At 64.1% G+C, this 54,992-nt stretch carries 56 protein-coding genes and 3 tRNA genes (1 of these 59 running past the window's edge); 39 read left to right on the forward strand and 20 right to left on the reverse strand.

Features of this window, described 5'->3' with window-relative positions:
- Window positions 1-202 precede the first annotated feature (202 nt).
- The 7 genes from AC0Z6F_RS04960 (at window position 203) to AC0Z6F_RS04990 (ending at window position 6,496) form a co-directional block, all read left to right on the forward strand.
- A complete protein-coding gene (locus AC0Z6F_RS04960) occupies window positions 203-970 on the forward strand; it encodes a DsbA family protein (RefSeq protein ID WP_180889230.1) in 768 nt (255 codons plus the stop codon).
- 175 nt (window positions 971-1,145) lie between these two features.
- A complete protein-coding gene (locus AC0Z6F_RS04965) occupies window positions 1,146-1,640 on the forward strand; it encodes a JAB domain-containing protein (RefSeq protein WP_003090203.1) in 495 nt (164 codons plus the stop codon).
- 164 nt (window positions 1,641-1,804) lie between these two features.
- The gene (locus AC0Z6F_RS04970; protein WP_003109772.1) at window positions 1,805-2,251 is read left to right on the forward strand and encodes a TIGR03757 family integrating conjugative element protein; all 447 of its coding nucleotides are present in this window, start codon (window positions 1,805-1,807) and stop codon (window positions 2,249-2,251) included.
- The gene (locus tag AC0Z6F_RS04975; RefSeq protein ID WP_180889231.1) at window positions 2,248-3,198 is read left to right on the forward strand and encodes a TIGR03756 family integrating conjugative element protein; all 951 of its coding nucleotides are present in this window, start codon (window positions 2,248-2,250) and stop codon (window positions 3,196-3,198) included. The genes AC0Z6F_RS04970 and AC0Z6F_RS04975 overlap by 4 nt, the downstream gene beginning before the upstream one ends.
- A gap of 9 nt (window positions 3,199-3,207) precedes the next feature.
- On the forward strand, window positions 3,208-4,602 hold the full coding sequence (locus AC0Z6F_RS04980; RefSeq protein WP_180889232.1) for an integrating conjugative element protein: 1,395 nt from the start codon (window positions 3,208-3,210) through the stop codon (window positions 4,600-4,602).
- Window positions 4,599-4,958, forward strand: coding sequence for a hypothetical protein (locus tag AC0Z6F_RS04985; protein WP_128472767.1), 360 nt, complete (start codon window positions 4,599-4,601; stop codon window positions 4,956-4,958). Before AC0Z6F_RS04980 ends, AC0Z6F_RS04985 begins: the two co-directional genes overlap by 4 nt.
- Window positions 4,959-4,972: 14 nt before the next feature.
- Entirely contained in the window at window positions 4,973-6,496 is a 1,524-nt protein-coding gene (locus tag AC0Z6F_RS04990; protein ID WP_003119993.1) for a conjugal transfer protein TraG N-terminal domain-containing protein, read from the forward strand.
- A gap of 6 nt (window positions 6,497-6,502) precedes the next feature.
- Here AC0Z6F_RS04990 and AC0Z6F_RS04995 read toward each other — a convergent pair whose 3' ends face one another.
- The 3 genes from AC0Z6F_RS04995 to AC0Z6F_RS05005 all read right to left on the reverse strand — a co-directional run bounded on the left by AC0Z6F_RS04995 (window position 6,503) and on the right by AC0Z6F_RS05005 (window position 8,214).
- Window positions 6,503-6,862: a DUF3742 family protein gene (locus AC0Z6F_RS04995; RefSeq protein ID WP_003121527.1), complete on the reverse strand. Its 360-nt coding sequence runs from the start codon at window positions 6,860-6,862 to the stop codon at window positions 6,503-6,505.
- A gap of 80 nt (window positions 6,863-6,942) precedes the next feature.
- Entirely contained in the window at window positions 6,943-7,575 is a 633-nt protein-coding gene (locus tag AC0Z6F_RS05000; RefSeq protein WP_003121528.1) for an RES family NAD+ phosphorylase, read from the reverse strand.
- A gap of 12 nt (window positions 7,576-7,587) precedes the next feature.
- On the reverse strand, window positions 7,588-8,214 hold the full coding sequence (locus AC0Z6F_RS05005; RefSeq protein ID WP_180889233.1) for an integrase: 627 nt from the start codon (window positions 8,212-8,214) through the stop codon (window positions 7,588-7,590).
- Window positions 8,215-8,527: 313 nt separating this feature from the next.
- Here AC0Z6F_RS05005 and mobH point away from each other — a divergent pair, with 313 nt between their 5' ends.
- Window positions 8,528-10,462 (forward strand): MobH family relaxase, encoded by a 1,935-nt coding sequence (gene mobH / locus AC0Z6F_RS05010; RefSeq protein ID WP_231522158.1) that lies wholly within the window; start codon window positions 8,528-8,530, stop codon window positions 10,460-10,462.
- A gap of 46 nt (window positions 10,463-10,508) precedes the next feature.
- Here the strand turns inward: mobH and AC0Z6F_RS05015 are convergent, their stop codons facing one another.
- Window positions 10,509-11,627: an AraC family transcriptional regulator gene (locus tag AC0Z6F_RS05015; RefSeq protein WP_258015210.1), complete on the reverse strand. Its 1,119-nt coding sequence runs from the start codon at window positions 11,625-11,627 to the stop codon at window positions 10,509-10,511.
- Between the two features lie 281 nt (window positions 11,628-11,908).
- On the opposite strand from AC0Z6F_RS05015, the gene AC0Z6F_RS05020 reads away from it, so the two are divergent.
- On the forward strand, window positions 11,909-12,703 hold the full coding sequence (locus tag AC0Z6F_RS05020) for a crotonase/enoyl-CoA hydratase family protein (protein ID WP_029043919.1): 795 nt from the start codon (window positions 11,909-11,911) through the stop codon (window positions 12,701-12,703).
- A gap of 59 nt (window positions 12,704-12,762) precedes the next feature.
- Here the strand turns inward: AC0Z6F_RS05020 and AC0Z6F_RS05025 are convergent, their stop codons facing one another.
- From AC0Z6F_RS05025 to AC0Z6F_RS05035, 3 genes are all read right to left on the reverse strand, one after another.
- On the reverse strand, window positions 12,763-13,134 hold the full coding sequence (locus AC0Z6F_RS05025; protein ID WP_020204501.1) for a DsrE family protein: 372 nt from the start codon (window positions 13,132-13,134) through the stop codon (window positions 12,763-12,765).
- Window positions 13,135-13,244: 110 nt separating this feature from the next.
- Window positions 13,245-13,622: a carboxymuconolactone decarboxylase family protein gene (locus AC0Z6F_RS05030; RefSeq protein ID WP_020204500.1), complete on the reverse strand. Its 378-nt coding sequence runs from the start codon at window positions 13,620-13,622 to the stop codon at window positions 13,245-13,247.
- A gap of 76 nt (window positions 13,623-13,698) precedes the next feature.
- Entirely contained in the window at window positions 13,699-14,925 is a 1,227-nt protein-coding gene (locus AC0Z6F_RS05035; protein WP_052165953.1) for an MFS transporter, read from the reverse strand.
- Window positions 14,926-15,074: 149 nt separating this feature from the next.
- On the opposite strand from AC0Z6F_RS05035, the gene AC0Z6F_RS05040 reads away from it, so the two are divergent.
- From AC0Z6F_RS05040 to lnt, 10 genes are all read left to right on the forward strand, one after another.
- Window positions 15,075-15,386, forward strand: coding sequence for an ArsR/SmtB family transcription factor (locus AC0Z6F_RS05040; protein ID WP_020204498.1), 312 nt, complete (start codon window positions 15,075-15,077; stop codon window positions 15,384-15,386).
- 22 nt (window positions 15,387-15,408) lie between these two features.
- The gene (locus AC0Z6F_RS05045; RefSeq protein ID WP_020204497.1) at window positions 15,409-15,936 is read left to right on the forward strand and encodes a rhodanese family protein; all 528 of its coding nucleotides are present in this window, start codon (window positions 15,409-15,411) and stop codon (window positions 15,934-15,936) included.
- A 187-nt stretch (window positions 15,937-16,123) separates the two neighbouring features.
- Entirely contained in the window at window positions 16,124-17,002 is an 879-nt protein-coding gene (locus AC0Z6F_RS05050; RefSeq protein WP_020204496.1) for an MBL fold metallo-hydrolase, read from the forward strand.
- A gap of 47 nt (window positions 17,003-17,049) precedes the next feature.
- Window positions 17,050-18,720 (forward strand): bifunctional protein tyrosine phosphatase family protein/NAD(P)/FAD-dependent oxidoreductase, encoded by a 1,671-nt coding sequence (locus AC0Z6F_RS05055; protein ID WP_020204495.1) that lies wholly within the window; start codon window positions 17,050-17,052, stop codon window positions 18,718-18,720.
- Between the two features lie 525 nt (window positions 18,721-19,245).
- On the forward strand, window positions 19,246-20,802 hold the full coding sequence (locus AC0Z6F_RS05060; RefSeq protein WP_020204494.1) for a cbb3-type cytochrome c oxidase subunit I: 1,557 nt from the start codon (window positions 19,246-19,248) through the stop codon (window positions 20,800-20,802).
- Window positions 20,799-21,440, forward strand: a complete 642-nt coding sequence (locus AC0Z6F_RS05065; RefSeq protein WP_020423863.1) for a cbb3-type cytochrome c oxidase subunit II — start codon at window positions 20,799-20,801, stop codon at window positions 21,438-21,440. Before AC0Z6F_RS05060 ends, AC0Z6F_RS05065 begins: the two co-directional genes overlap by 4 nt.
- 8 nt (window positions 21,441-21,448) lie before the next feature.
- Window positions 21,449-22,255, forward strand: coding sequence for a c-type cytochrome (locus tag AC0Z6F_RS05070; protein WP_020204492.1), 807 nt, complete (start codon window positions 21,449-21,451; stop codon window positions 22,253-22,255).
- Window positions 22,239-23,336: a c-type cytochrome gene (locus tag AC0Z6F_RS05075; RefSeq protein WP_020204491.1), complete on the forward strand. Its 1,098-nt coding sequence runs from the start codon at window positions 22,239-22,241 to the stop codon at window positions 23,334-23,336. The genes AC0Z6F_RS05070 and AC0Z6F_RS05075 overlap by 17 nt, the downstream gene beginning before the upstream one ends.
- A 46-nt stretch (window positions 23,337-23,382) precedes the next feature.
- Entirely contained in the window at window positions 23,383-25,575 is a 2,193-nt protein-coding gene (locus AC0Z6F_RS05080; protein ID WP_230878316.1) for a heavy metal translocating P-type ATPase, read from the forward strand.
- A gap of 24 nt (window positions 25,576-25,599) precedes the next feature.
- On the forward strand, window positions 25,600-27,198 hold the full coding sequence (gene lnt, locus AC0Z6F_RS05085; protein ID WP_020204489.1) for an apolipoprotein N-acyltransferase: 1,599 nt from the start codon (window positions 25,600-25,602) through the stop codon (window positions 27,196-27,198).
- A gap of 154 nt (window positions 27,199-27,352) precedes the next feature.
- Here the strand turns inward: lnt and AC0Z6F_RS05090 are convergent, their stop codons facing one another.
- Both AC0Z6F_RS05090 and AC0Z6F_RS05095 read right to left on the reverse strand, forming a co-directional pair.
- The gene (locus AC0Z6F_RS05090) at window positions 27,353-28,738 is read right to left on the reverse strand and encodes an ATP-binding protein (RefSeq protein ID WP_020204488.1); all 1,386 of its coding nucleotides are present in this window, start codon (window positions 28,736-28,738) and stop codon (window positions 27,353-27,355) included.
- Entirely contained in the window at window positions 28,735-29,403 is a 669-nt protein-coding gene (locus tag AC0Z6F_RS05095; protein WP_020204487.1) for a response regulator, read from the reverse strand. The genes AC0Z6F_RS05090 and AC0Z6F_RS05095 overlap by 4 nt, the downstream gene beginning before the upstream one ends.
- A gap of 180 nt (window positions 29,404-29,583) precedes the next feature.
- On the opposite strand from AC0Z6F_RS05095, the gene ccmA reads away from it, so the two are divergent.
- From ccmA to AC0Z6F_RS05175, 16 genes are all read left to right on the forward strand, one after another.
- Window positions 29,584-30,195: a cytochrome c biogenesis heme-transporting ATPase CcmA gene (ccmA, locus tag AC0Z6F_RS05100; protein ID WP_029043916.1), complete on the forward strand. Its 612-nt coding sequence runs from the start codon at window positions 29,584-29,586 to the stop codon at window positions 30,193-30,195.
- A gap of 4 nt (window positions 30,196-30,199) precedes the next feature.
- The gene (ccmB, locus tag AC0Z6F_RS05105) at window positions 30,200-30,886 is read left to right on the forward strand and encodes a heme exporter protein CcmB (RefSeq protein WP_020204485.1); all 687 of its coding nucleotides are present in this window, start codon (window positions 30,200-30,202) and stop codon (window positions 30,884-30,886) included.
- Between the two features lie 12 nt (window positions 30,887-30,898).
- The gene (gene ccmC / locus AC0Z6F_RS05110) at window positions 30,899-31,636 is read left to right on the forward strand and encodes a heme ABC transporter permease CcmC (RefSeq protein WP_020204484.1); all 738 of its coding nucleotides are present in this window, start codon (window positions 30,899-30,901) and stop codon (window positions 31,634-31,636) included.
- Window positions 31,637-31,665: 29 nt separating this feature from the next.
- The gene (ccmD, locus tag AC0Z6F_RS05115; protein WP_255359645.1) at window positions 31,666-31,824 is read left to right on the forward strand and encodes a heme exporter protein CcmD; all 159 of its coding nucleotides are present in this window, start codon (window positions 31,666-31,668) and stop codon (window positions 31,822-31,824) included.
- The gene (gene ccmE, locus AC0Z6F_RS05120; protein ID WP_020204483.1) at window positions 31,808-32,254 is read left to right on the forward strand and encodes a cytochrome c maturation protein CcmE; all 447 of its coding nucleotides are present in this window, start codon (window positions 31,808-31,810) and stop codon (window positions 32,252-32,254) included. The genes ccmD and ccmE overlap by 17 nt, the downstream gene beginning before the upstream one ends.
- A 3-nt stretch (window positions 32,255-32,257) precedes the next feature.
- A complete protein-coding gene (locus tag AC0Z6F_RS05125) occupies window positions 32,258-34,219 on the forward strand; it encodes a heme lyase CcmF/NrfE family subunit (RefSeq protein WP_020204482.1) in 1,962 nt (653 codons plus the stop codon).
- A complete protein-coding gene (locus AC0Z6F_RS05130; protein ID WP_029043915.1) occupies window positions 34,216-34,740 on the forward strand; it encodes a DsbE family thiol:disulfide interchange protein in 525 nt (174 codons plus the stop codon). The genes AC0Z6F_RS05125 and AC0Z6F_RS05130 overlap by 4 nt, the downstream gene beginning before the upstream one ends.
- A complete protein-coding gene (locus AC0Z6F_RS05135) occupies window positions 34,737-35,192 on the forward strand; it encodes a cytochrome c-type biogenesis protein (protein WP_020204480.1) in 456 nt (151 codons plus the stop codon). Before AC0Z6F_RS05130 ends, AC0Z6F_RS05135 begins: the two co-directional genes overlap by 4 nt.
- The gene (ccmI, locus tag AC0Z6F_RS05140; protein ID WP_029043914.1) at window positions 35,189-36,070 is read left to right on the forward strand and encodes a c-type cytochrome biogenesis protein CcmI; all 882 of its coding nucleotides are present in this window, start codon (window positions 35,189-35,191) and stop codon (window positions 36,068-36,070) included. The genes AC0Z6F_RS05135 and ccmI overlap by 4 nt, the downstream gene beginning before the upstream one ends.
- An 81-nt stretch (window positions 36,071-36,151) precedes the next feature.
- Window positions 36,152-38,005 (forward strand): protein-disulfide reductase DsbD, encoded by a 1,854-nt coding sequence (dsbD, locus tag AC0Z6F_RS05145; protein WP_020204478.1) that lies wholly within the window; start codon window positions 36,152-36,154, stop codon window positions 38,003-38,005.
- Window positions 38,005-38,841: a prolipoprotein diacylglyceryl transferase family protein gene (locus tag AC0Z6F_RS05150; protein ID WP_180889236.1), complete on the forward strand. Its 837-nt coding sequence runs from the start codon at window positions 38,005-38,007 to the stop codon at window positions 38,839-38,841. Before dsbD ends, AC0Z6F_RS05150 begins: the two co-directional genes overlap by 1 nt.
- 2 nt (window positions 38,842-38,843) lie before the next feature.
- Window positions 38,844-39,617, forward strand: coding sequence for a thiol:disulfide interchange protein DsbG (gene dsbG / locus AC0Z6F_RS05155; RefSeq protein ID WP_020204476.1), 774 nt, complete (start codon window positions 38,844-38,846; stop codon window positions 39,615-39,617).
- 90 nt (window positions 39,618-39,707) lie between these two features.
- Window positions 39,708-40,514: a sulfite exporter TauE/SafE family protein gene (locus AC0Z6F_RS05160; RefSeq protein WP_020204475.1), complete on the forward strand. Its 807-nt coding sequence runs from the start codon at window positions 39,708-39,710 to the stop codon at window positions 40,512-40,514.
- 48 nt (window positions 40,515-40,562) lie between these two features.
- Entirely contained in the window at window positions 40,563-41,939 is a 1,377-nt protein-coding gene (locus tag AC0Z6F_RS05165; RefSeq protein WP_020204474.1) for a dihydrolipoyl dehydrogenase, read from the forward strand.
- The gene (locus AC0Z6F_RS05170) at window positions 41,936-42,295 is read left to right on the forward strand and encodes a hypothetical protein (protein WP_231522166.1); all 360 of its coding nucleotides are present in this window, start codon (window positions 41,936-41,938) and stop codon (window positions 42,293-42,295) included. The genes AC0Z6F_RS05165 and AC0Z6F_RS05170 overlap by 4 nt, the downstream gene beginning before the upstream one ends.
- Window positions 42,296-42,332: 37 nt before the next feature.
- Window positions 42,333-43,223 carry a LysR family transcriptional regulator gene (locus AC0Z6F_RS05175; protein WP_029043912.1) on the forward strand — a complete coding sequence of 297 codons (891 nt, stop codon included), beginning with the start codon at window positions 42,333-42,335 and terminating at the stop codon, window positions 43,221-43,223.
- 23 nt (window positions 43,224-43,246) lie between these two features.
- Here the strand turns inward: AC0Z6F_RS05175 and AC0Z6F_RS05180 are convergent, their stop codons facing one another.
- Entirely contained in the window at window positions 43,247-43,540 is a 294-nt protein-coding gene (locus AC0Z6F_RS05180) for a helix-turn-helix domain-containing protein (protein ID WP_081651477.1), read from the reverse strand.
- 119 nt (window positions 43,541-43,659) lie between these two features.
- Here AC0Z6F_RS05180 and AC0Z6F_RS05185 point away from each other — a divergent pair, with 119 nt between their 5' ends.
- Window positions 43,660-44,316, forward strand: coding sequence for a substrate-binding domain-containing protein (locus tag AC0Z6F_RS05185; protein ID WP_081651475.1), 657 nt, complete (start codon window positions 43,660-43,662; stop codon window positions 44,314-44,316).
- Window positions 44,317-44,516: 200 nt separating this feature from the next.
- On the opposite strand, the gene AC0Z6F_RS05190 is transcribed toward AC0Z6F_RS05185, so the two are convergent.
- From AC0Z6F_RS05190 to AC0Z6F_RS05200, 3 genes are all read right to left on the reverse strand, one after another.
- Window positions 44,517-46,451 carry a tyrosine-type recombinase/integrase gene (locus AC0Z6F_RS05190; protein ID WP_054447108.1) on the reverse strand — a complete coding sequence of 645 codons (1,935 nt, stop codon included), beginning with the start codon at window positions 46,449-46,451 and terminating at the stop codon, window positions 44,517-44,519.
- A gap of 225 nt (window positions 46,452-46,676) precedes the next feature.
- Window positions 46,677-46,752 (reverse strand) — tRNA-Gly (locus AC0Z6F_RS05195).
- Window positions 46,753-46,894: 142 nt separating this feature from the next.
- A tRNA-Gly gene (locus AC0Z6F_RS05200) sits at window positions 46,895-46,970 on the reverse strand.
- 128 nt (window positions 46,971-47,098) lie between these two features.
- Here AC0Z6F_RS05200 and AC0Z6F_RS05205 point away from each other — a divergent pair.
- Window positions 47,099-47,500: a hypothetical protein gene (locus AC0Z6F_RS05205; RefSeq protein ID WP_485617789.1), complete on the forward strand. Its 402-nt coding sequence runs from the start codon at window positions 47,099-47,101 to the stop codon at window positions 47,498-47,500.
- A complete protein-coding gene (locus AC0Z6F_RS05210; protein WP_004152368.1) occupies window positions 47,493-47,942 on the forward strand; it encodes a hypothetical protein in 450 nt (149 codons plus the stop codon). Before AC0Z6F_RS05205 ends, AC0Z6F_RS05210 begins: the two co-directional genes overlap by 8 nt.
- A gap of 2 nt (window positions 47,943-47,944) precedes the next feature.
- On the opposite strand, the gene AC0Z6F_RS05215 is transcribed toward AC0Z6F_RS05210, so the two are convergent.
- The 4 genes from AC0Z6F_RS05215 to AC0Z6F_RS05230 are packed head-to-tail and all read right to left on the reverse strand — an operon-like array spanning window position 47,945 to window position 52,194.
- The gene (locus AC0Z6F_RS05215) at window positions 47,945-48,859 is read right to left on the reverse strand and encodes an HlyD family secretion protein (RefSeq protein WP_004152367.1); all 915 of its coding nucleotides are present in this window, start codon (window positions 48,857-48,859) and stop codon (window positions 47,945-47,947) included.
- Window positions 48,856-49,584 (reverse strand): ABC transporter ATP-binding protein, encoded by a 729-nt coding sequence (locus AC0Z6F_RS05220; protein WP_004152366.1) that lies wholly within the window; start codon window positions 49,582-49,584, stop codon window positions 48,856-48,858. The genes AC0Z6F_RS05215 and AC0Z6F_RS05220 overlap by 4 nt, the downstream gene beginning before the upstream one ends.
- A 10-nt stretch (window positions 49,585-49,594) precedes the next feature.
- Window positions 49,595-50,734 (reverse strand): ABC transporter permease, encoded by a 1,140-nt coding sequence (locus AC0Z6F_RS05225; RefSeq protein ID WP_004152365.1) that lies wholly within the window; start codon window positions 50,732-50,734, stop codon window positions 49,595-49,597.
- On the reverse strand, window positions 50,731-52,194 hold the full coding sequence (locus AC0Z6F_RS05230) for an efflux transporter outer membrane subunit (protein ID WP_485617791.1): 1,464 nt from the start codon (window positions 52,192-52,194) through the stop codon (window positions 50,731-50,733). Before AC0Z6F_RS05230 ends, AC0Z6F_RS05225 begins: the two co-directional genes overlap by 4 nt.
- A 190-nt stretch (window positions 52,195-52,384) precedes the next feature.
- Between AC0Z6F_RS05230 and AC0Z6F_RS05235 the strand changes: the two genes are divergently transcribed.
- Complete coding sequence (locus tag AC0Z6F_RS05235) at window positions 52,385-52,732, forward strand: hypothetical protein (protein ID WP_485617793.1); 348 nt, start codon at window positions 52,385-52,387, stop codon at window positions 52,730-52,732.
- Window positions 52,733-52,798: 66 nt separating this feature from the next.
- Here AC0Z6F_RS05235 and AC0Z6F_RS05240 read toward each other — a convergent pair.
- From AC0Z6F_RS05240 to AC0Z6F_RS05250, 3 genes are all read right to left on the reverse strand, one after another.
- A tRNA-Gly gene (locus AC0Z6F_RS05240) sits at window positions 52,799-52,874 on the reverse strand.
- Window positions 52,875-52,989: 115 nt separating this feature from the next.
- Complete coding sequence (locus AC0Z6F_RS05245) at window positions 52,990-54,096, reverse strand: NAD(P)/FAD-dependent oxidoreductase (protein ID WP_485617795.1); 1,107 nt, start codon at window positions 54,094-54,096, stop codon at window positions 52,990-52,992.
- Between the two features lie 133 nt (window positions 54,097-54,229).
- A protein-coding gene (locus AC0Z6F_RS05250; RefSeq protein ID WP_485617797.1) for an NAD(P)/FAD-dependent oxidoreductase crosses the window boundary here: on the reverse strand, window positions 54,230-54,992 show its 3' portion. It continues 449 nt past the right edge of the window; the window shows 763 of its 1,212 coding nt (coding positions 450-1,212); its start codon lies off the right edge, out of view; the stop codon is at window positions 54,230-54,232.

Raw genomic sequence — 54,992 nt, forward strand, 5'->3', positions numbered from 1 at the left:
GAGAGAAGTGCAGAAAAGTATATACCTCGCGCTCGCGCAAACCGAGCCCGAGGAGAAGGCAGAACGCTACCAGCTCATGCAGCAGCACGGCGTCAGCGAGCTGGATGCCGCCTTCAAGGTGGCTGAGAAGATCGACCGGGCACGTGGCATCGAGTCGCCGACCCTGGACCTGCCCTGAATCTGCCGTACACCGGAGAACGCCATGGAACAGAAACGCCCATCCATTCCGATGCAGGTACAGGCGTTCCGCCGTCGGCGCTGGAGGCTCAGCTGGCCCTGGGTGTTGGCCGCCGTGCTGGTAGCGCTGCTGCTGATCTGGCTCGTGTCCCGCTATTCTGGCAAGTCCACTCCCCAGACTTCAACGCCGGTCAGCGTGACGCAGGTGGCCGGGCCTCCGTGGCAGATGGGAAATCCGGAAGGGCGTTTCACGCTGACGCTCTACGCGGACCTCGAATGCCCGTTCTGCCGATCCTATTTCCCAGTGCTCAAGCGTTGGGTGGCCGGCAACGCGGACGTGGCCTTGCAATGGCACCACCTCCCGTTGGCCGCGCATGAGCCGGCCGCGTCTGCCGAAGCGGGCCTGGCGGAGTGCGCCGGCGAATCTGGCGGCCATGCCGCCTTCTGGCAGGCTGTCGAGTGGGTCTATGCCCACACGCGCAGCGACGGCCAGGGCTTGCCCGAGGACCTGCGGTACCCCGACCTTACGCCAGCCATCGAGCAGTGTCTGGCGAGCGAACGGCCCGAGGCGCCGATCCGCACCCAGACGGCGGAAGCCACGAGCAGCGGCGTGACCGCCACGCCGTCGCTGCGGCTGCACGATCGCGAAACCGGCAAGGCGATCCTACTGCAGGGTCCGATCGAGGGCGATGCCTTGCTGTCGGCCATGGACATGCTCGCGGCCGGCGATCCCGCCGCCACACCTACTACATCGGAAATGCCTGCCGACGTCGTCGGCGACATGCCCAGGTAGCCCCGGTCTTCAAGGCTACGGCGCAGTCCACTGCGCTGACCGAAACCCGTTCGCCTCGCATCCTGGCCGCGAACGATCACCGCTGCCGCGGTGATGGATGCACCTTGTTCGTTCCCCAGGAGGGCTTGCCCTCCCAGGGCGCGCGCCCTCCGATCTCACCGTCTGGAGGTTCGCCATGTCTTTCGTCGTCAATGACTCCTGCCTGGAGTCGCTTTCCGCCATCGCTGCCCAACACGAGGACTGGATCATCCAGCAAGCCATTGCACTGCTGGAGAAGCGGGTTTTCAAAGCGGGTGCGAAACTCCTCGACCCCACGGCCGTGCGCGACTACCTGCGCGTGAAGCTGGTCGCCGAGCCCAATGAGATATTCGCCGCGGTGTTCCTGGACAGCATGCACCAGGTGCTGGCCTACGAGCCGTTGTTCAGGGGCACGATCAACTCGACTTCGGTCTATCCGCGTGTCGTCGTGCAGCGTGTGCTGGAGTTGAAGGCCGCCGCGGTGGTCTTCGCGCACCAGCACCCCTCGGGCATTTCCGAGCCGTCGAGCGCGGATCGCATGCTGACCCAGCAACTGCAGGCCGCGCTGGCGCTCATCGATGTGCGGGTACTGGACCACATCATCGTCGGCCAGGGTGCCCCGTTCTCCTTTGCGGAGTCCGGCCTGCTGTAAGGGTTGCACTGCTTCGTTGATCAGCGCGGAGGCTTCGGCCTCCGCTTTTTTCTTTGCGGCGACGCAAGCAGGTATGCGGGGTGGCCGCGATGCGCATTGTTTGTTGGGGCCGCCTGGGGTTCGGCGTTTGACTATGGCCCTGATCAACTTCCGGGGCACATGACATGCCAGCAGCTTTTACCCGGTTCGCACCAGGCTGGCGAACCCTTGGCCTGGCCGTGGCGCTGCCGACGTCTCTGGCGGTGTTCAGCCCGGCCACCTTCGCCGCCGACGTGGTGGTCGTCACCGACAGCCGCCACCCGGTCAAGACCATGGGCGGCGAGCGACTGATCGAGTTGGGCGAAACGCCCCGGATCGAGGCCGAGCTTTCCGCGAATCTTCCAGCCGACCCTGAGCGGGCAGCAGCCATCGTCCGGCAACGCCTGAAGCAAGGCGGCACCGATCTTCAGCGCCGCATCGGCACCGCCTACCAGGGCGTCACCGACGCATGGAGTTTGGGTGTCACGACCATCCCGGCCGTCGTGGTGGATCAACGCTTTGTGGTCTATGGCGAGCCGGACGTGGCCCGGGCCGTCGCGCGCATCGAGCAACACCGGAGGACGCAGCCGTGACCCATCGCCCATTCGACCTGCTGCGCCGCCTGCGCGTCGCCGTGGCCTCGCTGCTGCTGATCAGCGCCACGGGCAGCTACGCCTTGAACACCGCCACCATCGTGTCCTCCGTCATGTCGCCGGACTGCCTGGAGTACCGGGTGGTGGGCATCTGCTACTGGCTCTACTGCACCTGGACGGGCTGCACGGTGCGCACATCCACCAAGGTCCGGCACTACGTGCCCGATGCGGTCGTCTCCAGCTACAGCAACACCGGAGAGAACCCCTGGGTCGAGGTGCAGGCGATGAGCACGCCCAACCCATCCGCACAGGCAGGTGGGGATGGGACCACGAACGAAGACCACGAAAACAACCTCGCCAAATTCAAGAACAGCGATGTCATCGGCCATCCTGGCGGGGAGGTGTTCAACCAGTTCGCGTCGTCGTCGGGCTATTTCTGCCAGGGCGCGGGCACGGCCTTCATGCCGTATCTGCTCAGCACCCTGGACACGCTGGCCTGGCGCTACAACGTGCCTGAAATGGCCTACCCGGAGGCGTTGATTCCGGGCATGCGCGAGGTCGGTGCGCGCACCACGATGAATCTCTGGGGCAACGTCTATCCGCGCGGCGGCTTCCTGCACCAGACCGACGACCACAAATCCGGGGCAGTGGTGGCCCAGCGCGCGGGCGATGTCGTCACGCGCCGCGGGCAGATCCACGTGTACCAGCCGCTGCTTGCCAACGCCCGCGACGGCTACTGGCCGGCCGGCGCGCTGATGGAGGGTGATGCCTCTACGGGCAAGTGGCAGGAGCTGACGCCGCGCCTGTCCAACACCTGCGTGGTGTTCCCGCACAGCGGCACGCTGACCCAGGCCCAGCAAGGCGACTACGCCTGGGCGCTGTGGCGTCCCTATGCGTGCTGCGAACGCCGCGGGCAGGTGTTCCTGGGCAGCGTCGATTTCCTCTGAGGTGCCACGATGAAGCGTCCTGAACCGATCAACCTTTCCGCCAAGGCGTACCGCCTGCTGCGCCCGACGGCGCTGGCCGGCACGCTCGCTCTAGTCTGCGGCCTGGCGTGGGCGCAGGTCGGATACCAGAACAGCGGCCCCGTCCTCGGCGATGACGTCATGTACTCGATCGGCGGTGGCAGTGCGGTGTCCATGGGCCGCGCGGCCGGCATGCGCTCCATCGGGGTCGGCGTGGGGTGGAACAGCAACCTGATCTGCGGCGATATGAGCATCCAGACCACGCTGCGCAATCAGCTCAACGGCATCACGAACGGCTTTCAGCAGATCATGAGCAACGTGATCCAGAGCGCGACCAGCGCGGTTGCATCGCTGCCGGCGCTGATCATTCAGCGCGCCGATCCGGGCCTGTACAACCTGCTGACCAACGGCGTGCTGCAGGCGCGGCTGGACTTCGACCGCTCCAAGCTGACGTGCCGCGCCATGGCGGAGAAGATGGCCGAGACGGCGGGTGGCCAGCTTGGCTGGAGCCAAATGGCCGAAGGCATGGCCTTGCGTGACGCGGTTGGCAGCAACGATGCCGTGTCGGCCGTCGAGCAGGCCGAGACGCGCCGCGGCAACGACGGCGTTCCCTGGGTGGGCGGCAGCAATGCCGGTGGCGCGGGCCAGTCCGCCATCCGGGTGGTCGGCGACGTCACTCGCGCGGGCTACAACCTGGTCAACGGTCGCGGCGTGACGGACACCTCCTCCATCGCGTCCACCAGTTGCGCGAGCCTGTCCTGCCAGACCTGGACGTCGCCGCAGCAGGCGACCGAATGGGCCACGCGGGTCCTCGGAGAGCAGGTGCAGCGCACGTGCGACTCCTGCACCAAGACCGAGACGGTGCCCGGCGTCGGGCTGACGCCGCTGATCCAGGAAGAGTACGAGGCGAAGCTGGAGGTCCTTCAGGAGCTGGTTTCCGGCACGCGCAATACCACCTTTGAGAACCTGCGCGAGGCTGGCAGCACGTCGCTGCCGATCACGCGCGGCGTGATCGAGGCGCTGCGCGATGAGCCCGACCAGGACCTGCTGGCGCGGCGCCTCGCGTCCGAGGTGGCGCTGTCGTCGGTGCTGGAGAAGGCGCTGCTGCTCCAGCGCACGCTGCTCACCGGCAAGAAAGAGCCCAACGTGGCAGCCAACGAGTTGGCGGTCGAGGCCGTGAACCACGAGAGCGACACGCTCGACCGGGAGATCCGCAACCTCAAGACCGAACTTGAACTGCGGCGCGAGCTGGCGAACAACTCGCCGATGGCGATCATCCAGCGCCATGGCACGCGCGCGGCAGGCTCGCGCGGCATCTATGAGGGCGATCCGGTGCCCGACCGCCTCGACCAGTTGCAGAAGGGCAATCCAGGAGCCAGGCCATGAGCGCGGCGCGCATGACCTGGCGCCCCTTGCGCTGGCTGTTCAGCCGGCGTGCGGCGAAGGCGCTGCTGTGGACGGTGCTGATCGTTGCCGCCGCGGTCGCGGCCAACATCGCCGGCATCTACTTGGTCGGCAGCGTGGCCGGCTGGGAGCGGTGGCTCGCCGCCGCCGCGGGTTACTTCTTCGTGTGGCGGCTGTGTCTATACGGGGCGACGGTGTACGGGTGGATCTGGATGCGCCGCCGGCTGCTGGTACGTGAGGACGACGCCCAGGCGCGGCGCCGCCTGGTGCGCACCGAGATCGCGGGCGTCGTCGCCATCGTGGCGCTGGAAGCCAGCCTGCTGATGCAGGCGGGTTGAGGGGAGATGGCGCCATGACGCTGTTCACGACCGACTACCTGGAGTACTACCTGACGCTGGTGTCCTGGATCGTCAACAACGGCATCTGGGCCGTGCTGGTGTCCAGCGGCGTCTTCGCGCTGCCTTTCGTGGCGATCATCGTGCAGGAGTGGTTGAAGGCCCGTGCAGAAGGCGCCGACGAGGGCAATAAAGGCGTGCTGAGCGCCGCCCGCATCGAGAACCGGGTCTTCGTCGCCATCGTGGTGGTGATGTTCGCGGGCATCCCGTTCATCGACGTGGACCTCAACACCATCCAGTACGACAGCTCACGCTCGGCCCAGTGCCAGGTCAGTGTGCCGCAGCCCTCGAATACCGGCTGGTCGCAATCTTTCAGCACCATCAACAACCAGTCGGCGAAGGTGCCGGTGTGGTGGGCGTTCATGCACACGCTCTCGCGCGCCGTCACCGGCGCTTCGGTGGCGGCAATCCCGTGCGGCACGGACCTGCGGCAGATGCGCATGGAGATCGACGCGACTCGCATTGACGACCCAGTGTTGGCTCAGGAAGTAGCGGATTTCTCGCGGGATTGCTATGGGGCTGCGCGGGCGAAATTGTTCATGCAGCGGCCTCAACTCGATGAGCAGCAGATGCACGACGTGACCTGGATCGGCTCACGCTTCTTCACGGACACGAACGGCTACTACGACACATACCGTTCCAGCACCCCGCGCGAGGACTGGCCCTATGACAGCACCCGCGACGCAGGGCTTGCGCAGGTGGCCAGCGGTGGCGGCTACCCTACCTGCCGCCAGTGGTGGAGCGATGGGAGCAATGGCTTGCGGGCACGCTTGCTGGGTCAGGTGGACCCGAGCCTGCTCAATCGCCTGGCGGGCTGGGCTGGCTTCCTGAGCCGGGCCGAGGTGGACGATTCGGTGATCCGCACGATCGCGTCACCGCGGCAGCAGAAGTTGAACCAAGGCAGCGTCTATACGGACTACGGTGGCCAGATCGACAAGACCTTGCCAAACATCGTGACGCGGGCCACGGGCGATGTTGGGATGGCAGTCGGCGCGATTGCTGCATTTCCAGCCATGGACGTCGCGAGGCAGGCCCTGCCCATGGTGCTTGCATTGCTAAAAATGGCGCTGGTCATCTGCATTCCTCTCGTGTTGGTCGTGGGCACCTATGACCTGAAGACGGTCGTCACGGTCAGCGTCGTGCAGTTTGCGCTGTTTTTCACGGACTTCTGGTTTCAGCTTGCGCGCTGGATCGATTCAACGATCCTGGATGCGCTTTATGGCTGGGGCTTCGGCTGGAACCGGCCGCATACCAACTTCGACCCGCTGGTGGGCCTGAACAACGCTTTCGGCGACATGCTCCTGATGTTCGTCACGGGCACGATGTTCATCGTACTGCCCACGTTCTGGATCATGGCCCTGGCTTGGGCGGGCGTTCGCGCCGGCAACGTGCTCCAAGGCCTCGCTGGTGCCACCGGAGATGCCAAGGCTGCTGGCGGGAGGGGCGGAAGCATTGCGATCAATGCAGTTTCGAAGAAGTGATGACTGCTAGTCGTCCTCGACATGAGGATCAATGCGAAAACCGTCATAGGTGTATAGGCCGAATCCTGCTGGTCCGTTTCGCCACTCTGGCTCGGGCAACCCTTCGCCCAAGTCGGCGTTACGGGCCATCCAGGCAACGACCATGACGCACACCAGCAGCAGGGCCAGCCAGAAGGTGGTGTACACCAGAATCCCGAGCGCAACCAGCTTGACCACCCGCACGAGCGCGGTGGCAATGGCCGCCGGCACCCCCTTGGACACCAACCAGTTCGACGCCCGACGTTCGCCGCGCGCGTAGGCGCGCCATCCGCGGCCAAAGGTGCGGCCGAGGCGTTCTGCAGTGCTGATGCGGGTCGTGGTGTTCATGGTCGTCTCCTGCTACAGAGGCCTATTCCAGTTTGGTCCATTTCATTCTGTTTGGGGCTTCAATGTGCTCTCTTGCTGCTTCAGGACGCTTCGTCATCCGGTTCCACCGGGCCGGGGTCGGGTTCCACGCCGACGCGATACGTGGCAACGAAGCGCGGCCAGTCCACATGGTCCACCAGGTCGATGTCATCGACAACGCCAACCTTTGCTGCCGCACGCTCGAACAGGGCGATGCTCTTGGCGGGATAGTTGTTGCGCGACGGATAGAGCACCCCGTCGAACAGCGGCTGGCCGTCGTCTCCGAGCATCGCATGCACCTGGGCGGACACCTGCTGCGTGTGCGTGTAGTCGCGGCTGGCCAACTGTTCCAGGTTCAGGCCGAAGTAACCCGCCATGACACCCTCGGCCGTGAGATCGGCCAGCCGCACGTCGTCCAGGACGCCCACGGCGCGCAAGAGCCGGCTCTCGACTTCCTTCAGCGCGATCGAGCGCTTTTCATCCGCCAGCCACTGGTGCTTGTGAAACACCGACTCCATCAGCGCCGTGGGCAGGTCGCGGCCCAGGTAGAGCACGCCGTAGGTCCGCGCCGGGTCGTCGTAGCGATTGGTGCCGCTGCGGCCATAGTACAGCGGGCTGCCCCGATAGACGACGCGGCTCACATGCTGGAGCAGTTCACCCGCATCGATCAGGAACAAGGGCAGTTCGCGGCTCATGGCAGTCTTGCCTCAATGCACCTGGACGCCCAGCACGTTGAACACCGCTTCGGCCACGTCATCGATCGTGCCATGCGTCACCGTATCCACCGGCGAGCGTCCGCCCAAACCTTCGAGCGGTTCGGACAGCGCGCGGTAGATCGTCCAGTGGTCGATGCCCTCGACCTCCTGAAGCACGGTTTGGGTCAACTGCTGCTTCACCGGGTCGAGCTGCCAGTCGGGCAGCTTCTGGCCGCGCGGCCCCACATTCAGCGCCAGCAGCCGGCGCGCGAGGATGTCCTTGTAGATCTGCTGGCGCGACTTGTCCGCCAGCTTGGCGTACTCGGGGATCGCCAGGTTGTGCGGCTGGTTGAAGGTTTCCAGCAGCGCGCCGCGGCCACGCTGGACGTCGGTTTCACTCGGCGCCCAGCGCGTCTCGGCGCGCAGCGCGCCCGCTTTGCGTGCCAGGGCCTCTTGCACCGTCTCCGCTTCCAGGCTGGCGGGCAGCTTCACCGCCTCCACACGCTCGTGGACGAACGCCTGCAACTCGGCCGCGAAAGCCGTGGCATCCCGGATTTCGACGGTATCCGCGAAGCGGCGCACATCCTCCACCGTGACGCGCGGCAGATGGTCGGCAATGAATTCAATGGCATTGGGCATGGTGATCTCCCAGGCAGGTTTGAGACAGGATTCACTCTAGTCTCCCTTGTCGCGTTTGTCAACTTTGTCGCCTTACGCACCTGCCTGGCGGAAGTGGCGTCCAGGCAGCATAGAGCCGCGACCGGCACCGGCTCGCTGTCCAATCCATTCCAGCGGGTTCCCCATTGACGCTGGAGCCGCACCCCATGTCCCGCTATACCGAAACGGTTAAAGGCCAAAGGGCCGAAACGGCAAGGGAATGGGGTGCAAGGGGAAAGGCCCTACCTCGAAAAGGCGAAAAGGCCTCCCGGCCGGCCCCCCAGAGGACACCCGCATGCTCTCCCTGTTCCAGCGAAAACGGCCCCCGGTCGCTGCCGCGCCCACGCCACCACCCGCCACCGTCCTCCCGAAAGGGCTGCTGCGGCCCGAGTCTGCCGCATCGATGCTGGCCACCCCGCGCCGGCAGAAACTGCTGGAGCACATCTGGCAGCGCACCTCGCTCTCACGCAGGCAATTCGCCACCCTGTACCGCGCGCCCCTGGAACGCTACGCCGAGTTGGTCCAGGCCTTCCCGGCCTCCGAGGCGCATCACCATGCCTATCCGGGCGGCATGCTGGACCACGGCCTCGAAATCGTTGCTTATGCGCTCAAGCTGCGCCAGTCCCATCTGCTGCCCATCGGCGCCAGTCCCGAGGACCAGGCCGCACAGTCCGAGGCCTGGACCGCCGCCGTTGCCTATGCCGCGCTGCTCCATGACATCGGCAAGATCGCCGTCGATCTGCACGTCGAGCTTGCCGACGGCAGCACTTGGCACCCGTGGCATGGCCCGTTGCACCAGCCGTACCGCTTCCGCTACCGCGACGACCGCGAATACCGCCTGCACAGTGCCGCGACAAGTTTGCTCTACCGCCAACTGCTCGACCGTGATGCCCTGGACTGGCTCAGTGGCTATCCCGACCTGTGGGCACCGCTACTCTATGTCCTGGCCGGCCAGTACGAGCACGCGGGTGTGCTGGGCGAACTTGTCGTGCAGGCCGACCGCGCCTCGGTGGCCCAGGAACTGGGCGGTGACCCGGCGCGCGCCATGGCCGCACCGAAGCACGCGCTGCAACGCAAACTGCTCGACGGATTGCGTTACCTGCTCAAGGAAGAGTTGAAGCTGAACCAGCCCGAGGCCTCAGACGGCTGGCTCACCGAGGATGCCTTGTGGCTGGTGAGCAAGACGGTCTCGGACAAGCTGCGTGCGCACCTGCTGTCCCAGGGCATCGACGGCATCCCGGCCAACAACACCGCCGTCTTCAATGTGCTGCAGGACCACGGCATATTGCAGCCGTCATACGACGGCAAGGCAGTCTGGCGCGCAACCGTGACCAGCGCCACCGGCTGGTCCCACTCGTTCACCCTGTTGCGCCTCGCACCCGCGCTGATCTGGGAGCCGGGGCAGCGGCCGGTACCATTTACCGGCACAGTGGCGATCGACGCAGCGTCCACGGGTAAGGAGGCCGATGTTTCCGCCACCCGCACGACGGAGGGGCCGCAGTCCAACTCGGACGGCCCGTCGGTTCCGCCATGGGAAAGCGGTGGCCCCCTCTCGGCGCCTCCATTGAAGGCCCAGGTCGTGCCCGACGTCATGGAGGACATGCTGTCGATGGTGGGTATGGGAGGCTCGCCCGAGACCCGGCAGGATGCGGAAGCGCTCCCCAAAGAGACGTCTACCGTGCGCCCCGAAGCACCAAGCTTGGCCGCGCCTTCGCCTTCGCCTTCGCCTTCGCCTTCGCCTTCGCCTTCGTCACCGGCGCCAGTGCCAGTGCCAGTGCCAGTGCCAGTGCCAACATCCTCGGCAGCGCCGCCATCAGGCGAGCACTTCATGGCGTGGCTGAAACAGGGCATCGCTTCCCGCCGGCTCATCATCAACGACGCAAAGGCGCTGGTGCACTCCGTGGACGACACCGCGTACCTGGTCAGTCCCGGCGTGTTCCAGCGTTACGCTCAAGAGCATCCGCAGTTGGCAGCCATTGCTCGCCAGGAAAAACTGGAGCCGTGGCAGTGGGTACAAAAACGCTTCGAGAAGCTGGCCGTGCACCGTAAGCAGGCCAGCGGCCTGAACATCTGGACTTGCCACGTCACAGGGCCGCGCAAATCGCGGCAGTTGCACGGCTACCTGCTAACGCAGCCCGGTGCGTTGTTCGAGCGAGTGCCGCCCAACAACCCCTACTTGTGCCTCGCCAACGAGGAGGCCGGGCGTGAGGCCTCGCTGGCTGCGAAATGAGGATATCCAGTGGCGAGGTCCGGATGCCCGCTTTTCGGTGCACAGGTCAGAGCGTAACCACTTGGGAAATGCCTTGCTGCGCCGCTCGGTATCGTCCGGGGGTCATACCTGTCCAGTGGCGGAACGCGCGATGGAAGACGGCGGGGGCACTGAAGCCCAAAGCATCGGATATCTCCTCCAGTGAGCCGTCGTTGCGCACAAGGTGGAGAATGGCCAGATCCCTGCGCAACTCATCCTTGATGCCCTGGAACGACAGCCCTTCCTGCTGCAGCTTGCGTATCAGTGTCCGCGAGGACATGTGCAGCCGGCTGGAAACATCATCCAGCGTCCGTCCGAGATCCATATGCAGCAACTCGCGCACCTTCAGCCGCAGGGCGTGCTCGTGGTAGGAGGTGAAAATCCAGTCGCGCGGCGCCTGCTCCAGGAAGCTGCGCGCGTCGGACGCGCTGCGTTCCGGCTGGACCTTTCCGAGTTCGGCGTGAAAGGTGACCTGAGAGTAAGGTTCGCAGAAATCGATCGGGGCCGGGAACAGGATCGAGTAGTCGGCAGCAAAGGACGGGCGTGGAAAAGCGAAGCCCACAGTGCGCACCGAGACCTCTCGGCCGGCGAGCCATGACACGATGCCGTGCGTCAGCTTCAGCATCAGTGCGTGCCCGAATCGGTTCACCCCCGTGTTGGAAGACCGCGGGACAAGGTCCAAGCGCAAGGAGGCGTCTGCCTTCGTGAGACTCAGCCTGTAGTCGTCCAGCAGCAGGTTCCAGACCTGCGTGAAGCGATACAGCGCTACCTCGATGCTTGGCGCGTCCATGACCGCTCGGACGATGTACTTCAAAGCGCCGGTCCGTATGGGCCGGCTCCACAGCCCCATCATTTCATCGCCGGTGGTGGCGGCGCTTCGCCGGTACAGCCCGACCAGTTGATCGTGCGTGAGACGCGAGCCGGGGTGGTTGATAAATGCCTTCACGATGCCGGCCTGCTGCAGGCAGCGATCCAGGGCCTGGTCCGAGCACAGCGAGCGCAGGCTGCGCAGCAGATCCTCCACCAGGTCGCATGAGACCGTGGCCGCCGCGACAGCCTTTGGGCTCGCAGGAAGCCCTCTTGGCGGCCGGACGAGATTGTCAGTTTTTGCAAACTTCACGACGCTATTGGCAATTGAGCCCAGCATCCCTGGTGGGTAATCTACGGGCATGGAAAAGATAAACGCCCCTTAATAGTATCGACTGTGAGGCTTGACCGCGACTCCAGGGGTCTATCCGCCATTTCGCGCCCAGGCCAAGCTCAATGCCCATGAATGGCGACATTGGCATGGAGCCTCGGCCTTGAACGGCATGGCCCGCTTCGGCGCGGGCCATGCCGTCACAGCGGCGGCCGATGCCCGCCGGACCGAGCACGTCGACCTGCCCGCCACAGCCCACCATGTTCATGACCCAGTGCCAGGAAAACTTCATGTCCGACCCCATTCTGCTGACCTCCGAACAAGGCAACATCGGCATCGTCACGCTCAACATGGCGCACAAGCGCAACGCGCTCAACGAGGATGCCATCGCCGCTATCGACGCCTATTTCTCGGCGGTGCCCAGCCACATCCGGACCATCCTCTTAACGGCCAAGGGCGATCACTTCTGTGCCGGCCTGGACCTCAAGGAGCACCACGACAAGGCGCGCAGCGGCGTCGAGTTCATGCGCGTCTGCCAGGGCTGGCACCGCGCGTTCGACAAGATCCAGCATGGCGGCATTCCCGTGATCGCCTGCCTGCAGGGCGCGGTCGTGGGCGGCGGTCTGGAACTGGCCAGCGCAGCGCACGTGCGCGTTGCCGACAGCCGCACCTTCTTTGCGCTGCCCGAGGGCACGCGGGGCATCTTTACGGGCGGCGGCGCGACGGTGCGCACTGCGCGGATCATTTCCGCGCCGCGCATGGTGGAGATGATGCTCACCGGACGGGTCCTCGATGCGCAGGAAGGCCGCGAACTGGGGTTGGCCCACTACGTTTGCGACACCGCGAAAGGCGACACGCCCGCACCGGAGTTGGCCCTGACTCTGGCAAAGAAGATCGCGGGCAATGCGCCGCTTTCCAACTACGCCATCGTCAGCGCCATCAGCCGCATCGCCGACATGTCGGCCACGGACGGGCTCTTCACCGAGGGGCTGGTGATGGCCATGATCCAGCAAGGTGACGATGTGCAGGAGCGCCTGGGCGAGTTCGTGAACAAGAAGGCGCACAAGGTACAACTGAATGCTTGATCTCCAAGACGCGCGCCACAGGCCTCAGCCAGCGACGCTTGATCGTGTCATGGTTGGGCTCAGGTGACTTGCAAGGACCCCCTGGCGCCCATCAGCAACTCCACCACATCGGCTGCATTGATGACGCTAAAGCGCGGGTCCATCTGCGCGGCGGTCATGCCGTTGTGGATCATGCAAGAGCCGCAAATGGCAATGCGACCTCCCTTCTCCAAGAACTTCTCCAGCAGATCGGCAACGGGTTCGAAAGGCTTGCCGATGTCCAACCCAATGGCCGCGCCGGGTTTTCCCAGCTCCACGGCTTCCACCATCAGGACGATGGTCGCCGTATGTCCCTTGAGCAGCGCGTTGAGTGCCATGGTAAAGGTCACGGTCACCTTGTTGGGATTGCTTCTCCCATCAAAAACTGTCGCAACGAAGTCGGTGGTCTGCATGGTTAGGCCTTTGTGGTAAACAGTGGTTGCGGGGATGCAAGTTGGAGGGAGCGAAGCTCTGGCACCGGATGCAGGCGGTCCGCGGCGCCGCACGACGGTCCGGGCCCAGGCTACGGGGCGCTGGCCGGCGCGCCCGGGTTGCTGGACAGCGCCGCGAACTCGTTGAAGGCGGCCACCGCGTTCGATGCGTACATCGCCGACGGGCCCCCTCCCATATAGATGGCCACGCCCAGGGCCTCATGGACCTCCGCAGCCGTCGCGCCGAGCCTGACCAATGCCTTGACATGAAAGCCGATGCAGCCATCGCACCGTGCGGCCACGCCGATCGCCAACGCGATCAGCTCTTTCGTCTTGGCGTCGAGTGCGCCGTCGGCGATGGCTGCCTTGCCCATCTCACCAAAACTCTTCATGACCTGCGGCACTCCCTTGTGCAGAGGCGCCAGATTGGCCACCACGTCCTGCGTCAGTTGCCGGTAACTTGTCGTCATCGCGAACTCCTCATGGTTTTGGAACATCGAATATGAAACGGGGTTGACCCGCACGCTCGACCGGACCCAGACGGCTTCATGGCGCGGCGGCTGCCGCCGACTGCTGGCGGTTGCGCCAAGCCAGCCAACCCAGCAGGGCCAGCACGAGCGCGATGAGCGGCAGCATCAGTCCGTTGATGGTTTCCCAGCCCGAGCTGTTCAGCAGCCGGCCCGACCCGAAAGAGGCGGCGGCCACGGTGCCGAACACCAGGAAGTCGTTGAGTGCCTGCACCTTGGCGCGCTCGGGCGCGGCGTAGCAGTCGGTCACCAGCGCCGTGGCACCGATGAAGCCGAAATTCCAGCCCACGCCCAGCAGGATCAGCGAGCCCCAGAAGTGCAGAAGTTCGAGCCCGGCCAGGGCCAGCAGGCCGGAGGTCCCGATCAACACCAGTCCGCACGCCGTGATCGCGATCTTGCCGAAACGCGCGATCAGGTGGCCGGTGACGAAACTCGGCGCGAACATGGCCAGCACGTGCCACTGGATGCCCAGCGCGGCCTCGCCCACGGTGTGGCCGCAACCCACCATGGCCATCGGCGCGGCGGTCATGATGAAAGCCATCAAACCGTAGGACACGATGCCCGCCGTGACGGCCACGACGAAGCCTGGGCTGCGCGCGATCACCGCCAGCGGGCGCGCCGCGCCCACGACGGCCGCTGCCTGGGGCGGCGGCATGCGCAGCATCAGCAGCAGCGGCAAGGCCAACAGCGCCAAGCCTGCCTGCCCGAGGAAGCTGCCAGCAAACGGCGCCATGGGCCAGGCGTCGCGCGTCCAGATGACGACCTGCGGGCCGATGACCGCGGCGATCAGGCCGCCGATCATGATGCGCGAGATGACGGTGGCGCGCTGCGGCGGCGGCACCGCATCGCTGGCCGCGAAGCGGTAGCTCTGCACGCACGCGCCGTAGAAGCCGGCCATCGCCGTGCCCATGCAGAAGGTCTCGAAGCTGCCCCACAGGACGCCCAATGCGGCGATGAGTCCGGACACCGAACCCAGCAGCGCCCCCAACGCATAAGCCGCGCGCCGGCCGAGACGACGCATCAGCAGGGCCGCGGGGATGGTCGACAGCGCCAGCCCCAGGTTGTAGAGGCTGACCGGCAGTGTGGCCAGCGAAGGGTTGCTGGCCAGCATCTGGCCCACGATGCCGCCCAGCGAAATGATGATGGGTGGCGCGGCGCCGCCCAGTGATTGGGCGGCCATCAGCAGTCCTACATTGCGTCGAGCGTCTGTCGCAATTGGCGGTGGCAGCGAAGCAGGTGGCGTCATGAAGAAATCAGGAATGAGGTGTCAGGTGAACCCATACCGCAGCATGGGAACACCGGCCGGAAGACCTGCAGCACTCCCTGCCTTGGAGGAATTTCCTTGATCTTTTATTAGTTTATGCTAAATTAGATAAACATGAAATACAAGCTGCCATGATGGTTGACAAGAAAGACCAGTCGTTTCTACAGGACGGCGCGGCCAAGGCTGCGGCCATGCTGCGGGCAGTCGGCAATGAGCATCGCCTGCTCGTTCTGTGCCTGCTGATCGAGCATGGCGAGATGACCGTCGGCGCCCTGCACGAAAACGTGGCGCTGAGCCAGTCCGCCTTGTCCCAGCATCTGGCCAAGATGCGCGAGGAAGGCCTGGTGACCTACCGGCGCGAGTCGCAGACCCTGCACTACCGTATCGACAATCCGGACGTGGCCAAGCTCATCGCCACGCTCAAGGCCATCTTTTGTCCATGATCCGCCCTAGGAGGCCCTTGCCATGTCCCTGAAATCCATCTCGCCCCAAGCCGCCAGCGAACTCGTGAACCAGGGTGCCGTCCTGGTGGACATCCGTGCGGCGGACGAACATGCCCGTGAGCGCATCGCACAGGCACGCCATGTGCCGATGGACCGCCTGCGAAGTGGCGGCCTGCCGCTCGACGGCGCTTCGGCAATCATCTTCCACTGCCGCTCGGGCAACCGGACGCGGGTGAACGCCCCGACGCTGGGTGCGTGCACGGCCTGTGACGCCTACGTGCTCGAAGGCGGCCTGGACGCATGGAAGAAAGCCGGCCTGCCCGTCGTGGCCGATGCCTCTCAACCCCTGGAACTGCAACGGCAGGTGCAGATTGTTGCGGGGTCCTTGATCGTGCTCGGTGCAGTGCTGGGTGCCACGGTCTCGCCATGGTTCCATGTGCTTTCGGGCTTCGTGGGCGCGGGGCTGGTCTTCGCCGGTGTCTCGGGGTTCTGTGGGCTCGCGCGCGTGCTGATGCGCATGCCCTGGAACCGCCGCGCGCTGCCCGGCTGAGTCAACGGGCGGGGAAGCGATTCCTTCACCCGGCAGCCGGCCGGCAGGAACATGCGACGACAGATTTTTAATTTTGAGTTAATTCGGCCCGGACACCATCTGACATTTGAGAACGCCCCAGAAAACATCCGATCAAAGGAGCATGGGCGACAACAGACGGGTCATACGTCAGCGAGGCAAAGGCACCGTGAAAATCGAACCCTTCTTTGACGAGGACAGCAGCACCTTCAGCTACATCGTGCTCGACACGAACAGCGGTCAGTGCGCCATCATCGACAGTGTGCTCGGCTACGATCCCAAATCCGGCCGCACCTCGCGCGCCGGTGCGGACCGCATGGCCGAGCGCGTGCGGGAACTGGGCGCGCGCGTCCAGTGGATTCTGGAGACGCATGTGCACGCCGATCACCTGAGTGCCGCGCCGTATCTCCAGTCGCTCGTGGGCGGCCACACCGGCATCGGGGCGAACATCCGTACCGTACAGCAGGTGTTCGGCCAGCTCTTCAACGCGGAGCCGGCGTTCGCGCGTGACGGCCGGCAGTTCGACCGTCTGTTCGACGACGGCGAGACCTTCATGCTCGGAACGCTGCAGGTGCGGGCCATGCACACCCCCGGTCATACGCCTGCGTGCATGACCTATGTGGTCGAGGACAACACCACATCTGACGCGCCTGCCGCGGCCTTCGTGGGAGACACGCTGTTCATGCCCGACTATGGCACGGCGCGCTGCGACTTTCCGGGTGGCGACGCACGCACGCTGTTTCGCTCGATCGGCCGCGTGCTCTCGCTGCCGCCTGAGACCGTGCTCTACATGTGCCACGACTACCGCCCCGGGGGACGCGAGCTTCAATGGAAAACCACCGTGGCCGAGGAGCGGGCGCACAACATCCATGTGCGCGACGGCATCAGCGAGGATGACTTCGCGGCCACGCGCGAGCAGCGCGACGCCACGCTGGCGATGCCCGTGCTGCTGCTGCCCTCCGTACAGGTGAACATGCGGGCCGGCGAGTTGCCGCCCGCCGAATCCAACGGCGTCCACTACCTCAAGATTCCCATCGATGCCCTCTGAGAGCGGCACCGACCGGCTGAAAGGACAATTTTCGGGCAGGAGACCTCATGGACATCAAAGCCTTGGATCAGGGACTGGCCGTCAGCGGCCAGATCGCTGCTACTGACCTGAAGGCCATCGCCGAAGCCGGCTACCGCGCGGTGGTTTGCAACCGGCCCGATGGAGAAGCGGGCGACCAACCCGGCTTCAGCGAAATCGAGCAAGCCGCGCAGGCACTGGGTATGGCGACGACCTACCTGCCGGTCGAGTCCGGCAAAGTGACCGACCAGCAGGCCCAGGCCTTCGGGACGCTGATGACGCAACTGCCTGGCCCGGTGTTCGCCTACTGCCGCACCGGCACGCGCTCGGCCACGCTGTGGGCGCTGAGCCAAGCACAGCGCCAGCCGCTGGCCTCCATCCTCGAAGCCGCACGCGGTGCCGGCTACGAGCTTTCCGGCGTGGCCCGGCGCATCGCCAACGGCGGTCGCACACCCACCGAGGTCGTGGACGCCACGCATGACATCGTGATCGTCGGCGCGGGCGCGGCGGGCATCGCGGTGGCGTCCAGTCTGCTCGCGCGCAAGCCGGACGCGGACATCGCCATCATCGACCCGGCGGACGTGCACTACTACCAGCCGGGGTGGACGATGGTGGGCGCGGGCATCTTTCCACCTGCGCACACGGCGCGCACGATGGCGAGCGTGCTGCCGCGCGGCGTCAAGTGGATCAAGATGGCCGTCGCCGCGTTCGAGCCCGAGCGCAACGCCGTGGTGCTCGACGGCTGCCGCGTCGTCAAATACCAGCAGCTCGTGGTCTGCCCGGGCCTGAAACTCGACTGGAACGGCATCGAGGGCCTGCCGGAGACACTGGGCCGCAACGGCGTCACCTCCAACTACCGCTACGACCTCGCGCCCTACACCTGGGAACTGGTACAGAACCTCAAGAGCGGCCAGGCCCTGTTCACGCAGCCGCCCATGCCCATCAAATGCGCGGGTGCACCGCAAAAGGCGATGTACCTCTCGGCCGATCGCTGGAAGCGGCACGGTGTGCTCAAGAACATCCACATCGAGTTCTGCAACGCGGGAGGCGTGCTCTTCGGCGTGCCGGACTACGTGCCTGCGCTCATGGAGTACGTGAAGGCTTACGGCATCGATCTGCAGTTCAACCACCAGCTCGTGGCCGTCGATGGCGCAGCGCATGAAGCCACCTTTGTCCGCACGAACGCCGACGGCACCAAAGAGCGCATCACCCGTCCATTTGACCTGCTGCACGCCGTGCCACCTCAGAAGGCGCCGGACTTCATCCGAGTGAGCCCACTGGCGGACGGTGCGGGCTGGGTGGACGTGGACCCATCGAGCCTGCGCCACAAGAAGTACGCCAACGTTTTCGCACTGGGCGACTGCACCAACACCACCAATGCCAAGACTGCCGCGGCCGCGCGCAAGCAAGCGCCGGTGGTCGCGCACAACCTGCTCGCCGCCCGGAGCGGGTCCACGCGCCTAGCCAGCTATGACGGCTATGGCTCCTGCCCGCTCACCGTCGAGCGCGGCAAGATCGTGCTGGCGGAATTTGCCTACGGCGGCAAGCTGGCACCTTCGTTTCCGAAATGGTTCATCGACGGCAAACGGCCGTCATCGCTGGCGTGGCTGCTGAAGGAACGCATCCTGCCGCCGGTCTATTGGGACGGCATGCTCAAGGGCCGCGAATGGCTCGCGCATCCTGTCCTCTCGGACGGATGAGCAGCGGCGTGCGTCGTCGCCGGGACATGGGAAGCCGACGCCTTTAGTGGGGGCGAACAGCGGGCGAAAGGAGGGCGGCATTCGGCCCTTCGACCCTCAACGCCGGCTACCCCTTCCAGGGCTGACGGTCCTTCGGGATGCGGGTGGGTACAACGGATACGTGCTCCGTTGTGATTTCCTGCGCAAGGCGAACGAGCGTTCGTCCCGACCCGTGCCAGGGCAGACCCCGGCGCAGCGTCGGCGTCTGCCGCGAGGCGAACGAGACCTTCGCATCACGACGATTCGAATACCCCGGCCGACTGTATTTGGCTCTCGCCATCCAGGCTGCCCACTGTCAAAGAACGCGGGGCGCCTCGAAGAACGTTCTTAACTTTCGCTTAATCGAGGCTGACCATCATTCTCGCGATTCACCTGTGACATTCATAAAAAAAATGCCGAGGCAAGCCCTGATGGAACACTATCGCCAACGCCAGTGGTTGGCATCGGAACCAATTCGAACGGTTGCGCGCCATTTCTGGAGCGCCCATGAATGAGAGCCTTGGGTTACTCCTTGCTCTGAGCTTCATCGTCTCGCTGGCGGCTCTGGGCGCATTGATCTGGTCCATCGTGACGCGCCAGATTCGTGCGGGAAAGAAAGAGGCTTCGACCATATTCCTGGAGGGTGAGGCCGGCACCCCGGATGACCCATCTTCATTTGATGAAGGGGCGGCCGAGCATCGATTCGACGCCTTGCGTGCCGGCGTCGACGCCCCGGGTAGGAACGTCGTACTGGTCCTGTCCATCGTTTCCTTCGTGTTCCTGATCGTTGGCTCGCTGTTCGGGATGATTGCCTCACTGAAGTTGCACTGGCCCGACTGGCTGGCGAATGAGGCGTTCACCACCTTCGGGCGCGCGCGCACCGTCCATCTGAACCTGGTCGCGTACGGCTGGCTGTCCACAGGAGGTATTGCGGTCGCGCTCTGGATCATCCCTCGCATGTTTCATACGCCCCTGCGGAGGCCCGCCATGGCGATGGTGGGCGCGGTGCTGTGGGCCCTCGGCGTGGCGGCCGGCGCCATCGCCATTGCCAATGGATGGAGCGACGGACTGGAATGGCTCGAAATCCCATGGCAGATCGACATTGTCCTGGCCCTCGGCGGCTTCTTCATCGCATGGTCCGCCATCGCGACGACCCGAAAACGCAACGTTCACCACATCTACGTCAGCGGCTGGTACTACCTCGCGGGACTGGCTTGGTTCCCCATCCTGTTCTTCATCGCGAATATCCCGGGCCTGCATTCGGGCGTGCAGCAAGCGACCACCAACTGGTGGTTCGCGCACAACGTGCTCGGCCTCTGGCTGACACCGCTGGGCCTGGGCGCGGCCTACTACCTGATTCCCAAGATCATCGGCAAGCCGATCTATTCCTACAGTGTGTCGCTGCTGGGCTTCTGGGGCCTCGCCTTGTTCTATAGCCAGGTGGGGATTCATCACCTGATCGGTGGGCCAGTGCCGACGTGGGTGGTCACGCTGTCGATCGTGCACAGCGTCATGATGTTCATTCCTGTCATCGCGGTGGCGATCAATCAGCACGTGACGGTCGCACAGAATTTCTGGGCGTTCAAGGAGTCCATGGCGCTACGCTTCGTGTCCACGGGCGCATTGATGTACACGGCCGCATCCTTCCAGGGATCGCTGGAGGCCGTACGGGCCATCAACTCGATCACCCACTTCACGCATTACACGGTAGGGCATGCGCACCTGGGGGCTTACGCATTCGTCTCCATCGTGCTGTTCGGCGCCTTTTACTATCTCTTGCCCTACCTGACAGGCAAGAACTGGCCCTGTCCGCGGCTCATCGCCCTCCACTATTGGCTGACGGTCTTGGGTTTTCTGATCTATTTCCTATCATTGACCATCGGCGGTTTTCTGCAAGGCATGTCGCTGCTCGATCCGCAGACCAGTTTCGCCGACATCACCCGCAACATCGTGCCGTATCTCGAAGGTCGATCGGTGGGCGGCGGCATGATGACGCTGGGACACTTCGTCTTTGCCTTCCATGCGATGGCCCTGCTCTGGTCGAAACGGCGAGGTGACGCATGAACCGGCTGATTCCATTGTTCGTCGGCGCTGTCGGAATCCTGGTGTTCGCGACCATCATGCTCGTGGTGCTCCCCGGCCTGCAGGTCCGTACGGTCCAGGCACCTGCGCAGTTGCAGAACTACACAATCGAACAGTTGAGAGGCCGTGCGCAGTACGTGGCCAATGGCTGTGTCTACTGTCACAGCCAGCAGCCCCGTTCGAGCGGCCAGACGCTGGCGGACCAGGCCCGGGGCTGGGGAAGGCCGTCCACGCCGGGTGATTACGCCTACGACGCCCCCCAACTGCTCGGGACGATGCGCACCGGCCCCGATTTGCTGAATGTCGGGGTGCGTCTGCCAAGCCGGGACTGGCAATTGACCCACCTGTACCAGCCCAGGGCCATTTTCGACTGGAGCATCATGCCTTCGTATCCCTTCCTCTTCGAGGTCAAGGAGAAGGCCGCGCCCGGCGAGGTCGTGGTCAAGCTGCCGCAGAAGTACCGCCCTGCGGACGGGAAGGTGGTGGTGGCCCGCCAGGAGGCGCTCGACCTGGTCGCGTACCTGTTGAGCCTGGATCGTTCCTACCCCGTCAGCGCCAAAGAGGCGACGTTGCGTGATCGTGGCTACGATCCGAAAACTCAGCAGGGCTCGCGTCAATGAGGGGCCAGATGAAATCCGATCTGAGCGGCAAGGGGCGTCGTGTTCAAGACGTGGACCCGACGTTCGACCCCTGGGAGCAATCGCGTCCCATTCCCTTGTTTGTGCTGGCCATCTTCCTGGCGCTGGCGATCTGGGGCGCTTTGAGCTACATCGCCGACCTGGCGCCGAATCGCGGGGCGGCGATTGGCGGGGCCGTTGCGCCGAAGCAGCAGGCCCCCGCAGTTGCCGCTGACGCGCCGGCGCTCGTCTTTCAGGGGAACGACATCGTCTGGGCCTGCGCGTCATGTCACGGCGACCATGGTGCCGGCGCGGGGCTGACGCCTGCGCTGGCTGGCTTGTCCGAAGCCTACATCGCGAAGCAACTCCACGACTTCGCCACCGGAAGCCGCCCCAACGAGTCCATGCAGTACGTGGCCAGCGCAATGAGCGCCGAGGAAATCGGGCAAGTCGCGGCCTACTACGCCGCGTTGCCGCGCGTTGTCGGCCCGCCCGTCGATCTGGGCGGAGACGCGGCACGTGGAGAGGCACTGAGCCGAACCGGCGACTGGAAAAAGGATATCCCGGCGTGCGTGACCTGTCATGGCCAGCAGGGCGAGGGCGTCGGTGGCCATTTCCCTGCGCTGGCGGGGCAGCAGCCCGAGTACATCTTCCACCAGTTGGTCTCATGGAAAGGCGGCCATCGCCACAACTCGCCGCAATCCTTGATGGATGACATCGCGTCGCGCATGTCGGAGCAAGACATGCGCGATGTGGCTCAGTATTTCGGATCTTTGCGTCCAGGCAGCAAAGGAGGCAATCATGATGAACAACGGTGATCGCCGCTCTGCGCATACGGGGACACTCAGGCGTGCCGGTTATGCCGCGGGGCTGGGTATCCTGCTGTTTTCGGCGGGTTACGGCATCTACGAGAGCGGCGTCATCGGGCGTCTGTACAGCGCGATCAGCGGCAAAACGGTCACGATTCCTTCGGCCGCGCCCTATTCGAGAGCAGACATGGAAGCTGCTCGCAAGGCCTATGCAAAAGACGCCAAGGCGTCTGCGCCCGGTATGCCTGTCGGTGCGGACGGCTATTACATCCCGCCTGCGGAGGATGACATTCCGAAGGGACCCTATGGCGATGCCATCCGGCGAGGAATGAAAATCTTCACCGACACTGGCGCCATGGTCAAGGACCACGTGGGCAATTCGCTGGCCTGCGCGAACTGCCACCTCGACTCGGGACGCCGCGAGAATGCCGCACCGATGTGGGCGGCTTATGCGTCCTATCCCGCTTTTCGCAGCAAGACCGGGACCATCAGCACGCTCGAAGACCGGATCATGGGATGTTTCACCTATTCGATGAACGCCCAGGCGTCGTCCTCGGGAAAGCCGCCACCTGCTGGCAGCGACGTGTACCGCGATCTCATGACTTACATGGCCTGGATGGCCGATGGGTTGCCTGCTGGCAACAAGCCGCGCGGAGCGCTCTATCCCAAGGTGGCGAAGCCAAAGGACGACTACGACGTGGGCCGAGGCCTGGCGGTCTATCAACAAAATTGCGCGCTGTGCCATGGTCCCAATGGACAGGGGACCCGGGAGGCGAACGGAAAAATGCGATTCCCCCCGCTTTGGGGAGCAGAGTCGTATAACTGGGGCGCCGGCATGGCCCGCATCGATACCGCAGCGGGCTTCATCTGGGCGAACATGCCCCTTGGAAAGCCGTACAGCCTGACTGAACAGGAGGCCTGGGACGTGGCGGCATTCATCAACAGCCACGAACGCCCCAAGGACACACGCCAGACCGGAACCGTGGCTGAGGCGCTGGAGAAATACCACGAAGGTGAGCAAAGCTACTACGGGAAGGTCTTGGGTGGGAAGCTGCTTGGGGTTGGAACGGATGCCACGAGCGGACCGTAGTCCCGGCGCGGATTTCGACTATGAGCAGGCCCGTGTCGCGGGCCGGATGGTGTTTTCCGTGGACGGGCTTTGGTGCGTGAGCTGCGCGATGGCCTTGCAGCGCGTCCTGCAGCGTGTTCCCGGCGTGGTCTCGGCGACGGTGAATTTCACCTCGGGCTCGGCACTTGTGACCTGGGCCCCGGAGTCGATCGACTTCCCCTTGCTGCTGCGAAAGGCCGAGGGCCTGGGCTACGCACTGTCGCCGTTGAAAGGCACCGATGAGCTGGAAGCGGCCCTGCAGCGGCAGGCTGGGAAGATCCGCTTGCAGCTTACCGTTGCAGTCGTCTTCGGGATGTGGAGCATGCTCGGCTCATGGGTGCTTTACCTCAATGCCGACGAGGGGGCAGCGCTCGCCATTGCTTGGGCCAGCGTCGTAGCGAGCCTTCCCGTCGTCGGATATTCGGCTTTGGACTTCTACCGCGCCGCCGCCCGTTCACTGCGTGCCGGGATCGCCGGGATGGACGTCTTTGCCTCTGTTGCTGTCCTGGGTTCCCTCTTTGTGTCGGTTGGCTCCCTGGCAATGGGGGCCGTGGCGATTTACACCGACGCTGCCACCATGTTGATCACTTTTCTGCTGATCGGACGACTGATCGAAATCCATGCCCGGCAGGAGAGCGGACTTGCCGTGCAAGCATTGCGCAGCCTTGCGCCGGAAACCGTGACCAAGCTGACTTCGTCCGGCGGCACAAAGGCCGAGAGCACCGTCCTGCTGGCAGAGCTTGCGCCCGGTGATACCGTTCTGATACGCGCCAACGAGCGCATCGCGGTCGATGGCATCGTCGTGGCGGGAAAGTCGGCCGTCGATCTCTCGCTGCTGCAAGGCGAGTCCGTTCCTCGCAGCGTTCAGCCTGGCGAGCGGGTCTTCGCCGGGTCCGTGAACCTGCGCGGTCCTCTGACGGTCCACGTGACCGCCGGTGCGGGAGAGCGAAGATTGGATGTCCTCGGCCTGCGCATGCTTGAGCTGTTTGGCGCCCGGTCGTCGTTGTCCGAGACGGCCGAGCGCTTCGTCCGGATACTGCTTCCGGTCGTGGTGACGGCATCTCTGCTCGCCTTCGTCCATTACCTGTGGAGCGGCACAAGTGCAGATCGGGCGTTGCTCGGTGCGCTGAGCATCCTTGTCGCAGCCTGCCCTTGTGCGGTCGGTCTGGCAATGCCGCTGGCCTACGCATTTACCTGCCGCGAGGCCGCTCGGCGCGGCGTCCTCTTAAGAGACTCTGCGAGCGTCGAAGCGTTGGCCCGCACGAGGATCATGGCGTTCGACAAGACAGGTACGTTGACGTGCGGTCAGATGCGTATCGTCAGCATCCAGACGCGGGAGGGATGGTCTGAACAGGACCTCATCGACCTTGCGGCAAGGGCTGAGGCCGGCGTCGTGCACCCCATCGCACACGCGGTGGTCCTCGCGGCCCGGCAGTCTGGAATGAGCAGCGCGTGCGAGCCCGACGGATGCCAGGTGACGGCATGCGCGAAAGGCGTGACGATGCAGGTGCCCGGCGGCGAGGCCGTGCGGGTGGGTGAAAGGAATTGGCTGCTTGCCGCGGGTGTCGAGGGCATGCCGCCGGAAGATGGCATGCCGGGGCTGGTACACGTTGCCAAAGGCAGGGATTGGCTCGGCTCCTTGCGACTACAGGATGCCCCTCGCGACGATGCTCGTTCGTCACTGCAGCAGTTGCGTGCGCAGGGATTGAAACTCTGGTTGCTGACCGGGGATTCCAGCGCAGCGTCCGACCGCCTGACGGCTGACCTGGGCATAGACTTCGACCGGGTCGAGACCCACTGCTCTCCAGAAGAGAAAGCCGACATCGTGGCAAAGAGCCCAGCGCCTGTCGCCTTCGTGGGAGACGGCGCCAACGATGGCTTGGTCCTGGCCCAGGCAGCCTGCGGAATCGCCATTCCAGGATCGAGTTCCGTGGCTGTTTCCGCAGCCGGGGTGGTGATCGCACACGGCAGCGTGGGCGCTGTCGTCGAGACCCGTGAGTTGGCTCGCAAGTTCGATCGCATCGTCCGGCAGAACCTCGGGTTTTCCGTCGCGTACAACCTCGCCGTGATTGTCGTGCTGTTCGAAGCAGGCGTGACGCCCTTTGCGGCCGCGCTCGCCATGCTTGCCAGCAGTGCGTCGGTATTTCTGAACACCTGCAGGCTGCTGCACGGCCGCCCTGTCTTGGACAGGTCGATGCAGGCCGACCCTGCTACATCCTGAAAGGAGCACTGGAATGCTCAGGCCGTGAGCAAGGTCGTGCGGTGGGGAAATGCCGTGACCTTGGCGCTTGCCGGCAGCGCACATGCGTTGACGTTCGCCCCGGATCCGCTGCCCCAGTGGTCGCTGCCCATCGTGCAAATCCTCGCGCTGGCGGTTCTGGCACGCGCCAGCTTCGCCGCCGAGCGCGGCCGGCAGGCATTCCTTCGCGGATGGGGGTTCGGTTTCGTCAATTTTGCGGTCGGCTTGTACTGGCTGTTCATCAGCATCCATGACTACGGTGGTTTGTCCGCGCCACTGGCCGGGGCCAGCGTCGTGGCGCTGTCTGCCTTTCTCGCGCTGTTTCCCGGTCTTGCCTGTGCGATCAGCAAGTGGCTGCAGTCCCGCATTCGGCGGCGAGCGGCACTGTCACACGTGCTGGCCTGGTCGGCTGCTTGGGCCGCCTCGGAATGGCTGCGCGGCGTGCTGTTCTCGGGCTTTCCGTGGCTGAACATTGGCTACGCCCATGTGGACAGCCCATTGGTCGGCTGGGCGCCGTTGCTGGGCGTGCATGGTGTCGCGCTGCTCGCGGCGTACCTCTCAGGGACCGTGGCGTTCCTGTCGCGTCCGGCCGCGGCGTCCATGCGTTGGAACGTGTCCTTGCTGGCGACGGTGCTGATCCTGATCGCCATGGGGTGGATACTTGCTCGTCTCGATTGGTCGACGGCCGAAGGCGAGCCATTGAATCTGAGGCTGGTACAGGCAAACATCGATCAATCGCAGAAGTTCGATCCGACGCGGCTCGAAGACGGCATCGTCAGGCACTTGCGGCTGGCTGCGCAGCCACCTGGTCCCGGAGAGCCGCATCCGGACCTGATCGTCCTGCCAGAGACGGTCGTGCCCATATTCCAAGACCAGCTCAACCCGACGATCTGGAAAGCCTGGCTTGACGTCGCCGCGCACCAGCGCAGCATGATTGCGATGGGCGTTCCTTTGCACAGCATGGCGGCCGACGGCAGCTCGCGGTACACCAACAGCGCCATCGGCTTCGACGCCGGCACACCTTTGCAGCAGCTTGTCGACGCCTCCCTGCCGCTACGCTACGACAAGCACCACCTCGTTCCGTGGGGCGAGTATGTACCGGCCGGGTTCGAGTGGTTCACGCGAATGCTGGACATGCCGCTGGGCGATTTCGATCGCGGAGCCCCGGTCCAGCTACCGTTCTCGGTGAATGATCAGCACTTGGCGTTCAACATTTGCTACGAGGATGTTTTCGGTTCCGAGCTGCTCCCGTCGCTCCTGCCGAACCCCGGCGGAGGACCCGGCGCGAGCGTGCTTGTGAACTTGAGCAACCTCGCCTGGTTCGGCCAGACCTGGGCGCTTCGCCAGCATCTGCAGATCGGGCGGATGCGCAGCATCGAGACCGCACGGCCTATGGTGACCTCCACGAATACAGGCATCACAGCCTCGATCGATCCGAAAGGACGGGTCGCTGCCGCTCTGCCGCCACACAGGCCGGGCGTGTTGTCCGTGACCGTACAAGGCATGAGCGGCCTGACGCCGTACGTTCGCCATGGCGACCAGCCCGTCCTGTTGCTCATAGGGATGGTGCTGGCTGGTCTCGCATGGCGCCCGACCCGACGGTAGCCGCAAGACCGGCAGCCGCACGAGCACTGCCATGCGCCCGATCCCCGGCGGCGGGTTACACCCAAGTCAGACGATAGATCGAACGAAGGGGAACCACATCAGCATGCATCCGTCCCTTGGCTGTAACCCCGCCATCCATGGCAGCACACCAAACCTACGGCTTTGAATCCAAACTGCGTCCTGCAGGCCAGGCTTGGCTTTTTTTGGGTGCAGGGTCAGTGGGCACGAGAAATTTCGCAACCAGACCTCCCCCTTCCCGGGGTTCGAGATTCAGTGCCCCACCAAATCTCTCTGCAATGGCCCGCACGATCGAAATGCCCAGGCCCGCCCCGTCCTTACTCTTTCGGCCCTGGTCGCCGCGCCAGAAACGTTGGCCGATTTGGGATGCCTGCTCGGCAGTCAGCCCGGGGCCACGGTCCGATACGGTAACCACACACCGCTGTGCATTCGGATCCAGGAACACGCCAACCTCGATCGCCGCATCTCGCGGCGAGTAGCGCATTGCGTTGTCAACCAGATTGCGAACTGCCGTTTCCAGCATCGACTTGGGCACCGGAGTTCCGGTGTCCTCGCCGATGATGTTCAACGACAAGCGCTCATTTTCGTGCGCCTTCCACTGTTCCAGCACGCCGCCGACAGAAGCGACCACAGAGGTGCAACCGTCCGCCTTGTCGGCAGACGTCTCGGCGCGGGCCAGCGTCATCATCTGGTCCAAGGTGCGCCGCAGTCGTTTCACGCCTTCCTCTGCACTGGAGAGAGACGATGCCACCTCGTCGCCTTCACTGAGCCGGGCCACCTGCAGATGCGTATCGATCACGGTCAACGGTGTGCGCAGCTCGTGCGCCGCGGCATCGGTGAATGCCCGCTGGCTGGCAAGTGTTCGTGCCAGGCGCTTGAGAAGCCCATTCATTGCGTCCAGAACCGGGCGCAGTTCCGAGGGCGAATGGTTGACAGCAATGGGGGACGTGTCGTCCGCGTGTTTGTCGCGCAATTGCTGCGACAGAGCCTCCAGGGGGGCCAGCCCCCGGCCAATGCCGATCCAAAGGGCAGCCAGGCCGCCAAGGAAAGCAATCAAGAATGGCACGCCAGCCACGCTCAGCAGTTCGTTGATCAGCATATCCCGCTGATCCACGCGATCCGCCGTCGTGATCTGGTAGCCATTGGCACGAAGAACGTAGACCCTCCACTGATGTCCCAAAACGTCCCGCGTGCTGAAGCCGGCCGGCAGTGACTCGAACTCCGAGTGAGGTCCAGTGGTCGTTCGTGCCAGGATCTCTCCCTGCAAGGACCGGATTTCACATGCGATGCCCTCCTTGCCGCTGACGCGCACCGCCTCGGTGAAGTCGTTGGACGCCGCATTCGGAGCCAGCGCGGCGCGTTCAAGAAGCCCGGACACCATGCGTGCCGACATGGCAAGGCGGCCGTCGAGGGTTCGGTCGAGATTGGAATGAACGCCGCGCATCATCCAGCCGGCGGCAGCACCCCACAGAACCAACAGCGAGATACCGGCGATCAGAACAGCCCGAAGGCGCAGGCTCATGATGCGAGCCTCCAGCCCAGCCGATAGCCGAGCCCCCGGACCGTCTCGATGGCTTCGGCGCCGAGCTTGCGGCGGATGTTGTGGATATGCACATTGAGCGCATTGCTGCCGATCTCTTCCCCGAGGCCATACAAGCGCTCGTTGAGCAGGTCGGGCGGGACCCACCGGCCATCGGCGTTGGCGAGATGGGCCAGCAGATCGACCTCGCGGCGCGACAAGGAGACGGACTCGCCCTGGAACCAGGCCAGCCCGCTCTCCGGCTCCAGCCGCAGGGGGCCGGCCGAGATGACCTGGGCCGCACGGCCTTGCGTGCGTCTGACCAGCGCATGCAGCCGGGCCGCGAGTTCACGCAGATCGAACGGTTTGACCATGTAGTCGTCGGCACCTTCATGCAGCCCTTTGAGCCTGTGTTCGATGGCGTCCCGCGCCGTGAGGATCAGGACAGGCAACTGAGGCTCGACGGCCCGCATGCTGGCCAGCAACTCCATGCCGTCCCGGTCGGGAAGCCCGAGATCGAGCACCAGGGCATGGAAGGTGTCTTCTGCATGCGTGGCTTCGGCTTCTTCTGCGGTGGCGACGTGATGCACCGCGATGCCGTGCTTGTGCAGACCGGCCACGATCCCTCGCCCGATCAGTTCGTCGTCTTCCACCAACAGTATTCGCATGGCGCCTACCCACCTGAGTTTGCTTGTTTGACACGCTCATGTTAGGCCAGAAATGACAGCAACGTAGGACGCAAGTTCCCGCTAATTCTCAGTTAATCGGGAGAAGACATGATTTTGAAGATTGCCCCTTGAGGGCGCACCTTCCAAGGATGCCCATGTGTATGAACTATGACCCGGCCCATGCTTGAAGCTCTCGATCTGGTGGGCATTCGGGGGGAGCACCGACTGTTTGACCATTTGACTTTCCGGATCGCGCCGGGCGAGTGCCTGTTGGTGCAAGGCGAGAACGGCAGCGGGAAGACCACGCTATTGCGATCGCTCGCAGGCTTCGCAACGCCGGATGCCGGCAGAGTTTTATGGAAAGGAAAGCCGCTACGCAATCAATGGAGTGAATACCAACGCGAACTGGTCTACAGCGGCCATGGCATTGGGCTCAAAGAAGACCTGAATGCCTTGGACAACCTGCTCGCCGCAGCCGCCATTGCAGGTGAGCCACTCACCCCGGAACGTGTGGAATCAGCGCTGGACGACGTTGGCTTGACCGAGCACAGGCATCTGCCGGTCCGGATGTTGTCGCAAGGCCAAAAGCGCCGTGCAAGCCTGGCTCGACTGCTCCTCTACAAGAGGAAATTATGGATTCTCGACGAGCCCTCCACAGCGCTGGACAAATTCGGTGCGCGATGGCTTGGTGAAGTGATCCATGGGCACCAGTCCCGTGGCGGAATGGTCGTTCTGACAAGTCACCAAGAGCTGGCCGTGAAAGCTTCTCAGACCGTCCGGATGGGGGCATGAGCCAGTGAGCCAGCCCCTCGTTGCCCATCCGGTGTTTGTCGTGATTCGCCGGGACTTGGAAGTGGCCTTGCTCCGAAGGTCAGACGCGCTGATACCTCTTTTCTTCTTTGTCGTCGTCGTCAGTCTGTTTCCCTTGGGTATCGGCCCCGAGCGCGAAATACTCCGGCGGATCGCTCCAGGCGTCCTGTGGGTGTCGGCATTGCTGGCCAGCATGCTTTCGCTGAATCGCCTGTTCGAGCAGGATCACGCCGATGGCACGCTGGAGCAGATGATGCTGTCGCCGGCGCCGTTGGCCATGTTGGTCGTCGGCAAGATCACGGCACATTGGCTGTTGTCCGGTTTGCCCTTGGCCTTGCTTGCGCCCGCGCTGGCATTGCAGTTCGACCTGCCTGCCTCGTCCCTCTGGATTCTGACCGCATCGCTCGCTATCGGTACGCCTGTGCTCAGCCTCATCGGCGCCGTCGGCGCGGGGCTGACGCTGGGCGTACGCGCAGGGGGTGTTCTCGTTGCTGTGCTGGTGCTGCCGCTCTACATCCCGGTGCTGATCTTCGGCGCCGGCGCGGTCGATGCGTCGATCCTCGGTCAGGGTGCGTCGGCCAACCTCTCCTTGCTCGCCGCCGTGTTCGTCTTGGCGGCGTTCTTCACGCCATTCGCAACGAGTGCATCGCTGCGCATCGCACTTGAGTATTGAGGAGCGAAGCGAATGGTCAACTGGTTCAAATTTTCATCTCCCAAAGCGTTTTACCCTATCGCGGGAAAGCTCATCCCTTGGCTCGGCGTGACCGCCGCGGCGCTGTCACTCGCTGGCGTCTGTGTGGGGTTCTTCTTGGCACCCACGGACGCCCAGCAGGGAGAGGGATATCGCATCATCTTCCTGCACGTGCCGGTTTCATGGATGTCCATGGTCATCTACCTGGCGATGGCGTTCTGGGCCGGCATTGGCCTGGTGTTCAACAGCCGCCTGTCGGCAATGATGGCCTCGGCGCTGGCCCCCACGGGTGCACTGTTCACCTTCCTTTCGCTGTGGACAGGCGCCTTGTGGGGAAAGCCGATGTGGGGAACCTGGTGGGTCTGGGATGCACGACTGACCTCTGAACTTGTCCTGCTGTTTCTGTACGTCGGCTTCATCGCACTCCAATCGGCGATCGAAGATCGTCGCCGTGCCGATCGGGCAGGCGCCGTGCTGGCGCTGGTCGGCGTGGTGAACATCCCTGTGATCTATTTCTCCGTGCAATGGTGGAACACCTTGCACCAGGGTGCCTCGGTATCGCTGACTCGCGCGCCCTCCATGGCGATGGTCATGTTGCTGGGCATGCTGATCATGGTTCTTGCGGCCTGGGCTTACACGGCTGCGGCGGCGCTGGCGCGCGTGCGCTGCATCATCCTGGAACGCGAACATCACGCCGGCTGGTTGCAGGACATCGAGGAGGTGAAGCGATGAACTGGGCCAGTGTCGGTGAGTTCCTGGCGATGGGTGGTTATGGTGTGTACGTTTGGGGATCCGTCCTGATGACGGTGGTGTTGCTTTGGACGGAATGCCGAATGCTTCGGCGCCGGCGCCGAGCAGCACTACGGCGCATCCAGTCGGAATTGCCGGGCAAGGAGGTGCGGCGTGAAGCCACGACATAAACGCATCGCACTCATCGTCGCCGGGCTATCCGCCATCGGCATCGCCACGGCGCTGGTGCTCAATGCCTTTCAGAGCAACCTTGTGTTTTTCTTTACGCCCTCGCAGATCAGTGCCGGGGAGGCACCATTGGAGCGCACCTTTCGAGTCGGCGGCATGGTGGAACGAGGCAGTCTGAAGCGACAGCGTGGTGAGCTTGCCGTGCAATTCGTCATCACCGATACGGTCAAAACAATCCCGGTCACTTATTCGGGCATCTTGCCCGACCTGTTCAGTGAAGGAAAAGGGGTTGTTGTTCAAGGACGGCTGGACAGTGCCGGCCTCTTTCGCGCCGAGGAGGTGCTGGCCAAGCACGACGAGAACTACATGCCACCCGAGGCCCAGCATGCACTGGACGAGGCCCAGAAGAATTCAGCTTCAAGGAAGCCTTGACCCATGATTCCAGAAATCGGCCACCTCGCCCTCATCGCCGCCTTGTTCGTGGCACTCGCTCAAGGTGTTCTTGCCCTGGCCGGCGCGGCGCGAGCCAACCTCACCTGGATCGCGTTCGCCCGTCCCGCAGCACGCACGCAATTCCTGCTGGTGATCGTCGGTTTTACAGCGCTCACCTGGGCCTTTGTCGCGAAGGACTACTCGGTCGCCTACGTCGCTCAAAATTCCAATTCTCAGCTCCCGCTGGGCTACAGAATGGCCGCGGTCTGGGGCGGACATGAGGGTTCGCTCCTGCTCTGGCTGCTGATGCAGACCGGATGGGCCTATGCGGTCAGCCGGCTGTCGAAGCAGCTTCCGGATGCCATGGTGGCGCGCGTTCTGGGTGTGCTCGGGCTGGTGACGGCCGGTTTCCTGCTGTTCGTCCTGTTGACCTCCAATCCCTTCGAACGACTTTTCCCGGTCCCGCAAGACGGATGGGATCTGAATCCGCTCTTGCAGGATATCGGCTTGATCTTTCATCCGCCGCTGCTTTACATGGGGTACGTCGGATTTTCGGTGGCCTTCGCATTCGCGATCGCCGCATTGCTTGCCGGACAACTGGACTCGACGTGGGCGCGCTGGTCGCGTCCCTGGGCCACCGCAGCCTGGGCGTTTCTGACGGTCGGCATCGCCTTGGGAAGTTGGTGGGCCTACTACGAGTTGGGCTGGGGGGGATGGTGGTTTTGGGACCCGGTCGAGAACTCATCGTTCATCCCCTGGCTGGTGGGCACTGCCTTGATCCACTCTTTGGCAGTAACGGAAAAGCGGGCCAGCTTCAAGAATTGGACGGTGCTGCTGTCCATCGGTGCATTTTCATGCTCGTTGCTTGGTGCCTTTCTGGTGCGCTCGGGCGTACTGACTTCCGTGCATGCATTTGCCACCGATCCACGGCGCGGACTGTTTATTCTGATTCTGCTGACTGTCATTGTGGGCACGTCGCTCGCTTTGTTCGCATGGCGAGCCCCCAAGGTCGGAATGGGAGGACGGTTCGACACGGTCTCCAGGGAGTCCTTGCTGCTGGCGAACAATGTGCTGCTGGTGGTCACTGCCGGCGCGGTCGCACTCGGTACGCTGTACCCACTGCTCATCGACGCGTTGGGCCTGGGCAAGCTCTCCGTCGGGCCGCCATACTTCAATGCGGTGTTCGTGCCATTGATGATCCCCGCGTTACTTCTGATTGCGGTCGGACCCGTCGCCAATTGGAAGGCCGCCCAGTTCGGTGCCATCTTCAGGCAGTTGCGCGTTCCGATGATTGCGGCACCCGTGGTGGGCCTGACCGCTCCATTCGTGCTGGGACACTGGTCAGGCTCCGCGGCGTTGGGCTTGATGCTGGCCACATGGATCGCCGTGTCCGTGGGGACGGGCATCTTCGGTCGAATGCGCGCCACCCGCGGCGGGTTGCGTGCCCAGCCGCGCAGTTGGCTTGGGATGCATATGGCGCATCTGGGCATCGCGGTATTCGTGACTGGCGTGACCATCGTCAGCGGGTATGAGACCGAGCGAGACGTTCGATTGGCCCAGGGAGAGTCCGTCAGCATCGGCGGCTACAACCTCACTTTGGTCGGCGTAAGGAGCGCGCGAGGACCCAACTACGTGACGCAGATAGGCGATATCGAACTGTCGCGCGACGGCAAGGTCTTGCGTCGGCTCCATCCGGAGAAGCGCAACTACCCGGCCTCGCAGATGCCGATGACCGAAGTGGCGATCGACGCAAATGGACTGCGCCACGTCTACGCGGCGCTCGGCGAACCGCTCGGAGAGGGCGTTTGGAGCGTTCGCGTCTACCACAAGCCGTTCGTCGACTGGATCTGGATCGGCTGCATCCTGATGGCGCTTGGCGGCGGCTTGGCCATCAGCGATCGCCGATACCGCCTGAAGCCTCGCCGTCAACACGCCGCCCAGCCATTGCCCGAGGCCACATCATGAACCGCTTCCTATGGCCGCTGCTCGGATTCTTTGTATTGGTGTCATTTCTCGCGATGGGACTGACGCTCAAGCCCAGCGAGGTGCCGTCGCCCTTGATCAACAAGCCCGCGCCACGCTTCAGTCTTCCGCAACTGCAAGCCCCGGACAAGACCTTCTCGCCCGAGAGCATGATCGGGAAAGTATGGGTACTGAACGTGTGGGCTTCCTGGTGCGCGCCCTGTCTTGAGGAGCATCCCGTCATCACCGAATTGGCCAGCAGGCATGCCGTCTCGGTGGTCGGCATGAACTACAAGGACACGCCGCAGAACGCCATCGCCTGGCTAGGACGCAATGGCAACGCCTTTGAAACGACGATCTCCGATGCGCACGGGGCTGTCGGCATCGACTTCGGGGTGTACGGCGTGCCGGAAACCTATCTGATCGACAAGGCGGGCATCATTCGCTACAAGCATACCGGGCCGATGGACGCGGGTGAAATGCGCAGCGAGCTGCTGCCGCTGGTGCAGGAGCTTGAGAAATGATCCTCTGGCGGCTGGCATTGTTTTTCTTTTTGTTCACGGCTCCGGTCTGGGCCAGCGACCAGGCGGCCGAGGACCGCATGCTGGGCATTGCATCCGAGTTGCGTTGCCTGGTTTGCCAGAACGAGTCGATTGCAGCTTCGCAGGCCGATCTCGCCGCCGACTTGCGTCAACAGATTCGCGAGCAGATCCGTGCCGGAAAAAGCGATGACGACATCCGAACCTATATGGTCGAACGATACGGCGACTTTGTGCTTTACCGCCCGCCATTGAAGCCGACAACGATGCTGCTTTGGTTTGGCCCGTTCGCGCTGCTTGCCCTGGGCTTTGTGGTCTTGGTCATGAGTCTGCGCAGCCGAAACCGCAAGCCGAAGAATGCTGCCCTCAATGAAGAGGAGCGCAGACACGCGGACGCGCTGCTGGCTCCGCCACACAATGCCCTGGACGAGTCATGAGCATCGTTTTCCTGGTTCTGGCGTCGGTGCTCGTGGGAGGCGTCTCGCTATGGCTTTCTTTCCTCCTCTGGCGAGGGGGACATGGTGCGGGCAACCAGGTTGCCCCTGACAGCGTGAACGCCGCGGTACTGCGCGATCAATGGGCGGAGTTGGAGAGAGACCACTTCAATGGCACGCTGTCGGCCCATGAATTGGCCGATGCAAGATCCGATCTGCAACGGCGAGCGCTGGATGAAACTGCTCCATCGCCGTCGAGATTGGGGCCACCTGCTGGAAGCAGGGGGGCAGCGATCACTGTCGCCATTGTGCTGCCGATCGCGACGGCGCTGACCTATTCGTACTTGGGGAATCCGGCCGCCGTGGACCCGCCACAGGTTCGCAGCGCGGGTATGACGACGCAAGCCGATGTGCAAGCCATGGTGGCCTCACTGCAGGCACGACTGGCCCAGCACCCCGATGATCCTGGAGGCTGGCTCATGCTGGCGCGTTCCTACCGCTACTTCGGCGATCATGAGCAAGCCGTCAATGCCTTCACTCGCGCCAATGAACTTGTCCAGAACGATCCACAAGCTTTGTCGGAATACGCGGAGTCGCTGTCCAGAATCCGCGGCTCCGGCTTTGAGGGAGAGCCCACCCGTATGCTTGAGCGGGCCTTGTCGCTCGATCCCAATGCAGCCCTGCCTCTGACTCTGGCCGGCGCTGCTGCGGTGCAGCGCCGGGACTACCAAGCGGCCATCGCGCACTGGCAGAAGCTGCTAGGGATGATGCCCCCCGACTCCGAGGCGGCGAAAGTCGTCGAGGCCGGGATCGAACGGGCCCGGACGGAGCAGGCGGAACTCGCCCACGGTCGATCATCAGAGCCAAGCGCAAAGCATTGATGGCATCCCGGTTCCCAGGGGCCGTGCGGGGGACCTTTAGTTTCGCTTAATCGGGTCATCGCATGATCCAGGCAGCTTTGCTTGGAGGATTCGGATTTGGCTTTTCATCGGCGCGTCGTAGCGATCTTTCTCCTGTGTTGTTGTGCGGTCGGCAGCGCGTGGGCGAATGGCCTTTTTTCCTCCTGGGGCAGCAGTGAACGGCAATTTCTGGACGTTGCCGAAGTTCTCAAGCTGGACCCTGCGCAGCAGCAGGGCGATTCGTTCTCGGCCGCTGGGCACATCGCCGATGGCTACTACGTCTATCGCCATGCCCTCAAGTTGGTCGATGCCCAGGGCCATGAGGTCAGCTTGAGCCTTCCGGCAGGAACGGCCAAACACGACGAATTCTTTGGCGACACGGAAATCTATACGGGCGAGGCGCTCAAGCTGCGCTTTCCTGCCACTGCCCCCGGCCCGCTGACGCTCCACTGGCAGGGCTGCGCGGAAGCAGGGATCTGCTATCCGCCGCAGACCATGAACGTGGCACTGCCGGCTGTGGTGGCCGGTACCTCCCCGGCCGGCAATGATTCCGTCCAGGGGAGTTCGGCCGTGGCCGCCACCCATGCAGGCAGCCAGGGTGGGCCGACCGAGGTGGCGGAGGATCAAGCCGCAGCGCAGCGGCTTGCAGCGCTGGGGCCCGTGTGGGGGACGCTGCTGTTCTTCGGCTTCGGGTTGCTGCTGGCTTTCACGCCATGCTCGCTCCCGATGATCCCCATCATCTCCACCATGGTGGTCGGCAGCCAGGCCAGGCCGCGGCGGGCTTTCTTCCTCTCCCTGTCCTATGTCTTGGCGATGGCGGGCACCTACGCCGCGGTAGGTGTGGCCGCTGGCCTGGCCGGGGCCAATCTGCAGGCCACACTGCAATCGCCTTGGCTGCTCGGAGCGTTTGCAGCCTTGTTCCTGGTCCTGGCGAGTTCCTTGTTCGGTCTGTTCGAGCTGCAGATGCCCTCGGCGCTGATCAATCGGGTCGAATCCGCTGGCAGAGAGCGCTCGGGCGGGAGCCTCCCCGGCGCGGCGGCGCTGGGCTTCCTCTCGGCGCTTCTGGTCGGGCCTTGCATGACCGCTCCATTGGCGGGCGCATTGCTGTACATCGGGCAGACCGGCAGCGCGGTCTACGGCGGCATGGCCTTGTTCGCGCTGGGTTTGGGCATGGGACTGCCCCTGCTGGCCATCGCCGTGTTCGGTGCCCGGGTCCTGCCGCGGCCTGGCGCGTGGATGGACCGCGTGCGCGTGGCATTCGGCTACGTCATGGTGGGCATGGCCGTGATGATGCTGACGCGCGTCCTGCCCGGCACGGTCAGCCTGGTTCTGTGGGGCGCGTGGGTCTTGTCGGTGGCGATTGGACTGATCGCTTGGGGCCAGGCCGTGGCAGCAAAGCATCGGCTGGCATGGACGCTGCGGTCCGGCGCTGTCTTCGCCGGCTTGTGGTCCATCCTGATGCTGGTCGGCGCGGCCTCTGGCGGCGAATCGGCATTGCAGCCGCTGGCACACCTGCGCGGGGATTCGGCTTCGGCAGCACCGGCGACAGGCGGCGTCGCTTACCTGCAGGCCAAATCGGTCGAGGACGTCGATGCGCATCTGGCACAGGCCGCCTCACGCGGTCAATGGACTCTGATCGATTTCTACGCCGACTGGTGCGTCAGTTGCCATGTGATCGAACGCAACGTATTCGGCGACCCGGCCGTCGCGTCCCGACTGGCCCGGATGCAGGTCGTGCGACCGGACGTGACGCGCAATGATGCGACCGACCAGACCTTGCTCAAGCATTGGGGTGTCATGGGACCGCCTACTCTCATTCTCGTCGGTCCGGATGGCAAGGAACGGCGCGATCTGCGCGTCGTCGGCGAGATCGATGCCAGCGCCTTCTTGGAGCGCTTGGACAAGGCTGGTTCCTGATGATCAGCATCGGTCCATTCTCCGTTCAGGTGGTTGCCGTCTTCTTGGCCATCCTGCTGGCCTGGGTCGTGGCGCGCATGGTGGCCAAGCGGTTGCCCGACTCTCCGTACAAGGCGGCCGGTGGCATGCTGCTGGACGCCGTTTTTGTGGGGCTTGTGGCAGCTCGCCTCGGCTACATCGCGCAGTGGTGGGAAGAGTACGCGCAGTCGCCAATGTCCATGATTTCCATTGGCGATCAAGGCTTTTTGTGGTGGGTCGGTGTCCTGGCCGCGGTGACGCTCATCTGGTGGCGCACCCGTGCGGTTCAGGCATTGGGCCGGCCTGTGCTGGCGGGAGTTGCGGCCGGACTCTTGGCCTGGTTTGCGGCCGGTGGCGTGCTGGCTTTGCTTCAGCGCTCGGCGCCGCCATTGCCGGCCTTGACGCTCGCAACGCTCGATGAACGGCCTGTCGTCCTCAATTCCTATGCTGGGCGGCCCGTCGTGCTCAACCTCTGGGCTTCATGGTGTCCACCATGCCGTCGCGAGATGCCGGTGTTCGAGCAGGCGCAAGCGCAGTATCCCGGTATCGCCTTCGTCATGGTCAACCAGGGAGAAAGCGCCCAGCAGGCCCGCGCCTTTCTTGAAAGCGAACGCCTGCAGCTCAAGGATGTGCTGCTCGACCCCGCTTCCCAGACCATGCAGGCCGTCGCCTCGCGAGGCCTGCCCACCACCTTGTTCTTCGATGAACAAGGACGCCTGGTGGATACCCATCTGGGCGAACTCACGATGGCAAGCCTCAAACACACGGTGTCGCGCCGATTCGCGCCAGCCCAACAGATCAAGACAGACAAGGAGTAATCATGTTTGCACAACGCTCGCACATTTCGTTCCTCTTGGCCGCCAGCTTCATGGCGGTCACCGGCTGCAGCAAGGCAGAGACGGCGGACAAGCCGGCCGTCCTCAAGGCGCTGGAGGGCCAGGGCCTGACCGTCACGCAGGAATTCAAGGTCGGCGGTGGTCTGCGCGCCTTCGCCGCCGTCGCGGGTGACCGGCCCATTGCCGTATACATCACGAGCGACGGCAATGCCATCGTGGGAACTCGCCTGAACGCCAAGGGCGAGCCGATGGACGAAGCGGACCTCGAAAAGCTGGCCGCCAAACCGATCAGCGACAAGGAATGGTCGCAGCTCCAGTCGTCTACCTGGGTGCTGGACGGCAAGGCAGATGCGCCGCGCGTCATCTACACCTTCAGCGATGCCAACTGCCCCTATTGCAACGCCTTTTGGGAAGCTGCACGCCCTTGGGTGGATTCCGGCAAGGTCCAATTGCGGCACATTCTGGTGGGCATCATCAAGGATGACAGTCCGGCCAAAGCCGCGGCCATCCTTGGCGCGCCTGACCGGAGCGCGGCATTGTTGACGAACGAACGACAGTTCGGCCAAGGCGGGATTACGCCAGCCAAGAGCGTGCCTGCCGATGTGCGCAAGATCCTCGATGACAACCTGGCACTCATGGCGAGCACCGGCTTCCGGGGGACGCCCGGCATCGTCGTGCGCGGCCCCAACGGGGTCCTCAAGAAATACAACGGCATGCCGCGAGGGGCGCAACTGGGTGAAGTGCTGGGACCGCGCTGAACCAGCCGCCGAGGCACCGAACCTGATGGCCACTTCTCTCAGACCGCATCCCAGGCTGTTCAACGGAAATTGCACAAAGGATCATTCACCATGCTCTCGCTGACGGGTGGAGTGCTGGGCCTCATCATTGGAGCCGTGCTGGGATTGACTGGGGCCGGCGGCGGCATCTTCGCCGTGCCGGCGCTGGTATTCGGCCTGGGCATGGACATCCGTCAGGCCGCGCCCGTGGCGCTGCTCGCCGTGGGCGCTGCGGCGACCCTGGGGGCTGCGCAGGGCTTGCGCCAGGGCGTTGTTCGGTACAAGGCAGCGATGATGCTGGCGGCTGCCGGTACCGTGACGGCTCCGCTGGGCGTGCAGCTCGCTCACTGGCTTTCGCCTCGATGGCTGAACCTGATCTTCGTCGCCATCATGCTCGTGGTGGCTTACCGTATGTTCATGTCATCCCGTGGCAACCAGCCGCAGGGCGATTCGGCTGACGAGCAGGGCCGGGTCTGCAAGATCTCCAAGGACACCGGCCGCTTCGTCTGGAACGTGCGAACCGCGACCACGCTGGGAAGCATCGGCGTCGTCTCCGGTTTGGCCACGGGCATGCTGGGGGTGGGCGGCGGATTCATCATCGTCCCGGCCCTGGCGCATTTCAGCGAGCTGCGCATGCACAGCATCGTCGCGACCTCGCTCATGGTGATCGCGCTGCTGTCCGCGGTGACCGTGTTCATCGCGTGGAGTCACGGCCTGACGCTTACCGCACCCGCCTGGACATTCGTTCTCACGGCGCTCGTGGGCATGTCAATTGGCCGCGTTCTGGCACGCAGGATTCCCTCAAAGATGCTCCAGCGGGTGTTCTCGATCACCTGCGTGGCCGTGGCGGCCCTCATGCTCATGCGCAATGTTGGCTAGAGGTCCGATGTTCGATGTTCGATTAATTGATGTGGACGGGAATATTCAATGCAGACAAGGAAAGCAGATATCGCCATCATTGGCGCGGGAACCGCTGGCAGCACCGCATTCCACGCGCTGAAGGCGGCAGGCAAACAGGTGGTTCTGATCGATCGGGGGCCATTGGGGACGACCTGCGCGCGCGTCGGATGCATGCCTTCGAAAGCGGCGCTGCATGCCGGCATGCACTGGAAGGTTGCCAAGGCACTCGCGGCGAGCGCCACGCCGTCGACCCAAGGGCCGCAGGCCTTGTGGTCCCACGCCCGCCAGACCAGGGATGCGCTGGCCAGCGCCGCCGCGGAACGCACACGCAAGGCGGCCGGCGAGAGCCTGATCATGGCCGAAGCGCGCTTCGTCGCGCCAGGCATCTTGCAGGCGGGCGAACAACGGATCGAGGCCGGCGCCTTCATCGTGGCGACGGGCTCCCGCCCGGTGGTTCCCAAAGCGCTCGAAGGTGTCGCCTCCCGCGTTCTGACCACCGATACCCTGTTCGACCTGGAAGTCCTGCCGGCCCGGATGGGGATCCTGGGGCTGGGCGCCATCGGGCTGGAACTCGGCTTGGCCCTGTCTCGGCTGGATGTGCAGGTGGTCGCGGCAGACCAGAAAGACACCATCGGCGGTATCCAAGACCCCGATGTCCTGAAGCGAGCGATCGCCAGGTTCGAGACCGAATTGCCGATGTGGCTGGGCGCCGCCGTCGAAGTCAGCCTTGAGGGCGACCAGGTACGCATGCGCACCGGCGAGCGCGAGGCCCTGGTGGATCGGCTTCTCGTCGTGACGGGACGACAGCCCAATACCGAGGCGCTCGACCTCGCCGCGGCCGGCATCTCCCTGGATCAGGCTGGCCGACCGAGCATCGACCCCGCGACCATGCAGGCCCCCGGGTCCTCCCAGGTGCCGATTTTCTTCGCAGGCGACGTGCAGCCGGATCGCCCCCTGATGCACGAGGCCGCGGACGAGGGCCAGATGGCGGCGCAGGCCGCGTTGTCGAGCTTGCGCGGGGAAAGCTGGCCAGGGGCATCGCGGCGCGTGCCGATCACGATCCTGTTCACCGACCCGGATGCGTGCGCAGTCGGCATGACCCATGAGGCCGCGATGCAGGAAGGCGCGGTCGTCGGCACTGCGGAAGGCAGCGGCAACGGGCGCTCCAAGATCCTGGGAGCCCCGGAAAACCTGCTGCGCATCTATGCCGACCCCGGCTCAGGCGCCTTGCTCGGTGCCAGCATGCTCCTGACGCAAGGCGAGCATCTGGCGCACCTGATCGCCTGGGCGATCCAGGCAAAGCAGACGGTCAACGATCTGCTGGCCATGCCGTACTACCACCCCTCCATCGAGGAGATGCTGCAAAGCGCCTTGAAATCCGCATCCCAGCAGATGCGCCCGTGAACGACCTTTCTGACGGCCACAGCCGAGCGACCATGACCCAAGACACCCAACGCCCTACATTGAAAGTGATCATCCACGCACCGACGGCAGAAGCCTTTGAGCGTGCGCGAAACAATGCAAGCAATCTCAAGCGCGCGGCGCCCGATGCCGATGTGCGCATCGTCGCGAACGCGCAAGCCGTCGCTGCCGCCCTGGACACGGCACCTTCCGACCTCGACACGCTCACCTGGGTATGTCCCAACACACTTTCGCGGATCGGCAGGGAGAACAGAGAGCCGCTCGAAGTACTGGACGGGCCTGCCGTCATCGAGATGGCGCGCATGCAGCAAGCGGGATGGACCTACATACGGGCGTAGCACGCGATTGCCCGTTCGGCATTGGGGGGGTGAGACCATGGAATTACGACATCTGCGCTATTTCATGGCCCTGGCTGAAGAGTTGCATTTCACGCGGGCCGCCGAGCGCCTGCACATCGAACAGCCCCCCTTGTCCCGTGCCATCAAAGAACTGGAGGACGAGCTAGGGGTCGTGCTGTTCGTCCGGAACCGCCGTGGAACCGTGCTGACGCCGGCGGGTGTCGTCTTTCTTCAAGATGTCCGCAGATTGTTCACCGTGCTCGAACAGGCACGCGAAAGCGCCCACGCCGTGGCAGCGGGTTTGCGAGGCAGTCTGCGCATCGCAATTTCCGACGGGGCGATCGATGCTCGCCTGTCGGCATTTCTGGCCCGGTGTCGTGCGGAGGAGCCGGAGATCGAGATACGTCTGTCCGAGGTTCCGCTGGCCGAGCAGTTACGCGGCCTGCGGTCCGGGGATTTCATGATCGGATTCGCGCATACGGCCGACGTCGGCGACGACATACGGGCTGAGCCCATCTGGCGAGATCCATTGGTCATCGCCGTGCCGGCACGGCACGCACTGCTCGCCCACAAAAAGGTCCCGCTCCAAGAAGTCGGGATCCATCCACTGGTCTTGTGTGATCCCCATGCATGCGAGGGCTACTGCCGGGAACTGACACGACTGCTGCAGGTGCTTGAGCACAAGTTGAACGTCGTCGAGGAGGTGTCCTCGCTGGACATGATGCTCACCTTAGTCGGTGCCGGCTACGGCATCGGTTTTTTGGCTGCAAGCAAGATTCCGGTTTGCCAACGCCCAGACGTGGTGATCCGTCCCCTGGCCATCGATTCAGCCGTCATCACGACTTACTTGCTGCGACCTGACAGCAACGATTTGTCGGCTTCGCTGGAGCGATTCATCGTTCGCCTACGTGAGTCTGCGAGCGGCTGACGCAGCCCCGCTGGCAGACACCCTCAAAGATCGGTTTCGGCACGAAGATTGCGCTCGGTGGCCGCCATCAATTCTGCCGCGCTTATCCTAAGTGCTACTGAAATTTTCAGTATGAGGGGCAGCGTGGGCACGTGCTCACCACGCTCGATCTTGCCCATGTGCGAGCGCGAAATGCCTGCCCGAGATGCGAACTCGTCTTGCGCGACTCCTTGTGCGACGCGCGCAGCGCGCACGGCCTGTCCGAAAGCTGTCGCCGCTGCGGATTCATACGTTTTTGTACCAGAAGGACGGCCTGGCTGAATGGTTGATTTCTGCATCAGCAGAAGCGTCAAACAATCTGCCAAAATTAACCACGTTAAAGATAACGGCGTTAAACTTCACTCTTGACCACGATGCAAGTTCACCTCCTCGGCCAGAACACTTTTTGGGGGCTCGCATGCATGATGCCACCAGCCAGTTTTCCCATCTCAGGCTTGCCATAGCACCTGGCGTGCCATCCTCATGCTTCTCCTCGCTTCTCGCCCTGCAACGCGCGGAAGAGCCAGAAATCACTATCGCGTTCTTTGAGACATCAAGTGACGACCTGGTGACGGGCATTGATGAAGGTCGCTACGACGCAGGAATGTCGCTCCGGGCCGTAAGCGCTCCGTCTCTGAATAGCCAACCATTGTGGCTTGAGAACATCGCTGTTGCCATGCCATGGCGGTCCCCGTTACTTGCCCAGACAAAACTCACGCTCGCCGAGCTTCTGAACTACCCCGTGTTTCGCTGGCCGGCAGAAAGCTGCTCACCGCTGGATCAGCGACTATCATCCCTACCACCGTTGAACCAGCAGAGTATCCAGCACGTGACCTCGTTCGAGATGTTGGCGCTATGGGTTGGCGCTGGCTATGGCGTTGGGATCACAGCGCAATCGCGCATCAAGCGTGCTGATGCATGGGGGATCACCGCCCGGCCGCTGGCTGAGGGTCCCTACGAGGTCGTGACGCATCTGCAGCGACCCAAAGGACGAGCCAACGCGGTTTCTGAGCGGTTCGAGCGCAGAGCGATGCAGGTAGCCAAGGATAGCGCGGTCCAATCGAATACCCGATAGCGTGCCCGCGCTGAGCGTCCCCTGATGTGCAGATGCCAGGCGTCCAACGATCCGCTGGACATGCATGATCGTCTGCTCGATTTCTAGGCGGCGACATCGGCGCCTGTCCTTAGCTCCCGCACCACAGCACACTGAACGAACTCATGCAGGCGGTGCAGATGTAGCGCGGGGGCCGTGAGGCCCTCGCGGGCGCTGTAACACTACGCGCCGTCCAAAGCCACAGCGCTCTCCATCAGCCGGCGAACGCTCTGGCGCACCTCTTCGGAGATAGGCCGCGGCGGGACGACCTCGGGAGCATTCGCATGGGGCTGGCCGCCTGCGATGACCTGGGCCACCATGCCCAGATTGCTTGGCGTCACGATGTCGATGGCCGCGCGATCACCCAGGTCGGGGTGTGGCCGGGTCAACATGCGGTAAAGCTCCCATGAATCCGCCTGCGGGTACTGGTGCATGAGCACCTGGGCCAGCTTATGCTTGAGCGGCACCAGTTGCCAGTCGGGGACGCGCTGCCCCCGGTTGCCCAGGCTGATGGAGAGCAGCTTGCCGGCCTTCAGCTCGCGGTTGATCTGGTCCTTGGACTTTCCGGCGAGCTTGCCGAACAGGGGCACCGGCAGACTGCTCGGCGATTCGTAAATGGCCAGCATTTCCTCGCGCTCGCGCTGGATGGCGGACACCTCGGGTTCCGGCGCATGTGTCGGGGGTGGCGGCACCTGCGACAACCGTTGGAAGGTGATGCCTCCGTCGCTCGGCGTCACAACGATAGGGGTAGCCACTACCGGCGGAACGGGTGCCGCAGAGGAACTTGCAACGATGGCGTCAGCCTTGTCCTCCTCCGCAATGGCGGGCACGCCCTCGATGTGGATAGTGAGGTGTGCGCTGGCCGCTTCGACCTGGGCCTGTTCGAGCAAGTCGAGACGGTCAGCCCAGTCCTGCATCATCCGGCGCCGCGGCTCCACATACTTGGCGTGGTTGTAGGACGAACTTACCTTGTTCGGATCGGAGTGCGAAAGCTGGGCATCCACCCAAATCTTCGGGTAACCGATCTCGTTGAGCGCCGTCGAGATCGTTCCGCGAATACCGTGTCCGGTCAGTCGATCCGTGTAACCCATCCGCTTCAAGGCGGCGTTGAGCGTGTTCTCGCTGATGCGCTTCTTGAGGTTGCTGCGGTGTGTCAACAGGTGGCGCTGCGCCGGCCGCATCACCCCGAGCAGGTAGCGCACGATCTCGATGGCCTGGACGGACAACGGCACGATGTAGGGCGGCACATCCTGCGGACGCTTGCCCGCCTTGCGCATCTCGTCCTGAAGCTGCTTGACGATTTCCGGCGGGATGATCCACAGGCCACGGTCGAGGTCGAACTGGTCGGGGGTCGCGAGCCGCAGCTCTCCGGTACGCACGCCGGTCAGGAACAGCAGGCGGATACCAAGCTGGGTCTGCCAGCCCCGAGGGTTGTAGAGCCTGAGCTTCTGGAGGAACTCGGGAAGCTCAGGCAGATGCAGGTAGGGGTTGTGGGTCACCGCGGGCTTGGGCTCGGCCACTACGTCCAGGTCCGTAGCCGGATTGGCCTCCATTCCCTCGACAATGACCAGCGCGTAGCGGAACAACTGTCCCAGCCAGGTACGGACCTTCTCTGCAGTGGTGAACGCCTCGCGCTTTTCGATCCGCGCCAGGACGCCCAGGAGCTGCGGCCGCCGAATGTCATAGATCGACATTTGCTTGAGGCTGGGCAGCACGTCTTTCTCGAAGATCCGCTTGATCTGCGACAGCGTGCTGTTCCTGCCTTCCTTGAGTTCCTTGGCGCGGTGCTCGAACCAGGCATCGAAGACAGCCTTGAACGTGTAGTCCGAGGCCAACTTGACCGCGTGCCGCTTCTGCTTACGGTCAGCGTGGGGGTTGATGCCTTGGGCCAGGAGTGCCCGGGCTTCGTCGCGCAAGGTGCGGGCTTCGCGCAGGCCGATCTCGGGATAGTTGCCCAGGGAGATGCGTTTTTGCTTGCCGAGCCAGTAGTAACGCAGGTGCCACGATTTGCCGCCGGTAGGGGCGACCACCAGGCCGAGGCCGTCGGTATCGGGGATGCTGTAGGTTTTCTTGGCGGCCTTGGCTTGCCGCACGGTCAGATCAGAGAGTGCCATCATCAAACTCCTAAGTCGTGAGACTTAGGCTCGATGCTGCTGGTCATCCCGATCCAACCCCAGCAACAACCCGGAACCGGCACCACCCGCATTCTTTGGCCTTAATTTTGGCCTCAAAAACGCTGGCTGTCGGTGGATTTCCGTGGCTTTGGCTGGAATGAAAAAAGGAGCCGAAGCTCCTCTTTTCAATGACTTACAGACGTCAGTGGACGTCTGTAGATCATAAATTGGAGCGGGAAACGAGACTCGAACTCGCGACCTCAACCTTGGCAAGGTTGCGCTCTACCAACTGAGCTATTCCCGCATAAGCCGACATGGTACCGGAAATCCGGAACACACACCAGCGATTTCACATTTCTGACTGCGCGAAAAGCCTTGTGGCTCAACGGGCCCCGCCTTGCCGTTGCGGGAGAAAAACAAGGCCCCTGACGGGGCCCTGTAGAATCTGGAGCGGGAAACGAGACTCGAACTCGCGACCTCAACCTTGGCAAGGTTGCGCTCTACCAACTGAGCTATTCCCGCAGATTCTCCGACCTGCGTCGAAGGAGCGCTATTGTGTCCAAATTCCTTCACGTCGTCAACAGTCTTCACGCGACGCAGTCAGCGGCGCCCGCACTGGGGTACGCTGCCCCGCCCGGTCCGGTACGCCCATGTTCCTTCGTGGCAAGCCCCTGCTGATCGCCCTGCTGCTGCATCTGCTGGTGGCCCTGCTGTACTGGACGCTGATTCCACTGGGAATGAACTGGTATCGCGACCATTTCGGCTTCACCTCCCATCGCGACATCAGCCTGGGCATCGCGCAGTTCTACCTGTTCTGGATGTTCCTTGGCGCCCAGCCAATGATCGCGGTGCTGCGGCCGCTCTCCGCCAAGCTGCTGGTGCTGGCGGTTCCGCTGGCGTTCGCGACCTGGACGCTGATGCACAACCACCCGCTGCGCCTGGCGTACTTCACCGTCGGGCCAGGCCTGCTGACACTGGCCGCGATCTTCGCCACCCTGCGCACTGCATCACTCGGCACGGCACTTCCCGCACCGGACGCCCCTCATGCCTGAGCGCTACATCCGCCTGTTCTGGCTGCTGGTCGCACTGACCTGGTTGGCGCTGATCGCCGCACTGGTCAATGCCGGCTTCACGCCGGACTACTGGCTGCTGCGCCACCTGGAAGGCGGCACACTGCCCTACCCGACCAGCACCGTGATCGTGTTCGCGCTGCTGAGCACCGTCGAGCTGGTGGTTGCTGCACTGATCGTGCAGCCCTGGAAACTGGGGCGGCTGTGGCTGCGCCTGCTGATCGCCTTCGTGCTGCTGCTGGCCTGGTCGATACCATGGCTGCTGTCGGCGATGCACCAACCACCGGTGCAGGGCATGCACCTGCTGTGGTTGCTGCTGCTGGACGTGGGGCTGCTGCTGGCGCTGTGCGTGGTGTCGTTGCTAAGTGCATGGCGGAGACTCAGGCGGCGCAGGAATAGTTCGATGGCCCCGCCTCAGCACTAGGTTTACTTCCGGAACTCCACCCGCACATGCTGGCCGAACCGCGCCTTGGCGTTGCCATCAAACTCCAGCACGCACTCCACCACCTTGGCCACGCCACGCCCAGCGTCTTCGGGCAGGCGCGCCTGCGCGAACACCGGACTGATGCGCACCACGCGTGCGGGTGGCAGTGAACCGGTGTTTTCAGCGCCATCGCTGTCCGGCACCACGGTGGCCTTCATGCCCACCTGCACGGCATCGGCATAGGCAGCACTGAGTTCGGCACGCACCTGCAGCGGGCGTGCCGGCAGCAGCGAGATCGCTGGCTTGCCACCTTGCACGAATGCACCGAGTCCCGGCACCTGGCCGACCACGGTGCCGGCCTCCGGTGCGCTCAGCGACATCTGCTGCAGTTTCAGTTTCGCGTGCTCCAACTTGTGTTGGGCCATGTCGACCTGCGCACCGGCCACGTCGACATCGGCGCGCACACCGGCCAGTTGCTGCTTGGCTGCATCGGCCTGCTGGCTGGACGACACGCCTTCGCTGGCGCCGGTGGACAGGCGGGTCGCATTGCGCTCCAGTTCGCGCAGCTGCGCCTGGCTGCCCTTCAGACGGTCATTGGCCAAGGCGAGGTCGGCAGTGGCCATCGCCACCTCCTGCTGCAGCAGGGCGCCATCCAGCGACAGCAGCAGCTGTCCCTTCTTCACCGTGGCGCCCTCCTTCACCGGCGCGGCAGTGATCGAGCCATCTACCGGCGGTGCCAGCGCGATCAAACCGCCCTCGACGTCGATGATGCCGCGTGCCACCGCAACCTTGCCGGCGGCAGCAGTGCTGGCTTTACCGGCGGATGCTTGGGCAGGCACCTCTTTGGAACAGGCGCCGAGCAGCAATGCCGCGGACAGGGCCAGGCTGAGGGGAAGCAGGTGCGACGTCTTGGTCATGGGGCGGACTCTACAGTTTCGTTCTGGCGGCGGTCATCACGGACCATGCCGTCTTCCATGGCGATCACGCGATCGGCATGCCGGATCAGGCGGGGATCGTGGCTCACGCACAGCACGGTGGCGCCATGCGCACGTGCGTAGCGATGCAGGATGTCGATCACGCGCTGGCCATTCTCGGCATCCAGCGCACTGGTCGGTTCGTCGGCGAAGATCAGCGTCGGCGACTTGGCGAAGGCGCGCGCAACGGCCACGCGTTGCTTCTCACCACCGGACAGCTGCGCCGGTCGCATGTGGCTGCGGTGGCTGAGGCCGACCTCATCCAATGCCTTGCGCGCCAGCGGTTCGCTTTCGCGATTGCTCATGCCTCGATAGCCCAGCGGCAGCTGCACCTGTTCCAGTGCGGTCAGCGCCGGAAACAGATTGAAACCCTGGAACACGAAGCCGACATGGTGCAGGCGGAATCGCTCCACTTCACTGCGCGTCATGTGGCCCACGTCCTGGCCGAGTGCGTGCACGCGGCCGCCATCGGGCGCAGACAACCCAGACAGCAACGACAGCAGCGTGCTCTTGCCGCAACCAGACGGACCGGACACGAGGGTCAGCTCACCGGGGTAGATGTCCAGCGAGAGGCCGCGAAGCACCGGCACCTGCACATCCCCGGACATGAAACCCTTTTCCAATGCATCGGCCTGCAGGGTCGGGGCGACGGCGCGTGTAGAAGTCATCGGCCGGCCCTCAACGCAGCAGCAACGATGGATCGGAGCGGACGACACTGCGTACCGCCATGATGCTGGAGAGCATGGCCATCACCGCGACCAGTGCCACGCAGCCGATGATCACCATCGGCGTCAGCTGCACCGGTACACGTTGGGTCTGCGCGATCAACAGCACCACCGTACTGAAGGCCGCCGCCAACAACATGCCCACGCCGCCGATCAACAGTGCCTGTTCGAACACCACCCGCGCCAGCGCATAGCGCCCGGCACCGAGTGCATTGAGCGTGGCGTACTCGCGCACCGAACCGGCCACCACCGAAGCGAACGACTGGTTGGTGATCACCGCGCCGACAAAGCAGACGATGACCGCCATGAACAGCACTGCGATGCCGGCACCGGTATCGAACAGCCAGTACTGCTGCGAGCGGCTGGCGAACTCCGGTGCGGTCCAGAACTCGACCGGCGTGGCCTGCCCCATCGACGCGGCCAGGCGGTCACGCACGCCGTTGGCCAGGTCCGGCGAGCGCAGGCCCGCCACGAAATAGGTACTGCCCTCATGCGGGTCGGTACCGGCGATGGCGCGCGCGGTATCCAGCGAGGCCAGCACGTTGACGCCACCGAGGCCACGCAGGCCCGGTTGTGCGGCAACCACGCGCACCGCCTTGCCGTTGATCCAGGCACGGTTGTTCTGCAGATCCACGCCCAGCGTATCCAGATCCGCGCTGTCGACGATCACCGCGCCCGGCTCGCGCAGCTGCGCGCGCAGGTCGGCGGGCAGGATGCGCGCGAACATCATCGCGTCGTCCTGGGTGGAGATGCCGGACAGGTACACCGACACGTTACCGGTACCCTGCGCGCTGGAACGCCATTCGCCATCGACCCATTCGTAGGGTTCGACGCGGGTGACCTCCGGGTCCATGCGCAGGTGGCTTTCCACATCCGCGCTGATTGCATGGCCGTAGTTCACGCTCTGGGTGCCGGGAAAGCCGGCCCAGATATCGGCGGATGACGCCTTCACGTAGATCGCGGCGGTACCGAAGATGCCCAGTACCAGCGCCGCCTGTACGATCAGCAGCACGCCAGCGAAGCACATCGCCAGTACCACCGGCAGGAACCGGCGCCACTCATAGGCTAGAGTCTTGCGGGCCAGTGCAATCATTGCGACGCGTCCTCGGCTTCGACCGGCAGCGGTGCGCCGCCGAGGGCGCGGTACAGCGAAGCAAACGCCAGCACGCGGGCACCTTGGGCACCGATCAGGTCCGCCTGCGAAGCCAGTGCGGCACGCTGCGTGTCCAGGCCATCGAACTCGCTGGACAGGCCCAGCTGCACCTGACGTGCCTGTCGCTTGACCTGCTGGCCGGCAACATCATTGGCCGCGCGCAGCGACTGGATGCTGCTGTCCTGCCGCGCCAGGCTGCCCAGCGCGCCCTCTACTTCACTCACGCCCTCCAGTACCGCTTTGCGATAACCGAGCAACGCGGCATCCAGCTGCTTTTCATCGGCATTGAAGCGCGCGCGGCGCTGGCCCCAATCCCACAGCGGGATATCGATGTACGGGCCGATCGAGGGACTGGAGTCGGAGTTGGAGCGGGCGTTCTGGGTGAGGTTGTAGGCGTACAGGATCGAGCCGCCGAGACTGACCCGCGGATACATCGCGGCACGTGCAGAGCCCTTGCTGGCCGCCGCCTGCATTACCTCCGATTCGGCCAGCAGAATCTGCGGACGGTGGCGCAGCAGATCCGCCGGGACCTGCTGCAGCGAGAACGTACCCAGCTTTGGCGGCGCGCGATAGGTGCGCCAGGCCGGGTCCGGGCCATCGCGGCCCAGCAGCAGGGCCAGCGCGCGGGCAGCGTTGTCGGCGTTTTCCCGGGCCTGTGCGCTGGCGGCTTGGGTGGCCGCCTGGCGTGCACGCAGGCGGTCCAGCTCGCCCGGCTCATCCAGGCGCAGGCGCTGGCGGACCAGCGCCAGTTGTTCGCCGCGGTCATCCACGGTCTGCTGCCGGGCCAGCAGGTCCTGCTGGGCCTGTGCCACGGTCAGGTCCAGATAGCTGCGCACCACGTCGGCAATCACCGCCACCTGTGCGGCATTGCGCAGCGCCTCGGCATTACCGGCCGACGCCTGCGCGCTCAACTGGGCGCTCTCGGCGGCGCCGAACAGGCCCAGGTCCCAGATCGCTTCGATGCCGGCATGGAAGTAGGTATCGACTGCGGCGGCGTCCTGCACCTGCTTGGCGCTGGCCGAGATTTCCGGCAGGAAACGCGAGTCCGAGGTGCCGGCGACGATCCGAACGGCCTGCAGGCGCAGCGTGGCCTGCTGCAGGTCGAGGTTGCCGGCGATGGCCTGATCGACCAAGCCGTCCAGCGCCGGGTCGGACAGCACTTTCCACCACTGTTTGGCGTCCACTGCCACGCCCTGGCCCTGCGGCACCTGGGTCCAGGTGCTGGGCGTGCGGTCAGGCAGGTCCGGAACAGGCACCGACATGCAACCGGCCAGGGCCAGGCTTGCCAACAACGCACCAGGGCGCAGCACTGCATGCAGGGTGAGTCCGCGCCCGGTCCTGGGCACTGCCACTGAAGTGATACGCCTGACCACCAGCCCGCCAACGTGTAGAAGGAGCATGAAGGCTACCGTGCGATTGTGGAGCGAACATGGAGAATTGGTCCGAAAAAGGTCACAACAGGCGTGCGGTTCAGGCAATGCCGCCCCAGCCTTTCACCACGCTTTCAGCGCGTTCTCGACACGGAACACTGGACGACTTTCACGGCGTATTGCACATTGCGGCACTGCCCTACTTCGGTGCTGCCTGCCCGTGAAACACCAACGCCGCTGGCTACTGATTGGCTCGATCACGACAGTGACTGTCGGCGTGATCGTGCTCGTCCTGACCACCCCACTGGTCTCGAACGCCATGCTGCTACTGATGGAGCGCAGCAACTTCATCCCCCGTGAATCTTCGATCTTCACGTTCGAGCCATATGCCATCAACCAGGGCTCGTCGAACTACTGGCTGTACGGAAAGGACTGGACCTACTACTACCACTTCACCTACGAAGACGACGTTCCCTACGTCTACATCCGGCGGGACAACCGCTGCCCCGGTTTCGACCGGCAGGATGCCCGGACCTGGTGCAGCGCCCTGCCCGGCAAGGCACGCTAGCGCGGCAGTGGTGCAACCGGTGTGACAAACGAAAAACGCCCCCTTTCGGGAGCGTTTTCTTGAATCTGGAGCGGGAAACGAGACTCGAACTCGCGACCTCAACCTTGGCAAGGTTGCGCTCTACCAACTGAGCTATTCCCGCAGATTCCGTTCGACCTGCGTCGAAGGAGCGCTATTGTGTCGATATTGCTGCACGGCGTCAACAGGAATTTTCGCGTGCATTGTGGGGCGGCGTTCAGGCCCCCAGGACCGATACCTCAGGTTCGCAGGCCACGGCGATGGAAGTAGACCTGCTCGGCGATGCGCCGCGTGGTCGCCGTGTGCAGCAGTGCGTTGAGCGGCCAGTCGGCCTGCAGATGATCCATCGCCCAGCGCAGCAGGCGCTTGCCATGGAATGCCGGCGCCACCTGCCGCGCCACCCGTTCCGCTTCCGGCCCTTGGCCGCGCAGATGGCGGGCAATCGCCTCGCCGACCGCCCAGCCATGCCGCCACGAGGAATGGATGCCCCCGGCGGAGAGCGGCGAGACGATGCCCGCCGCGTCGCCGGTCAGGATCACGCGTTGGCCGGTGAACGGCCCATCCGGCCGGCCGCAGGGCACCAGCCCTGCGCGGGTGGTCGAGGGACGCGCCGAAGGCGGAATGCCGACCACATCGCGCACGTGCTCAAGAAAGCCATCGATATCAGGCGGCCGCACCTGGTTCGGGTCATGGCGCAGCGCCAAGCCGACCTGCAGCCCGGTAGGGTTCTGTGCGACCCAGCCGATGTAACCCGGTGCAAAGCGCTTGCTGACGAAGCAATGGAGTGCGTCGCCCTGCGGCAACTGGAGGCCGGCGAACTCACGTTCGACGCCGTAGAGATTGTCACGCACCTGGCCGAGGCCGGTGCGCTGGGCAACGCGTGAGCGTGCGCCATCGGCGCCGACCAGGTAGGCGCACCGCCCTGCCCCTTCCACCTGCCAGCCGTCACCACTGCGATGGGCGTCGGTGAAGGACTGCTGCAGGCGAAGGTCGACACCATTCGCGCGCAGCTCGCTGGCCAGCCAGCGCATCAGGTTCGGCGTATCGGTGGTGAGGAAGTAATAGCCCGGCGCGGCCAACAACACGCTGCGCAGGTTCGGCGCATACAGCCGCACATTGGCAACGCGTTGCACCAGGTGTTCGGGCATGCGCCCCAGCCAGGTCTGCTCCATCGCTTCCTTCACCACGATGCCGGTGGTGTGCAGGCGTTCGCCGGGGTCGGCCTTGCGTTCAAGCACGCAGACGCGCAGGCCGTATTGGGCAGCGGCCAGCGCACAGGCGGCACCGGCGAAGCTGGCGCCGACGATGACCACGTCGTGGTCGTAGGCGGAAGGAGTTTGGGACATGGCTGCATCGTCCTGAAGGAACGGAGATGCAGCTTCGAACTGCCGCGTGGTGAGGCGAAGGAGTGGCGGTGAAGTGGGGATGAAGCGCAACGCTCCCTTTCAGGAACGTTGCTTGCAGAACTACTTTGCGCCGTCAGGCCACAACGATCCTGAGCGGGTCTGCCGACGCGAGGATCTCCGCACGCTCACCACTCGGCGGATAGATCCACTCGGTGTTGATCCGGGTCTTGAGCGCCTTGGCTTCAGCACCGGACAGCACCACCTGGCGATCCCAGCCCTCGGTGTAGACAGCACCCCACGGCCCCAGGTCCAGGCAGGTCACGTACTTGGGCTGCGCATACGGAATCATCGTTTCCCCGATCAGGTCAGCTGCGGCGTTGTGTCCGGCAGAACGCCCCAGATTCATCGCGTGCTGGCAGGACATCATCGCCACGTTGCCCTCGTCATCGGTGGCGGCATGCGCGCAGTCGCCGGTAGCAAACACCGCGTGGACACCGTTCGCCTTCAGCGTGCGGTCCACATGCAGGCGACCCACCGCATCGTGCTGGCCGGGAATCTGAGCAGTCAACGCACTGGCACGTGCACCAGCAGTCCAGACAACGGTGGCGGCGTCGATGCGTTCTCCGTTTTCCAGCGTTACGCCCTCCGCATCCACGCGAGCGACACCCGAGCCCAGACGCCAGGACACACCCAACTCCTTGAGCGCCTGCGTGATGACTGGGCGCGGGCCTTCACCCAGGTCCGGGCCCAGCGCATCGGCGCGCTCGACCATGATGACGTTCACCGCAGCATCGGCGCCGAGCACTTCGCGCAGGCGAGCCGGCATTTCTGCTGCGGTTTCGATACCGGTGAAGCCCGCACCGGCGATCACCACCGTATTGCGCGCCGCGCTCTGC

This window comes from Stenotrophomonas sp. 1L-E-5-B-C3, assembly GCF_057292075.1.

Bases quoted from the DNA above. Each gene is read 5' to 3' on its own strand.
- AC0Z6F_RS04960 (WP_180889230.1), top strand. From the start codon at position 203: ATGGAACAGAAACGCCCATCCATTCCGATGCAGGTACAGGCGTTCCGC.
- AC0Z6F_RS04965 (WP_003090203.1), top strand. From the start codon at position 1,146: ATGTCTTTCGTCGTCAATGACTCCTGCCTGGAGTCGCTTTCCGCCATC.
- AC0Z6F_RS04970 (WP_003109772.1), top strand. From the start codon at position 1,805: ATGCCAGCAGCTTTTACCCGGTTCGCACCAGGCTGGCGAACCCTTGGC.
- AC0Z6F_RS04980 (WP_180889232.1), top strand. From the start codon at position 3,208: ATGAAGCGTCCTGAACCGATCAACCTTTCCGCCAAGGCGTACCGCCTG.
- AC0Z6F_RS04985 (WP_128472767.1), top strand. From the start codon at position 4,599: ATGAGCGCGGCGCGCATGACCTGGCGCCCCTTGCGCTGGCTGTTCAGC.
- AC0Z6F_RS04990 (WP_003119993.1), top strand. From the start codon at position 4,973: ATGACGCTGTTCACGACCGACTACCTGGAGTACTACCTGACGCTGGTG.
- AC0Z6F_RS04995 (WP_003121527.1), bottom strand. From the start codon at position 6,862: ATGAACACCACGACCCGCATCAGCACTGCAGAACGCCTCGGCCGCACC.
- AC0Z6F_RS05000 (WP_003121528.1), bottom strand. From the start codon at position 7,575: ATGAGCCGCGAACTGCCCTTGTTCCTGATCGATGCGGGTGAACTGCTC.
- AC0Z6F_RS05005 (WP_180889233.1), bottom strand. From the start codon at position 8,214: ATGCCCAATGCCATTGAATTCATTGCCGACCATCTGCCGCGCGTCACG.
- mobH (WP_231522158.1), top strand. From the start codon at position 8,528: ATGCTCTCCCTGTTCCAGCGAAAACGGCCCCCGGTCGCTGCCGCGCCC.
- AC0Z6F_RS05015 (WP_258015210.1), bottom strand. From the start codon at position 11,627: ATGCTGGGCTCAATTGCCAATAGCGTCGTGAAGTTTGCAAAAACTGAC.
- AC0Z6F_RS05020 (WP_029043919.1), top strand. From the start codon at position 11,909: ATGTCCGACCCCATTCTGCTGACCTCCGAACAAGGCAACATCGGCATC.
- AC0Z6F_RS05025 (WP_020204501.1), bottom strand. From the start codon at position 13,134: ATGCAGACCACCGACTTCGTTGCGACAGTTTTTGATGGGAGAAGCAAT.
- AC0Z6F_RS05030 (WP_020204500.1), bottom strand. From the start codon at position 13,622: ATGACGACAAGTTACCGGCAACTGACGCAGGACGTGGTGGCCAATCTG.
- AC0Z6F_RS05035 (WP_052165953.1), bottom strand. From the start codon at position 14,925: ATGACGCCACCTGCTTCGCTGCCACCGCCAATTGCGACAGACGCTCGA.
- AC0Z6F_RS05040 (WP_020204498.1), top strand. From the start codon at position 15,075: ATGATGGTTGACAAGAAAGACCAGTCGTTTCTACAGGACGGCGCGGCC.
- AC0Z6F_RS05045 (WP_020204497.1), top strand. From the start codon at position 15,409: ATGTCCCTGAAATCCATCTCGCCCCAAGCCGCCAGCGAACTCGTGAAC.
- AC0Z6F_RS05055 (WP_020204495.1), top strand. From the start codon at position 17,050: ATGGACATCAAAGCCTTGGATCAGGGACTGGCCGTCAGCGGCCAGATC.
- AC0Z6F_RS05060 (WP_020204494.1), top strand. From the start codon at position 19,246: ATGAATGAGAGCCTTGGGTTACTCCTTGCTCTGAGCTTCATCGTCTCG.
- AC0Z6F_RS05065 (WP_020423863.1), top strand. From the start codon at position 20,799: ATGAACCGGCTGATTCCATTGTTCGTCGGCGCTGTCGGAATCCTGGTG.
- AC0Z6F_RS05070 (WP_020204492.1), top strand. From the start codon at position 21,449: ATGAAATCCGATCTGAGCGGCAAGGGGCGTCGTGTTCAAGACGTGGAC.
- AC0Z6F_RS05075 (WP_020204491.1), top strand. From the start codon at position 22,239: ATGATGAACAACGGTGATCGCCGCTCTGCGCATACGGGGACACTCAGG.
- AC0Z6F_RS05080 (WP_230878316.1), top strand. From the start codon at position 23,383: ATGGTGTTTTCCGTGGACGGGCTTTGGTGCGTGAGCTGCGCGATGGCC.
- AC0Z6F_RS05090 (WP_020204488.1), bottom strand. From the start codon at position 28,738: ATGAGCCTGCGCCTTCGGGCTGTTCTGATCGCCGGTATCTCGCTGTTG.
- AC0Z6F_RS05095 (WP_020204487.1), bottom strand. From the start codon at position 29,403: ATGCGAATACTGTTGGTGGAAGACGACGAACTGATCGGGCGAGGGATC.
- ccmA (WP_029043916.1), top strand. From the start codon at position 29,584: ATGCTTGAAGCTCTCGATCTGGTGGGCATTCGGGGGGAGCACCGACTG.
- ccmC (WP_020204484.1), top strand. From the start codon at position 30,899: ATGGTCAACTGGTTCAAATTTTCATCTCCCAAAGCGTTTTACCCTATC.
- ccmD (WP_255359645.1), top strand. From the start codon at position 31,666: ATGGGTGGTTATGGTGTGTACGTTTGGGGATCCGTCCTGATGACGGTG.
- AC0Z6F_RS05125 (WP_020204482.1), top strand. From the start codon at position 32,258: ATGATTCCAGAAATCGGCCACCTCGCCCTCATCGCCGCCTTGTTCGTG.
- AC0Z6F_RS05130 (WP_029043915.1), top strand. From the start codon at position 34,216: ATGAACCGCTTCCTATGGCCGCTGCTCGGATTCTTTGTATTGGTGTCA.
- AC0Z6F_RS05135 (WP_020204480.1), top strand. From the start codon at position 34,737: ATGATCCTCTGGCGGCTGGCATTGTTTTTCTTTTTGTTCACGGCTCCG.
- ccmI (WP_029043914.1), top strand. From the start codon at position 35,189: ATGAGCATCGTTTTCCTGGTTCTGGCGTCGGTGCTCGTGGGAGGCGTC.
- AC0Z6F_RS05150 (WP_180889236.1), top strand. From the start codon at position 38,005: ATGATCAGCATCGGTCCATTCTCCGTTCAGGTGGTTGCCGTCTTCTTG.
- dsbG (WP_020204476.1), top strand. From the start codon at position 38,844: ATGTTTGCACAACGCTCGCACATTTCGTTCCTCTTGGCCGCCAGCTTC.
- AC0Z6F_RS05160 (WP_020204475.1), top strand. From the start codon at position 39,708: ATGCTCTCGCTGACGGGTGGAGTGCTGGGCCTCATCATTGGAGCCGTG.
- AC0Z6F_RS05165 (WP_020204474.1), top strand. From the start codon at position 40,563: ATGCAGACAAGGAAAGCAGATATCGCCATCATTGGCGCGGGAACCGCT.
- AC0Z6F_RS05175 (WP_029043912.1), top strand. From the start codon at position 42,333: ATGGAATTACGACATCTGCGCTATTTCATGGCCCTGGCTGAAGAGTTG.
- AC0Z6F_RS05180 (WP_081651477.1), bottom strand. From the start codon at position 43,540: ATGCAGAAATCAACCATTCAGCCAGGCCGTCCTTCTGGTACAAAAACG.
- AC0Z6F_RS05185 (WP_081651475.1), top strand. From the start codon at position 43,660: ATGCATGATGCCACCAGCCAGTTTTCCCATCTCAGGCTTGCCATAGCA.
- AC0Z6F_RS05190 (WP_054447108.1), bottom strand. From the start codon at position 46,451: ATGATGGCACTCTCTGATCTGACCGTGCGGCAAGCCAAGGCCGCCAAG.
- AC0Z6F_RS05205 (WP_485617789.1), top strand. From the start codon at position 47,099: ATGTTCCTTCGTGGCAAGCCCCTGCTGATCGCCCTGCTGCTGCATCTG.
- AC0Z6F_RS05210 (WP_004152368.1), top strand. From the start codon at position 47,493: ATGCCTGAGCGCTACATCCGCCTGTTCTGGCTGCTGGTCGCACTGACC.
- AC0Z6F_RS05215 (WP_004152367.1), bottom strand. From the start codon at position 48,859: ATGACCAAGACGTCGCACCTGCTTCCCCTCAGCCTGGCCCTGTCCGCG.
- AC0Z6F_RS05220 (WP_004152366.1), bottom strand. From the start codon at position 49,584: ATGACTTCTACACGCGCCGTCGCCCCGACCCTGCAGGCCGATGCATTG.
- AC0Z6F_RS05225 (WP_004152365.1), bottom strand. From the start codon at position 50,734: ATGATTGCACTGGCCCGCAAGACTCTAGCCTATGAGTGGCGCCGGTTC.
- AC0Z6F_RS05230 (WP_485617791.1), bottom strand. From the start codon at position 52,194: ATGCTCCTTCTACACGTTGGCGGGCTGGTGGTCAGGCGTATCACTTCA.
- AC0Z6F_RS05245 (WP_485617795.1), bottom strand. From the start codon at position 54,096: ATGTCCCAAACTCCTTCCGCCTACGACCACGACGTGGTCATCGTCGGC.